At 74.7% G+C, this 57,097-nt stretch carries 52 protein-coding genes (1 of these 52 cut by a window edge); 24 read left to right on the top strand and 28 right to left on the bottom strand.

Going from position 1 to position 57,097, the window contains the following annotated elements; all coding sequences use genetic code 11:
* Together ABWU78_RS10525 and ABWU78_RS10520 are read right to left on the bottom strand one after the other, a co-directional pair.
* On the bottom strand, positions 1–545 hold the start of the coding sequence (locus ABWU78_RS10525) for an MFS transporter (protein ID WP_439158309.1). Its footprint begins 907 nt before the window's first position; the window shows 545 of its 1,452 coding nt (coding positions 1–545); it begins with the start codon at positions 543–545; its stop codon lies off the left edge, out of view.
* 166 nt (positions 546–711) lie between these two features.
* Positions 712–1,509, bottom strand: coding sequence for a TSUP family transporter (locus tag ABWU78_RS10520; protein ID WP_439158308.1), 798 nt, complete (start codon positions 1,507–1,509; stop codon positions 712–714).
* Positions 1,510–1,592: 83 nt separating this feature from the next.
* Here ABWU78_RS10520 and ABWU78_RS10515 point away from each other — a divergent pair, with 83 nt between their 5' ends.
* Complete coding sequence (locus tag ABWU78_RS10515; RefSeq protein ID WP_439158307.1) at positions 1,593–2,348, top strand: AraC family transcriptional regulator; 756 nt, start codon at positions 1,593–1,595, stop codon at positions 2,346–2,348.
* Between the two features lie 117 nt (positions 2,349–2,465).
* Here ABWU78_RS10515 and ABWU78_RS10510 read toward each other — a convergent pair whose 3' ends face one another.
* The 7 genes from ABWU78_RS10510 to hisC all read right to left on the bottom strand — a co-directional run bounded on the left by ABWU78_RS10510 (position 2,466) and on the right by hisC (position 9,201).
* Positions 2,466–3,167, bottom strand: coding sequence for a DUF6766 family protein (locus ABWU78_RS10510; protein ID WP_353707211.1), 702 nt, complete (start codon positions 3,165–3,167; stop codon positions 2,466–2,468).
* Between the two features lie 85 nt (positions 3,168–3,252).
* Complete coding sequence (locus ABWU78_RS10505; RefSeq protein ID WP_439158306.1) at positions 3,253–3,615, bottom strand: hypothetical protein; 363 nt, start codon at positions 3,613–3,615, stop codon at positions 3,253–3,255.
* Between the two features lie 222 nt (positions 3,616–3,837).
* Positions 3,838–5,310: a dihydrolipoamide acetyltransferase family protein gene (locus ABWU78_RS10500; RefSeq protein ID WP_439158305.1), complete on the bottom strand. Its 1,473-nt coding sequence runs from the start codon at positions 5,308–5,310 to the stop codon at positions 3,838–3,840.
* Positions 5,311–5,366: 56 nt separating this feature from the next.
* Positions 5,367–6,359 carry an alpha-ketoacid dehydrogenase subunit beta gene (locus tag ABWU78_RS10495; RefSeq protein WP_353707208.1) on the bottom strand — a complete coding sequence of 331 codons (993 nt, stop codon included), beginning with the start codon at positions 6,357–6,359 and terminating at the stop codon, positions 5,367–5,369.
* Positions 6,356–7,468 carry a pyruvate dehydrogenase (acetyl-transferring) E1 component subunit alpha gene (gene pdhA, locus ABWU78_RS10490; protein WP_353709555.1) on the bottom strand — a complete coding sequence of 371 codons (1,113 nt, stop codon included), beginning with the start codon at positions 7,466–7,468 and terminating at the stop codon, positions 6,356–6,358. Before pdhA ends, ABWU78_RS10495 begins: the two co-directional genes overlap by 4 nt.
* Before the next feature lie 314 nt (positions 7,469–7,782).
* Positions 7,783–8,049, bottom strand: coding sequence for a DUF805 domain-containing protein (locus ABWU78_RS10485; protein WP_353707207.1), 267 nt, complete (start codon positions 8,047–8,049; stop codon positions 7,783–7,785).
* A 72-nt stretch (positions 8,050–8,121) separates the two neighbouring features.
* A complete protein-coding gene (hisC, locus tag ABWU78_RS10480) occupies positions 8,122–9,201 on the bottom strand; it encodes a histidinol-phosphate transaminase (RefSeq protein ID WP_439158304.1) in 1,080 nt (359 codons plus the stop codon).
* Between the two features lie 92 nt (positions 9,202–9,293).
* Between hisC and ABWU78_RS10475 the strand changes: the two genes are divergently transcribed.
* Positions 9,294–9,683, top strand: a complete 390-nt coding sequence (locus ABWU78_RS10475) for a phage holin family protein (RefSeq protein WP_253052101.1) — start codon at positions 9,294–9,296, stop codon at positions 9,681–9,683.
* A 33-nt stretch (positions 9,684–9,716) separates the two neighbouring features.
* Here the strand turns inward: ABWU78_RS10475 and ABWU78_RS10470 are convergent, their stop codons facing one another.
* Positions 9,717–11,387 carry a PGAP1-like alpha/beta domain-containing protein gene (locus ABWU78_RS10470; protein ID WP_439158303.1) on the bottom strand — a complete coding sequence of 557 codons (1,671 nt, stop codon included), beginning with the start codon at positions 11,385–11,387 and terminating at the stop codon, positions 9,717–9,719.
* A complete protein-coding gene (locus ABWU78_RS10465; RefSeq protein ID WP_439158302.1) occupies positions 11,384–11,698 on the bottom strand; it encodes a hypothetical protein in 315 nt (104 codons plus the stop codon). Before ABWU78_RS10465 ends, ABWU78_RS10470 begins: the two co-directional genes overlap by 4 nt.
* 186 nt (positions 11,699–11,884) lie before the next feature.
* Between ABWU78_RS10465 and purB the strand changes: the two genes are divergently transcribed.
* Positions 11,885–13,381, top strand: a complete 1,497-nt coding sequence (gene purB, locus ABWU78_RS10460) for an adenylosuccinate lyase (RefSeq protein ID WP_439158319.1) — start codon at positions 11,885–11,887, stop codon at positions 13,379–13,381.
* A 157-nt stretch (positions 13,382–13,538) separates the two neighbouring features.
* Here purB and ABWU78_RS10455 read toward each other — a convergent pair whose 3' ends face one another.
* On the bottom strand, positions 13,539–14,792 hold the full coding sequence (locus ABWU78_RS10455; protein ID WP_439158301.1) for a hypothetical protein: 1,254 nt from the start codon (positions 14,790–14,792) through the stop codon (positions 13,539–13,541).
* Between the two features lie 114 nt (positions 14,793–14,906).
* Positions 14,907–15,308 carry a PadR family transcriptional regulator gene (locus tag ABWU78_RS10450; RefSeq protein ID WP_439158300.1) on the bottom strand — a complete coding sequence of 134 codons (402 nt, stop codon included), beginning with the start codon at positions 15,306–15,308 and terminating at the stop codon, positions 14,907–14,909.
* A 135-nt stretch (positions 15,309–15,443) separates the two neighbouring features.
* Here ABWU78_RS10450 and ABWU78_RS10445 point away from each other — a divergent pair, with 135 nt between their 5' ends.
* The 6 genes from ABWU78_RS10445 to ABWU78_RS10420 all read left to right on the top strand — a co-directional run bounded on the left by ABWU78_RS10445 (position 15,444) and on the right by ABWU78_RS10420 (position 21,858).
* Entirely contained in the window at positions 15,444–16,787 is a 1,344-nt protein-coding gene (locus tag ABWU78_RS10445) for a glycoside hydrolase family 6 protein (RefSeq protein WP_439158299.1), read from the top strand.
* 350 nt (positions 16,788–17,137) lie between these two features.
* Positions 17,138–17,593, top strand: coding sequence for an NUDIX hydrolase (locus tag ABWU78_RS10440; protein WP_253052089.1), 456 nt, complete (start codon positions 17,138–17,140; stop codon positions 17,591–17,593).
* 128 nt (positions 17,594–17,721) lie between these two features.
* Positions 17,722–19,524, top strand: a complete 1,803-nt coding sequence (locus ABWU78_RS10435) for a hypothetical protein (protein ID WP_439158298.1) — start codon at positions 17,722–17,724, stop codon at positions 19,522–19,524.
* Between the two features lie 50 nt (positions 19,525–19,574).
* The gene (locus ABWU78_RS10430) at positions 19,575–20,897 is read left to right on the top strand and encodes a CoA transferase (protein ID WP_439158297.1); all 1,323 of its coding nucleotides are present in this window, start codon (positions 19,575–19,577) and stop codon (positions 20,895–20,897) included.
* Positions 20,894–21,352, top strand: coding sequence for a helix-turn-helix transcriptional regulator (locus tag ABWU78_RS10425; protein ID WP_439158296.1), 459 nt, complete (start codon positions 20,894–20,896; stop codon positions 21,350–21,352). The genes ABWU78_RS10430 and ABWU78_RS10425 overlap by 4 nt, the downstream gene beginning before the upstream one ends.
* Before the next feature lie 68 nt (positions 21,353–21,420).
* Positions 21,421–21,858, top strand: coding sequence for a VOC family protein (locus tag ABWU78_RS10420; protein WP_253052081.1), 438 nt, complete (start codon positions 21,421–21,423; stop codon positions 21,856–21,858).
* Positions 21,859–21,913: 55 nt separating this feature from the next.
* Here ABWU78_RS10420 and ABWU78_RS10415 read toward each other — a convergent pair whose 3' ends face one another.
* The 3 genes from ABWU78_RS10415 to ABWU78_RS10405 all read right to left on the bottom strand — a co-directional run bounded on the left by ABWU78_RS10415 (position 21,914) and on the right by ABWU78_RS10405 (position 27,305).
* On the bottom strand, positions 21,914–22,849 hold the full coding sequence (locus ABWU78_RS10415; RefSeq protein ID WP_253052079.1) for a Ppx/GppA phosphatase family protein: 936 nt from the start codon (positions 22,847–22,849) through the stop codon (positions 21,914–21,916).
* A 105-nt stretch (positions 22,850–22,954) separates the two neighbouring features.
* Positions 22,955–25,657: a GH92 family glycosyl hydrolase gene (locus tag ABWU78_RS10410; RefSeq protein ID WP_439158295.1), complete on the bottom strand. Its 2,703-nt coding sequence runs from the start codon at positions 25,655–25,657 to the stop codon at positions 22,955–22,957.
* 226 nt (positions 25,658–25,883) lie between these two features.
* On the bottom strand, positions 25,884–27,305 hold the full coding sequence (locus ABWU78_RS10405) for a glutamyl-tRNA reductase (protein WP_253052075.1): 1,422 nt from the start codon (positions 27,303–27,305) through the stop codon (positions 25,884–25,886).
* A 50-nt stretch (positions 27,306–27,355) separates the two neighbouring features.
* Here ABWU78_RS10405 and hemE point away from each other — a divergent pair, with 50 nt between their 5' ends.
* The 6 genes from hemE to hemL all read left to right on the top strand — a co-directional run bounded on the left by hemE (position 27,356) and on the right by hemL (position 34,831).
* The gene (gene hemE, locus ABWU78_RS10400; RefSeq protein WP_439158294.1) at positions 27,356–28,516 is read left to right on the top strand and encodes a uroporphyrinogen decarboxylase; all 1,161 of its coding nucleotides are present in this window, start codon (positions 27,356–27,358) and stop codon (positions 28,514–28,516) included.
* The gene (locus ABWU78_RS10395) at positions 28,513–29,994 is read left to right on the top strand and encodes a protoporphyrinogen/coproporphyrinogen oxidase (protein WP_439158293.1); all 1,482 of its coding nucleotides are present in this window, start codon (positions 28,513–28,515) and stop codon (positions 29,992–29,994) included. The genes hemE and ABWU78_RS10395 overlap by 4 nt, the downstream gene beginning before the upstream one ends.
* 148 nt (positions 29,995–30,142) lie before the next feature.
* Positions 30,143–31,312: a hydroxymethylbilane synthase gene (gene hemC, locus ABWU78_RS10390; protein WP_439158292.1), complete on the top strand. Its 1,170-nt coding sequence runs from the start codon at positions 30,143–30,145 to the stop codon at positions 31,310–31,312.
* Complete coding sequence (locus ABWU78_RS10385; protein ID WP_353707192.1) at positions 31,309–32,388, top strand: uroporphyrinogen-III synthase; 1,080 nt, start codon at positions 31,309–31,311, stop codon at positions 32,386–32,388. The genes hemC and ABWU78_RS10385 overlap by 4 nt, the downstream gene beginning before the upstream one ends.
* Positions 32,385–33,419, top strand: a complete 1,035-nt coding sequence (gene hemB, locus ABWU78_RS10380) for a porphobilinogen synthase (RefSeq protein WP_353707191.1) — start codon at positions 32,385–32,387, stop codon at positions 33,417–33,419. The genes ABWU78_RS10385 and hemB overlap by 4 nt, the downstream gene beginning before the upstream one ends.
* Positions 33,416–34,831: a glutamate-1-semialdehyde 2,1-aminomutase gene (gene hemL, locus ABWU78_RS10375; protein WP_353707190.1), complete on the top strand. Its 1,416-nt coding sequence runs from the start codon at positions 33,416–33,418 to the stop codon at positions 34,829–34,831. Before hemB ends, hemL begins: the two co-directional genes overlap by 4 nt.
* Positions 34,832–34,952: 121 nt before the next feature.
* Here hemL and ABWU78_RS10370 read toward each other — a convergent pair whose 3' ends face one another.
* The 3 genes from ABWU78_RS10370 to ABWU78_RS10360 form a co-directional block, all read right to left on the bottom strand.
* Positions 34,953–35,546, bottom strand: coding sequence for an HdeD family acid-resistance protein (locus ABWU78_RS10370; RefSeq protein WP_353707189.1), 594 nt, complete (start codon positions 35,544–35,546; stop codon positions 34,953–34,955).
* 138 nt (positions 35,547–35,684) lie between these two features.
* Positions 35,685–36,788 (bottom strand): DUF2330 domain-containing protein, encoded by a 1,104-nt coding sequence (locus ABWU78_RS10365; RefSeq protein WP_353707188.1) that lies wholly within the window; start codon positions 36,786–36,788, stop codon positions 35,685–35,687.
* Between the two features lie 192 nt (positions 36,789–36,980).
* Positions 36,981–37,463: a hypothetical protein gene (locus tag ABWU78_RS10360; RefSeq protein WP_253052058.1), complete on the bottom strand. Its 483-nt coding sequence runs from the start codon at positions 37,461–37,463 to the stop codon at positions 36,981–36,983.
* A gap of 240 nt (positions 37,464–37,703) precedes the next feature.
* Between ABWU78_RS10360 and ABWU78_RS10355 the strand changes: the two genes are divergently transcribed.
* From ABWU78_RS10355 to ABWU78_RS10345, 3 genes are all read left to right on the top strand, one after another.
* On the top strand, positions 37,704–38,042 hold the full coding sequence (locus ABWU78_RS10355) for a metal-sensitive transcriptional regulator (protein ID WP_141389926.1): 339 nt from the start codon (positions 37,704–37,706) through the stop codon (positions 38,040–38,042).
* A 24-nt stretch (positions 38,043–38,066) separates the two neighbouring features.
* Positions 38,067–38,447 carry a heavy-metal-associated domain-containing protein gene (locus ABWU78_RS10350; protein ID WP_439158291.1) on the top strand — a complete coding sequence of 127 codons (381 nt, stop codon included), beginning with the start codon at positions 38,067–38,069 and terminating at the stop codon, positions 38,445–38,447.
* A 258-nt stretch (positions 38,448–38,705) separates the two neighbouring features.
* Complete coding sequence (locus tag ABWU78_RS10345; protein ID WP_439158290.1) at positions 38,706–41,387, top strand: heavy metal translocating P-type ATPase; 2,682 nt, start codon at positions 38,706–38,708, stop codon at positions 41,385–41,387.
* Positions 41,388–41,495: 108 nt separating this feature from the next.
* Here ABWU78_RS10345 and ABWU78_RS10340 read toward each other — a convergent pair whose 3' ends face one another.
* Genes ABWU78_RS10340 through ABWU78_RS10325 form a run of 4 tightly spaced genes read right to left on the bottom strand, consistent with a single transcriptional unit; the run spans position 41,496 to position 44,329 of the window.
* Positions 41,496–42,293 (bottom strand): ABC transporter permease, encoded by a 798-nt coding sequence (locus ABWU78_RS10340; protein WP_439158289.1) that lies wholly within the window; start codon positions 42,291–42,293, stop codon positions 41,496–41,498.
* Positions 42,290–43,264 (bottom strand): ABC transporter ATP-binding protein, encoded by a 975-nt coding sequence (locus ABWU78_RS10335; protein WP_439158288.1) that lies wholly within the window; start codon positions 43,262–43,264, stop codon positions 42,290–42,292. The genes ABWU78_RS10340 and ABWU78_RS10335 overlap by 4 nt, the downstream gene beginning before the upstream one ends.
* Complete coding sequence (locus ABWU78_RS10330; protein ID WP_253052050.1) at positions 43,261–43,566, bottom strand: transcriptional regulator; 306 nt, start codon at positions 43,564–43,566, stop codon at positions 43,261–43,263. Before ABWU78_RS10330 ends, ABWU78_RS10335 begins: the two co-directional genes overlap by 4 nt.
* Positions 43,559–44,329: a hypothetical protein gene (locus tag ABWU78_RS10325; RefSeq protein ID WP_439158287.1), complete on the bottom strand. Its 771-nt coding sequence runs from the start codon at positions 44,327–44,329 to the stop codon at positions 43,559–43,561. Before ABWU78_RS10325 ends, ABWU78_RS10330 begins: the two co-directional genes overlap by 8 nt.
* A 273-nt stretch (positions 44,330–44,602) precedes the next feature.
* On the opposite strand from ABWU78_RS10325, the gene ABWU78_RS10320 reads away from it, so the two are divergent.
* The 3 genes from ABWU78_RS10320 to ABWU78_RS10310 all read left to right on the top strand — a co-directional run bounded on the left by ABWU78_RS10320 (position 44,603) and on the right by ABWU78_RS10310 (position 46,964).
* On the top strand, positions 44,603–45,553 hold the full coding sequence (locus tag ABWU78_RS10320; RefSeq protein ID WP_439158286.1) for an SPFH domain-containing protein: 951 nt from the start codon (positions 44,603–44,605) through the stop codon (positions 45,551–45,553).
* Complete coding sequence (locus tag ABWU78_RS10315) at positions 45,550–45,909, top strand: hypothetical protein (protein ID WP_439158285.1); 360 nt, start codon at positions 45,550–45,552, stop codon at positions 45,907–45,909. The genes ABWU78_RS10320 and ABWU78_RS10315 overlap by 4 nt, the downstream gene beginning before the upstream one ends.
* Before the next feature lie 167 nt (positions 45,910–46,076).
* The gene (locus ABWU78_RS10310) at positions 46,077–46,964 is read left to right on the top strand and encodes a CPBP family intramembrane glutamic endopeptidase (protein WP_439158284.1); all 888 of its coding nucleotides are present in this window, start codon (positions 46,077–46,079) and stop codon (positions 46,962–46,964) included.
* Positions 46,965–47,003: 39 nt separating this feature from the next.
* On the opposite strand, the gene ABWU78_RS10305 is transcribed toward ABWU78_RS10310, so the two are convergent.
* On the bottom strand, positions 47,004–47,852 hold the full coding sequence (locus ABWU78_RS10305; protein WP_439158283.1) for a hypothetical protein: 849 nt from the start codon (positions 47,850–47,852) through the stop codon (positions 47,004–47,006).
* Positions 47,853–47,888: 36 nt separating this feature from the next.
* The gene (locus tag ABWU78_RS10300; protein ID WP_439158282.1) at positions 47,889–48,776 is read right to left on the bottom strand and encodes an HdeD family acid-resistance protein; all 888 of its coding nucleotides are present in this window, start codon (positions 48,774–48,776) and stop codon (positions 47,889–47,891) included.
* 169 nt (positions 48,777–48,945) lie between these two features.
* On the opposite strand from ABWU78_RS10300, the gene ABWU78_RS10295 reads away from it, so the two are divergent.
* Positions 48,946–51,765 carry a flippase-like domain-containing protein gene (locus ABWU78_RS10295; RefSeq protein WP_439158281.1) on the top strand — a complete coding sequence of 940 codons (2,820 nt, stop codon included), beginning with the start codon at positions 48,946–48,948 and terminating at the stop codon, positions 51,763–51,765.
* A gap of 19 nt (positions 51,766–51,784) precedes the next feature.
* Here the strand turns inward: ABWU78_RS10295 and ABWU78_RS10290 are convergent, their stop codons facing one another.
* Positions 51,785–52,111 carry a hypothetical protein gene (locus ABWU78_RS10290; protein ID WP_439158280.1) on the bottom strand — a complete coding sequence of 109 codons (327 nt, stop codon included), beginning with the start codon at positions 52,109–52,111 and terminating at the stop codon, positions 51,785–51,787.
* 256 nt (positions 52,112–52,367) lie between these two features.
* On the opposite strand from ABWU78_RS10290, the gene ABWU78_RS10285 reads away from it, so the two are divergent.
* Both ABWU78_RS10285 and pntB read left to right on the top strand, forming a co-directional pair.
* Positions 52,368–53,969 carry a Re/Si-specific NAD(P)(+) transhydrogenase subunit alpha gene (locus ABWU78_RS10285; protein WP_439158279.1) on the top strand — a complete coding sequence of 534 codons (1,602 nt, stop codon included), beginning with the start codon at positions 52,368–52,370 and terminating at the stop codon, positions 53,967–53,969.
* Entirely contained in the window at positions 53,966–55,378 is a 1,413-nt protein-coding gene (gene pntB, locus ABWU78_RS10280; protein ID WP_439158278.1) for a Re/Si-specific NAD(P)(+) transhydrogenase subunit beta, read from the top strand. Before ABWU78_RS10285 ends, pntB begins: the two co-directional genes overlap by 4 nt.
* Before the next feature lie 80 nt (positions 55,379–55,458).
* Here the strand turns inward: pntB and ABWU78_RS10275 are convergent, their stop codons facing one another.
* Entirely contained in the window at positions 55,459–56,046 is a 588-nt protein-coding gene (locus ABWU78_RS10275) for a hypothetical protein (RefSeq protein ID WP_353707176.1), read from the bottom strand.
* 62 nt (positions 56,047–56,108) lie between these two features.
* The coding region (locus ABWU78_RS10270) for a tetratricopeptide repeat protein (protein ID WP_439158277.1) at positions 56,109–57,097 on the bottom strand (989 nt) is incomplete at its 5' end.

The raw sequence follows: 57,097 nt of genomic DNA, 5'->3' as shown, positions 1-57,097 counted from the left end.
ATGTTCGCCATCGACGACGCGAAGTTCCCGCCGCCGAAGCCCGCGAGCGCCGCGACCGCGAGCATGACCCCGAACGGCGTCCCCGGGTCCTGCACCGCGACGGCGAGCGCCGCCGTCGGGAGCAGGAGCAGGAGCGCCGAGACCACGGTCCAGTTGCGGCCGCCGAACAGCGGCACCGCGAACGTGTACGGGATGCGCAGCGTCGCGCCGACGAGGCTCGGCACGGCGATGAGCCAGAACTGCTGGTCGACGGTGAACGCGAACCCGGCGGCGGGGAGCTGCGGCACGACGATCGACCACAGGGCCCACACCGCGAACCCGAGGAACTCGGCGAACACCGAGATCCACAGGTTGCGCGTCGCGACCTTCCGGCCGCCGTCGCGCCAGAACGTCGGGTCCTCCGGGTCCCAGCGGTCGATCCACCGCCCTGAGCGGTGGTGCGGCCCCGTGGTGGCGGGCGCGGAGGTCGCGACGGTCGTGGTGCCGGAGGGGTGCGCTGCGGACTGCTCACCCTCGTGGGTGGTGGGGCTCGTGGGCGCGGACATGGCGGCTCCTTCAGCAGGTCCCGGTCAGTGATCAGGACGCTAGGAACGCCGTGTTTCCCCCGCGCGCGACCGCCGTTAAGCCCGTGTGAGGGTTTCCGCACAGGGACCGCCGGGCCGCTGTGAGCATGCCCGGGCACCTCCGACGGGCACGGTTCCCCGGCGCGGACTAGACGTCGGCAAGAGCGACGGTCGCCCCGGCGGCGACGAGCAGCAGGAGGTAGCCCGTGGAGTGGGCCCTGTCCGGGATCCGGGGTGGTCGGCGGCGTAGCAGGACCACGACGGGTGTCGCTCCCGCCAGCAGGGCCAGAGCGGCCGCGACGTCGACGCTTCCCACGAGCCCCGGGGCTGCTGGCGCGGCTCCCCGCGTGATGAGCGTGACGAGGAGTGCGGGGGCGGCGATCGCGAGCGTGAGCGGGTTGGCAAGAGTCGTCGCGGCACGCATCGTCGCGCCGGCCCTGCGCAGGAGCGGCACCGTCACGACGCTCCCGCCGACCCCGAGGAATGCCGCGATGCCACCGACCGGCAGCCCCCACCAGGATCGCCCGCCGAGCGGGTCTGCGCTCCGTGGGTCTCGAGACCGGGAACGACGGAAGAACCCGGGCCGGACGAGCAGGTCGACGACGGTGAGCGCGAGGTAGGCGACGAAGCCCCAGCGAAGGAGCTCGCCGGGTGCCAGGCGTCCGGCGAGGGCGCCCGCGGCTCCGCCCGCCGCGAGGAGCGCGAGCAGCGGGGCCCGATCGGCGAGCCGGGCGAGCTCGCGACGGTCCGACGCCGCGGTGGCCACGGCGGCGTTGACGACCATGACGAGTGCTGAGGTCGCGGTCGCCACGCCGAGCGCGGCCTGGCCGAGGCCGGCGTCGGCGAGCGCGACGACGGGCACGGTGACGAACCCGCCGCCGAAGCCGAAGAGGACGGTGGTCACACCGACGCCGACCCCGACGAGGATGAGGACGAGATGCTCCATACCCCCATCTCAGAGTGCGCGACGCTGGCAGACGATCGATTCCCTGCCTGATCTCTTCGCGAATCCGCCATTAGGGTGAGCGCGTGCGGAACGTCGCCCTCACCGATCTCGACCACCTTCGCGTCGACGTGCTGCCGATCGGCACCGACTACCCGCCCGACACGCTGCTGGAGCGCCACGAGCACCGTCGGGCGCAGGTGCTCTACGGCGCGCGGGGCGTCATGCTCGTCGAGACGGACGACGGGTCGTGGACCGTCCCGACGGACCGCGCGGTGCTCATCCCCCCGGCCACGCCGCACGCGGTGCGGATGCTCGAGGTGACCACGTGGAGCCTGTACATCGAGCCGGACGCCGTCCCCTGGTGGCCCACGACGTGCACGGTCGTCGACGTGGGGCCGCTCCTGCGCGAGCTGTTGCGCGCGGCGAACGACCTCGAGGCCGAGTACGACGCCGACGGGCGCGACGGCCTCGTCGTCCGTCTGGCGCTGCACGAGCTGCGTCGTGTGTCGCCGGTACCGCTCTCGGTGAGTCTCCCGCACGCCGGGCCCTTGCGCGAGCTGTGCACCGCCTACCTCGCGGACCCGGACGTCGGGGTGACCAACGCCGACTGGGCCCGCGCGGCCGCGCTCAGCGAGCGAACGCTCGACCGCGCGTTCCGTGCCACGACCGGGTCGAGCCCGGCAGCGTGGCGCGCCCGCGCGCGCCTCCTGGCGAGCCTGCCGCTCCTGCGGCACTCCACCGTGACGCGGGTCGCAGCGAGACTCGGCTACGCGACCCCCGCCGCGTACACCGCAGCGTTCACCCGCACGTTCGGAAGACCGCCGTCGCGCTTCCGCTGAACCGGCGGGCAGGTTCTCCTGCAGCGACCGAGGTGGTGCCCGGACCCCGCCGAGCACCCGGCACCGCTTCGGCGTTGCGGACCTGCGTACGCGGCCGGCCCGCGAGCGCCACCGCGGTCAGCCCTCGACGCCCGTCGCCTCGTGCGACGAGCCGACGGGCTTCGACTCGGGCGACCCGCGCTCCCGCAGGTAGATCGCGAGCACGACCATGCTCAGGACCGCCAGCATCTCGGACTGCCAGTTCTGGAACGTCCGGCTCCAGAAGTCGGGCATCGAGAGGTACTCGGTCCAGGGCACCGGGTCCTCCAGCTCGCGCAGCTGCTCCTCGCTGAACGCGACGGCGCCCGCCGCCGACTGCGCCGCCCACGAGCCGAGGAAGATCGCGCCCATGACGAGCGAGAGCGAGCGCGAGTAGACCGCGAGCCGCCAGCCCCCGGCCCGCGCCCAGGCCGGGGAGTCGGGCGTCGCGTGCTCGCCCACCTTCTGGTCCTCGTCGGACTCGCGCCCGGCCTCCTCGAGCTTCTTCGACTCGGGCGAGCCGCGCTGCACGAACCACACGGTCGCGGTGATGAAGAGCAGGAACTGGAGGTACTCGGACTGCCAGTTCTCGGTGACGTCGACCCAGAACGCCGACGACGCCACGTACTGACCGAACGTCACGGGGTCCAGCCCCGCCGCGCGCTGGTCCGTGTTGAAGACCGCGACCCCGCTCACCGCCTGGGCGACGAGCGACGCGAGGAACGCGGCGGCGAAGAAGAGGCTCAGAGAGCTGGCGCGCAGCCCGCCGAGGACGCCGCCCTTGCGGGGACCGGCGCTCATCGGTGCACCGCCGCGAGCACGAACGTGACGGCGAGGCTCGCGCCGACGAGCACGAGCGTGGCCCAGAACATCAGCCGCGGGACCCTCACGCCTCCACCTCGCAGTCGTAGGGGCGGTCCTCCCGCGGCGTGCAGCCGGCGGCGGTCACCATCCAGCCGTCGCCCGACACGGCGAGGAAGAGGGTGTCGGTCGCGGTGACGACCTGCGCCTGGCGGCCGGCCACGTGGACGTCCTCGACGACGAGGTCGTCCCCCGCGGCGGCGAGCGCCGCGAGCGGCCCGTCGGGCGCGGCGACCACGTCCGCGCACGGCTCGCCCTCGTCCGCCGCGAGCGCGTCGGCGGCGTCGGGCAGGAGGAGGTCGCACGCGGCGGCGCCGTCACCCCCGGCAACCGCGGCCGCGAGCTCCTCGACGCGGCCCGGGCGTCCGCGGCCCCCGGCCCGGCGCACGCGGTGAGGCCGAGCGCCGCGAGGCCGACGAGCGCACCCGTGGGGATCGCCGCCCGGGCCCGGCGCCCGCCTCCCGGCCCGGCTCCCGCCGTCGGCCGGACCGCCCTGCCCCGAGCGCTGCGCACGCGACCTCCCCCGAACGACACCGGTGAGGTTCACCGGCTCCTCCGAGGCCCATGCTCGCCGTTCCCCGGGTGCCCGCAAGCGGAGCACCGCGCGGGCTCAGCCCCAGACGAGGCCGCGGGCCGGGTCCTCCAGCACCTTCGCGACGTCGGCGAGCACGCGCGCGCCGAGCTCGCCGTCGACGAGGCGGTGGTCGAAGCTCAGCGCGAGCTGCGTGACCCAGCGCTTCTTGATCTTGCCCTTGTGGACCCACGGCTGCTCGCGGATCGCGCCGAACGCGAGGATCGCGGCCTCGCCCGGGTTGAGGATCGGCGTCCCGGTATCGATGCCGAACACGCCGACGTTCGTGATCGTGATGGTGCCGTCGGACATGTCGGCGGGCGACGTGCGGCCCGCCCGCGCGGTCGCGGTGAGGTCCGCGATCTCGCCCGCGAGGCCGTGCAGGTCGAGCCGGTGCGCGTCCTTGATGTTCGGCACGACGAGCCCGCGCGGCGTCGCGGCGGCGATCCCCAGGTTCACGTAGTGCTTGTAGACGATCTCCTGCGCGGCGTCGTCCCAGCTCGCGTTGATCTCCGGGTGGCGGCGCACGGCGAGGAGCAGCGCCTTGGCGGTGACGAGCAGCGGGGTGACGCGCACGTCGGCGAACTCCCGGTCCTCGCGCAGGGTGTGCACGAGGCGCATGGTCTTGGTGACGTCGACCGTGTGGAACACCGTGACGTGCGGGGCGGTGAACGCGCTCGTCACCATCGCCTCGGCCGTGCGCTTGCGCACCGACTTCACGGGCACGCGCGTCTGGCGACCGTCCGGGGTGACGGCGCCCGACGCGAGCCACGGCTGGTCGTCGTCGGCGTACGTCGCGAGCGGCTTGGCCTTCGCCTGCTCGTGGTACGCCTGCACGTCCTCGCGCGTGACGATCCCGCCCGGGCCGGTGCCGGCGACGCTGGCGAGGTCGACCCCGAGGTCCTTGGCGAGCTTGCGCACCGGCGGCTTCGCCAGCACCGGCAGGTGCACGTGCCCGACGGCGGCGGGCGTCGGCGCGCTCGCCGCAGGCACGGCCGCGGGCGCCGGGGCAGGAGCCGGGACGACGGCGGCCGGGGCCGCGACCGGAGCGGCGGCCGGGGCCGCGTCCGGAGCGCGGCGGCGGCGACGGGCCGTGCCCGGCTCGACCGTCCCGTATCCCACGAGCACCGAGCCGGAGCCGCCGGCCGCGGCGGTCGCCCCGCCCTCCGACCCGGCACCCGGGGCGGGCGAGGCAGGAGCGGGAGCCGCGTCCGCGCCGTCGGGCACGACGCCGGCCGGCGCGGCGGGCGCCGGCGCGATGCCGGACGGGTCGGTGTCCACGACGATGATCGGCACGCCGACCTCGACCGTCGTCCCCTCGGGCGCGAGGATCTCCGTGACGACCCCCGTGTACGGCGACGGGAGCTCGACGAGCGACTTGGCCGTCTCGATCTCGACGATCGTCTGGTTGACCGTCACGGCGTCACCGACGGCGACGTGCCACTGCACGATCTCGGCCTCGGTGAGGCCCTCGCCCGCGTCGGGGAGGTTGAACTTCTCGAAGGTGGGCACTGCGTGGTCCTCCTGGTGGTCCCGGTCGGCGCTGTCGAGGTCGCGGCGGACGCGCGTCAGAACGCGAATGCGCGGTCGACGGCGTCGAGCACGCGGTCGAGGCTCGGCAGGTAGTCGTGCTCGATCTTGGCGACGGGGTACGGGGTGTGGAAGCCGCCGACGCGCAGCACCGGCGCCTCGAGCGAGTAGAAGCACTCCTCCGTCACGCGGGCCGCGACCTCGGCGCCCGAGCCCAGGTAGGCCGGGGCCTCGTGCACGACGACGCAGCGCCCGGTCCGGCGCACGGACTCCACCACGGTCACGGTGTCGAGCGGGGAGATGCTGCGCAGGTCCACGACCTCGACGCTGCGTCCCTCCTGCTCGGCCGCCGCGGCGGCGCGGAGCGCGGTCGCGACGGTCGGGCCGTACGCGACGAGGGTCAGGTCGGTGCCGGGGCGGACGACGCGCGCACGGTCCAGCACGGTCGCGCCCTCGCCGCGGCCGGAGACCTCGACGGGGCCCTTCTCCCAGTAACGGCCCTTGGGCTCGAAGAACAGCACGGGGTCGGGCGAGGCGATGGCCTCCTGGATCATCGTGTACGCGTCCTGCGGCGTGGACGGCGACACGACGCGCAACCCGGCGGTGTGCGCGAACAGCGCCTCGGGGCTCTCGCTGTGGTGCTCGACGGCGCCGATCCCGCCGCCGTACGGCACGCGGATCACGACGGGCACCTGGAGCTTCCCGCCCGAGCGGTAGCCCATCTTCGCGAGCTGCGTGGTGATCTGGTCGTACGCGGGGAAGATGAACCCGTCGAACTGGATCTCGCACACCGGCCGGTAGCCGCGCAGCGCGAGGCCGATCGCCGTGCCGAGGATGCCGGACTCCGCGAGCGGCGTGTCGACGACGCGGTCCTCGCCGAAGTCCTTCTGGAGCCCGTCGGTCACGCGGAACACGCCGCCGAGCGCGCCGATGTCCTCGCCCATGAGCAGGACCTTCGGGTCGGTCTCGAGCGACCGGCGCAGGCCCTCGTTGATCGCGCGGGCGAGGGTCAGGGTCTTGTTCTCGCTCATCGGGCCACCTCCGCGGCCGGCTCCTCGAAGGACTGCTGGTAGTCGGCGAACCACGCCTTCTCGCGCTCGACCACGGCGTTCGGCGTCGCGTAGACGTGGTCGAACATGGTCGACGGGTCGGGCGCGGCGAGCGCGCGCACCTCGTCGCGCAGCCGCTCGCCGAGCGCGTCGGCCTCGGCCGCGACGTCGGCGGCGAACGCGTCGTCCCACGCGCCCTCGGCGCGGAGCAGGTTCTCGAGCCGGTCGATCGGGTCGCGACGGCGCCAGTACTCCTCCTGGGCCCGCGAGCGGTACTTGGTCGGGTCGTCCGACGTCGTGTGCGCGCCCATGCGGTAGGTGAACGCCTCGACGAACGTCGGACCGCCGCCCGTGCGCGCCCGTTCGAGCGCCTCGGCCGTCACGGCGTAGCACGCGAGCACGTCGTTGCCGTCGACCCGCACGCTGGGCACGCCGAACCCGCCACCGCGGCGGTACAGGGGCACGCGCGACTGCTTGGTCGTCGGCTCGGAGATCGCCCACTGGTTGTTCTGGCAGAAGAAGACGACGGGCGCGTTGTTCACCGCGGCGAACACCAGCGCCTCGTTGACGTCGCCCTGCGACGTCGCGCCGTCGCCGAAGTACGTGACGACGGCCGTGTCGCGCTCCGGGTCCCCCGACCCGACGAGGCCGTCGCGCTGGACGCCCATCGCGTACCCGGTCGCGTGGAGCGTGTGCGACCCGATGACGAGCGTGTACAGGTGCACGTTGTGCTCCGTGGGGTCCCACCCGCCGTGGTCGACCCCGCGGAACAGGCGCAGGCGCGCCGTCGGGTCGATGCCGCGCACGTGCGAGACGCCGTGCTCGCGGTAGGACGGGAACACGTAGTCCTGCGGGGCGAGCGCACGGCCGGAGCCGATCTGCGCCGCCTCCTGGCCCTTCGCCTGCGCGAACAGGCCGAGCTCACCCTGGCGCTGGAGCGACGTCGCCTCGTCGTCGAAGCGGCGCGTGAGCACCATGTCGCGGTAGAGGCCGCGCAGGGCCGCGGCGTCGAGGTGGGCGACGCGCTCGCGGTAGCCGTCCGTCTCGGGGGTCGTGACGCGAGATCCGGCCGGCGTCACGAGCTGGAGCAGGGGGGCGTCGTCGGGACCGCCCGCGACGTCGGGGAGGTCGGGGGGCGTGCTCGCGCCGTCCCGCGCGGCGGTTCTCGCGTCGTTCTCGGTCACGCGACTCTCCTTCGGTGCGGCCCGGCCGTGCGGCCGGCCCGCTCGGGGGCAGGAGGCGCCCGGTCGGGGCGCCGTCGGAACCTACGTCTCCGTAGCCTACGCAAGCGTAGGCTACGACACCGTAGGTTCGGCTGCCGACGTGTCGCCCAAGATCCGCCGCGACAGGCTGTAGGGATCCTCCAATCCCCACCGGGCGGCCCCCGCGCCGACGGGGGCCCGCCCTACCTCGGGTACGCGCCGCCCGCGCGCAGCGCGTCGCGCTCGCGCAGCACCGGCCAGCGCGAGAACGCGAAGACGAGGAACATGACGACGTTGAGGATCGGCACCAGGCCCACGAGGATCCACCAGCCCGAGTAGCCGGCCTTCTGGATGATCCGGACGTAGGCGACGAGGAAGATCACCGCCAGCGCGACGTAGAGGACCAGCGCGGCGGTGCCGAAGGCCCAGCCGTACTCGTCGACGAGCTGGTCGGTATCGATGGAGTCCATGCTCGCGAGTGTTCTCGCGCCGTCGGCGCCCGGCAACAGGGACCGCTCGGCACGGGTCCGGGACGGACGGCCTCAGAGCCAGGTGGCGCTCACGCGCAGGAACAGGTCCGTCGCCTCCGGCTCGCCGACGCTCACGCGCAGCCCCTCGCCCGCGAACGGGCGCACGATCGCCCCGGCGGCGCGCGCCTCCTCGGCGCGCTGCGCGGTGCGCTCGCCCAGGTCGAACCACACGAAGTTCGCCTGCGACTCCGGCAGCACCCAGCCCTGGTCGCGCAGGCCCTCGACGAGGCGCGCGCGGTCGGCGACGAGGTGCTCGACCCGCTGCAGCAGCTCGTCGCGCGCCGCGAGCGACGCGATGGCCGCGCGCTGCGCGACGTGGGAGACGCCGAACGGCGTCGACACGGCGCGGATCCCCGCCGCGAGCCGCGGGCGCGCGACGGCGTAGCCCACGCGCAGTCCCGCCAGGCCGTACGCCTTGGAGAACGTGCGCAACAGCACGACGTTCGGGTGCTGCGCGTACACCGCGAGGCCGTCCGAGGCCTCGGGGTCGCGCACGAACTCCAGGTACGCCTCGTCGAGCACGACCAGCACGTCCGACGGCACCGCCGCGAGGAACGCGTCGAGCTCCTCGCGGTGCACGACCGGACCGGTCGGGTTGTTGGGCGTGCACACCATCACGACGCGCGTCCGCTCCGTGATCGCCGCGGCCATCGCGGGCAGGTCGAGCCGGCCGACGTCCGCCCCGGTCCGCAGCGGCACCTGGACCGACGTGCCGCCCGCGACCGCGACCGCGATCGGGTAGGCCTCGAACGAGCGCCACGGGTACACGACCTCGTCGCCCGGCTCGACGACCGTCTGCAGCACGTGCGCGAGCACCGCGACCGAGCCGTTGCCCACCACGACCTCGTCCGCGCCGACGCCCAGGTCGGCCGCGAGCGCCTCGGTGAGCTCGGTCGCGTACATGTCCGGGTAGCGGTTCACGTCCGCGGCCGCGTCGGCGATCGCGGCGACGACCGACGGCAGCGGCGGGTACGGGTTCTCGTTGGAGGAGAGCTTGAACGCCGCCGCGCCCGGGGCGACACGGGCGCCGGGGACGTAGGCCGGCAGCGCGGCGACGGCGGGACGCAGGGGGACGCGGGGTTCGTGGGCCACGGTCCTCGATCATGCCACCTGCCCGGCGCGGTCCCGCCGGGGCGCGGCCCGGCGCCGTGCCCGGGCGCCGCCCGGATGGCAGGATGCCCGGTATGAGCTTCGTCGTCCGCGTCCTCGTCACCGGCCTCGCGATCTGGCTCACGAGCCTGTTCATCGACGAGCACTTCCAGATCGTCGGGTCCGACACCGCCGGCGGGCAGGTCGTCATCATCCTCGTGGTGGCCCTGCTCTACTCGCTCGTGAACGCGATCATCAAGCCGATCGTGCAGATCCTGTCCATCCCGCTCTACATCCTCACGCTGGGGCTGTTCTCGCTGGTCGTCAACGCGCTCATGCTCATGCTCACCGCGTGGATCACGGAGCAGACGGACTGGGGCATCCGCATCATCGGCGGGTTCTGGTGGGCCCTGCTCGCGGCCCTGATCATCGGGCTCATCAACTTCGCCGTCTCGGCCGTCGTGCCCCGGGCCCAGGACCGCTGACCCCGGCCGCCTCGGTCCGCGGGACGGGCGCCGCTACCGCGCGTCGTCGTCGCCTCCCCCGCCGTCCGGGCCCGGCGCGGTGAGCTCACCGGCCCCCGGACTCCCCGTGAGCGCGGTCCCCGGCACCGCGGGCGACGGCGCCCCCGGCGCCGGCACCCCCGGCGTACCCGGGAACGGCGTGCCCGGGGCCCACGGGGGCGTGAGCGACCGCGGGACCGCCAGGTCCCCGATGCAGAACGTGGTGTCCGGGTCGGGCACCAGGCGCGCCTCGTAGACGAGCGGCTCCTCCGCCTGGCCGTCGAGCAGCCGCTCGACGTCGTCCAGGTGCTCCTCGAGGCCACGGTCGCCCACCTCGACGGCGGCGTCCAGGACCTCCTGGTGGAAGTGCACGCTGTGCGGCCACTCGAGCGACGGCCCGCCGCCCGGAGCCGGCAGGGTCCCCGTCACCGTGACCCTGTCGGGCGTCGCCCGGTTCTCCGCGCCGTCGAGGTCGGAGATCCCCTCGCCCTGGGTCTCGAGGTGCGTGCCCTTGACCCCCGGTGGGAGGGCGTGGCCGGCGACGGGCGAGCCCGCCGTCACGACGTGCCGCACGGAGTACGTCCCGACGGTCGCCGCCGCGACGGTCGCGGCGATCATGCCGCCCTGGCTGTGCCCCACGAGCACGACGTCGTCGTCCGGCCCGATCCCGGCCTGACGCATCGCCTCCAGCACGGCGCGGGTGCTGTCGGCCCGCGCCCGCACCGCCGGGTCGTCGTCCATGAGGTCGTAGTTGGACGTCATGGTGAAGACCGACCGGAGATTGCCGGGCTGCGTGCCGGGGATCGCGACCACCCACGTGGGGGTGCCGTCGTCCTTGACGATCCGCTGGACGCTGAGCGTCGAGTCCGTCGCGAGCGCCTCCACGGCGCCGAGCGCGGACCGCACGTCGGTGGGCGTCGGCAGGTCGCGTGGCGCGTCGACGAGCCGGACGTCGGGGTCGGGCAGGAAGCGGTCCCGCAGCGGCTGCGCGAGGCCGCGCAGCACCGACGCACCGTTGCCGACGGTCGGCATCCGGTGCCACGGGCGGTCGGCGTCGAGCAGGCCGATCGCCCGGCTCAGCGCACGGATCGTGGCAGGGTGCAGCGACTCTCCCGAGGTGACGACCCTCAGCGCGGACGGACGACCCTCCAGGAACGAGTGCAGGACCCCGACGGTCCCCAGGGAGAGGATGCCGATCAGCCCGGCGGCGGCGGCACCGACCGGGCTGAGGCCCCCGACGGCGAGGAGCGCGAGGTCCTGCCACAGTGCCGTCGCCGCGGCGTCCGCGTCGTCGTAGACGCGCACCGCATGCTCCAGGCGCGACGCGAGGACGCGCAGGCCCCGCTCCTGCTCCTGCGCGAGGCCGATCGCGAGGTCGAACGCCTCGAGCGCGGCCGCGCGCGCCGCACGCACCTCCACCGACCAGCACGGCGTGGCGTGGACGTCCCAGCCCGACGTGGCCGGGAACGGCGCCGGTGCCGCGAGGCGACCCGCGAACGACGTGGGGCTCGCGGTCGTCACGTCCACGGAGTCCCGCGCGGCTCGGAGCGCGGCCACGGTCCCGGCGACGAGGTCCGCCCGCGCACCGAGCGCCACCGCCTGCGCGACGACCGCCGCCGTCTCGACCGCGGTCGGCTCCGTCCCGCCGCGCACCACGACCACGGGTGCCGGGCGAGGGCCGCTCACGGCACCCCCGCCGCGGCGAGCTCGGCCCGGATCCTCGCCACCTCGGCCTCGGCGAGGACGGTGAGCGCGTCGAGGCGCAGGAGGCAGCTGTCGAGCAGCATGCCGAGCCGGAGCAGACCGGCGCGCCGCTCGGCGGCGGCATCGTCGTACGACGCGCGCGCGTGGCCCGCCCACGGCAGGTCCGGCGCGACGAGCGCGGCACCGGCCCGCGCGACGTCGTCCTGGGCGGTGAGGACCCGGGCCCGGGCGAGCGAGACGCCGAACGGCGCAGCGTCGCACGACGGGGGCGGCGGGGGCGACGAGGAGGACATGGCGGGGACCGTACGCAGGGCCTCGGCCCGGATGCCGCGGCCCCGTCCGCCGCTGTGGACGGGCCGCTCGGAAGACGGTCCTGGGGACGGCCACGCACCGCGCGGCGCCCACGGATCGCGCGCCGGCCCAGGACCGCGTGCCCGGACTGCGGGAGGCGCGGGCCGCCGTCGGGCACGCGTGGGAGAATCAGGGGCGTGCCCGAGAACCCTGCCGCAGACGCCCCTGCCCGCGTGTCGCTCGCCGAGGTGACCCCGCCGATCGCGCTCGGCCCGCTCGACGGGCGCTACCGCGCGGCCGTCGCACCGCTCGTCGACCACCTCAGCGAGGCCGCGCTCAACCGCGAGCGCATCCACGTCGAGGTCGAGTGGCTCATCACGCTGTGCAACGGCGTCCAGGCGGTCGACGAGAACGCGGTCCGCCCGGTCGTGACCGGCGCGCCCCAGCTCTCCGACGCCGAGGTCGCCTACCTGCGCCGCATCCCCGCGACGTTCGGTGGCGACGAGATCGCCGAGCTCGCCGCGATCGAGCGCGAGACGGTGCACGACGTCAAGGCGGTCGAGTACTTCGTCAAGCGCCGCCTCGCCGCGGCGCCCGACGCCCTGGGCGCGGACACCGTGCTCCCCGGCGTCGGCGAGCTCGTGCACTTCGCGTGCACGAGCGAGGACGTCAACAACCTGTCCTACGCGCTCATGGTGCGCGGCGCCGTCGAGCACGTGTGGCTGCCCGCCGCGACGGCGCTCGCCGACCAGCTCGCGGACATGGCGCGCGAGCACGCCGACGTGCCGATGCTCTCGCGCACGCACGGCCAGCCCGCGACGCCGACGACGCTCGGCAAGGAGCTCGCCGTCCTCGCGCACCGGCTGCGCCGCCAGCTCCGCCGGATCGGCGCGGCCGAGTACCTGGGCAAGCTCAACGGCGCGACGGGCACGTACGGCGCGCACACCGTCGCCGTCCCGGGCGTGGACTGGCCGTCGGTGTCGAAGCACTTCGTCGAGGGCCTGGGGCTCACGTGGAACCCGCTGACGACGCAGATCGAGTCGCACGACTGGCAGGCCGAGCTGTACGCCGACGTCGCGCGCTTCAACCGCATCCTCCACAACCTCGCGACCGACGTGTGGACGTACATCTCGCTCGGGTTCTTCACGCAGATCCCCGTGCCGGGCGCGACCGGGTCGTCGACCATGCCGCACAAGGTCAACCCCATCCGGTTCGAGAACGCCGAGGCCAACCTCGAGATCTCGTCCGCGCTGCTCGACACGCTCGGCGCCACGCTCGTCACCTCGCGCCTCCAGCGCGACCTCACGGACTCGACGACGCAGCGCAACGTCGGCCCCGCGTTCGGCCACTCGCTCCTCGCGATCGACAACGTGCGCCGCGGCCTCAAGGCCCTCGCCGCGAACGCCGACCTCATGGCGGCGGACCTCGACGAGAACTGGGAGGTGCTCGGCGAGCCCATCCAGTCGGCGATGCGCGCGGCGTCCGTCGCGGGCGTCCCCGGCATGGAGAACCCGTACGAGCGCCTCAAGGACCTCACGCGCGGCCAGCGCGTCGACGCCGCGCGCCTGCGCGAGTTCGTCGCCGGCCTCGGCCTTCCGGACGACGTAGCCCAGCGCCTCGCGAACCTCACCCCGGCGACGTACACGGGCCTGGCGGCCCGCCTGGTGTCGGAGTACCTGGACTGACCTGGCCTCCCACCGAGCACATGGTCGGCGTTCGGATCCTACAGATCTCGGCCGCCGACCCCGTGTTCATTCGGATGAATGCCTCTCCGAAAAGGGCACACGATCCATCGGCCAGAAGAGAAACGATTCGCACATTCAGGCCAACTCAGATCTGAACCTATGAGTTGTGGGTCCCCCAGCGCAGCCAGTACGCGAAATACGGGTCCGAGATATATAGGGTCGCCAATTCGTTGTCATAGTCCACAACCGGCTCACCTTCAATCTGCTCTCGGGCAATCTTTGCCATTTCCTCCAGAACACGTGTAATTTCGTGACGCTGAGGCGGGTCGTCGGCAAGGACCTCGCGAAGCGATCCACGCAATTGCTCGTAGGTGAGCGCAGTCAGCGGTCCGGTCTTGGCAATCCCACGCAACACGGCGCCGTAAATGTCAGTTTCCCCTCCGCCAGCAAGGCGACGAGGCTTCCGGTCAGAGCGCTGCCGCGGCCCACGCGCAAGCAAATCGAACGCCGCCTTGGAAGTATCCGGAGCCAGTCGAGAGAAAAACTGCTGCCACTCGGGGCTCGCAAGTTCAACTATCGAACTCGCGGTAACGGAGACGCCAGCGAGCTTGCAGATCTCACGGCAAAATTCTTGCATAAGATGTGGGCTCTGGAATGCTTCCGCGGCGAGACGATCGGTGATCTTGTCCACGTCTTGAACGTTGAGGGCCGTAAACCCGCGTTCGGAGATCTGGCGAAGATCCGCCTGGTCCCAGAATCCGACTTCTAGTTGGGCAACTCGCCCAGTCATCTCCTTCTCAACCCGCACAACATCGTACGCTCGATGGGGCACCGCCACGACGATAAGCGCCATCCCGTCGAATACCAGGTCCTTGAGACTGCGAATAATCTCAAGTTGAACCGGCGCCGGAACATAGTGGAAGTCGTCAATTACAACGGTTACCGACCACGGGTCCGTTCGGATGTGTTCGCGCGCAACACTCCGCGGCGCCCGCTGCCGCGTCCATGACTGACTGTGCGACCGTGTGGTGTCGTCGGAGCCGGCGAGCTGCGCACTGGCAACCCCAGCGCTAAGGCCCCCGGAACCCGACACGGTCTCGGTATGAGAGAGCTCGCCGGTAGTGGTCGTATCGGTGTAGAGGCCCAACTCGTCAGCCAGCACCTCCCAGAATTCGCTCGCTGACGAGATGGTGCCACCCGAGAGCCAGATCGCGTCTTGAATGCGGCTCCTCAAGAGCACGGTCTTGCCAGTCTTGGTTGGACCAGAGATCGACAACACCTTTCCGCGTTCAGCAAGGAAGTCGTCGATTCGCCGCTCAAGATTAAGTTCCTCGCGAGGAACGTAGGTAACCGTCGGCTTCCCGCCTGGAACAAACACCTTGCCAACAGGAAGTACAGGAATGGTGGCCACGAGCGCGACCTTATCATTACGCGCTTGACCTCGGGAGTCAGTGCGCCTGCGAATACTCCGGCAGGCGTCGCCCCCTGACCTGCGCCCGCCTCGGCGGGAGGTCGTCGTTGCCGCTCATCCCAGCACCGCCCCGCCGTCGGCGCGACCGGCCTGCGGCGGCGGGGCGACATGGCTCGCCGGGCCTCCTCCCGCTCGCCGTCTGGCACCGAGGCGCTCGAGCGCGCGGCGCGCCTGCGCCTCGGCGCGCTCGGCCTCGGCGGCGAGGCGCGTCCCGCCCTCCGAGGTGAGCCGGTAGTAGCGGCGCAGGCGCGACTCGACGACCTCCTCGCGGTCGACCTCGACGAGCCCGGCGGCGACGAGCCGGTCGATCGCGCCGTAGAGCGTCCCGGCACGCAGCGTCACGCGGCCGTCGGAGCTGGACTCGACGTCCTGCGCGATGCCGTACCCGTGCAGCGGACCGGCCGCGAGCGCGGACAGGACGAGGAACGCGGGTTCCTGGAGCGGTCTGGATGCCATGGCGACGACCATACCCTCGCGGCGAACCTATGGAGCACGACGCGCCGCAGCGCGAAACGTTTCGCACCCTCCCTGCGCTCCCCGACAGTCCCTACCGTGGCGGAGTCCTGACCCCGAGGCGACGGAGCCCCGAGCATGAGACCGACCTCCCCCACCCGACGACCCCGTGCGGCGACGCTCGTCGCCGCCGTCGCGACCCTCGCGACGCTGGGCGCCACGGCGACCGCCGGTGCGGCGCTCGCGACGACCCGCGCGGCCGCGCCCTCCGCGGCCTGCACGGTCGACTACCGCATCACGAGCGCGTGGTCCGGCGGCTTCCAGGCCGACGTCACGGTCACGAACCTCGGCGCCCCGCGCTCAGGCTGGGAGCTGGCCTGGGACCTGCCGACGGGCGAGAGCATCAGCCAGCTCTGGAACGGCACGCTCGGGCGCGACGGCGGCCGGGTCACCGTGGGCGACGTGGGCTGGAACGCGTCGCTCGCCACGGGCGGCAGCGCCTCGTTCGGCCTCGTGGGCACGGCCGCGTCCGCCCCGGCCGTGCCTGCGAGCTTCACGCTCGACGGCGTCGCGTGCGGCGGCGACGCCCCGCCCGACCCCACCGACCCGCCGGACCCCACCGACCCGCCCGAGACGCCGGACGACGTGACGTTCCACGTGGACGAGACGAACCAGGCGTGGGAGGCCTGGCGGGCGGCGTCGGGCACGGACCGGGACCTGCTCGCGAAGATCGCGCTCACGCCCCAGTCGACGTGGGTCACCGACGCGGACGCGCAGGTGTCGCGCGCGAAGGTCGCCGCGTTCACGAGCGCGGCCGCGGCCGAGGGAGCGACGCCGCTCCTGACGATCTACGCGATCCCCGGTCGCGACTGCGGCTCGCACTCGGGCGGCGGCACCGCCGAGGCGGCGTACCGGAGCTGGGTCCAGACGGTCGCGTCCGGCATCGTCGGCGAGCCGTGGGTCGTCCTGGAGCCCGACGCGCTCGCCCAGCTCGGCGACTGCTCCGGCCAGGGCGACCGCGTCGGCATGCTGCGCGACGCGGCGCGCATCCTGACCGACGCCGGAGCGCGCGTCTACATCGACGCGGGCCACTCCGCGTGGCTGAGCCCGGCGACCGCCGCGGCCCGCCTCCAGCAGGTGGGCCTCGACGACGCCGTCGGGTTCGCGCTCAACACGTCGAACTACCGCACGACGGCCGAGTCGCGCGCGTACGGCGAGCAGGTCGCGGCGCTGCTCGGCGGGGACGTGTCGTTCGTCGTCGACACGTCCCGCAACGGCAACGGGAGCAATGGTGAGTGGTGCAACCCCCGCGGTCGCGCGCTGGGCGACCCGCCACGCGCGGTCGACGACGGCACGCACCTGGACGCCCTGCTGTGGGTCAAGCTGCCCGGCGAGAGCGACGGGTCGTGCAACGGCGGGCCGCCCGCCGGTCAGTGGTGGCAGGACGTCGCGCTCGAGCTGGCCCGCAACGCGTCCTGGTGACCCGACGCCATCGAGCACGACCCTGCTCGCCCTCGAACACGACATTGCTGCCGTTATCGCCCGGATAACGGCAGCGATGTCGTGTTCGGCGTCTTCTGGGGGGGGCTAGCGCGGGTGCGCAGCGCGCACGGTTCGCCGGTTGGTGTGACGATCGTCTGTGCCGGGCCCGGCCCGGCACCATCGCCTCTCGCCGGAACTGGGGCCGCGCGAGAGGCAGGCCCGACGGCGCGTGGCTGCTGGGTGCGCCACGCGCCGTCGGGGGTGCCGGTCGTCGTCGAGCCGTCAGCGTCGAGCCGTCCGGGTCGGACGGCGCCGCGGAGGCGGCGCGCCGGAGATGGCACAGTGGGGGCGTGACGTCGCACGACCTCCCCCGCACCGACCCGCCCTCCCCCGAGCCCGCCGCGCTGCCGCCGCTGCGCACCGTCGGCTGGGTGAACGTCCGCGACGGGCGCCTGCTCGCCGTCCGCACGACGGGCAAGGACCGCTTCTTCATGCCGGGCGGCAAGGTCGAGCCCGGCGAGTCGGACGCCGAGGCGCTGGTGCGCGAGATCCACGAGGAGCTGGGGGTGCGCCTCGACCCGACGTCGGTCCGCCCCGGCTTCGTCGCCGAGGCGCCCGGGCACGGCCTCGGCGGGCGGGTCGTGCGCATGCACTGCATGTACGCCGAGCCGGCTCCCGGGTCGCCCGAGCCGGCACCGAACGCCGAGATCGCCGAGCTCGCGTGGCTGACCCCGGCCGACGCGCACCGCGTCCCGCCGGCGGGTCGGATCGTCCTCGACCGGCTCGCGGGGGTCCTCTCCGCCTGACCGCGCGCCGTGCTCGCGTGCCGCCACGCGCGCCCGATGGGTACCTCGCCCCATGAGCGGGACGAGACGCGGCGGCGCCCGCCCGCGTACGCTCCGGAGGCACGATCCGCAGCGACAGAGGGACGACCATGGGGTTCTACGGTGCCGACATCGGCGAGCTGCGCGCGCTCGCGCAGAGCCTCACGACGGCGTCCGAGGCGCTCACGACCACGCGGAGCACGCTGGACTCGACCGTGAGCGGGGCCCGCTGGGCCGGACCGGACGGCGACGAGCTGCGCGGCCGTTGGTCCGCCGAGCTGGGCCCGGCGCTGGCCGCCGCCACCGCGACGCTCCGGGACGCGGCGGACAAGGTCCGCAAGAACGCCGACCAGCAGGAGAGCGCCAGCTCCGACGGCACGGGCGGCAGCGGCGGCCCTGGTGGCGGGCCGGGCGGCGGGCCCGGTTCCGGGGGCGGGCCGGGCTCCGGCGGTGGGCCCGGTGGCGGCGGAGGCGACGCGTCGGGCGACGAGAGCCCCGGCGGCCCCAAGGTCACGGTGAAGGGCGACCACGAGTCCGGCACGGACAACGGGAGCCTGGGCAACCCGGCGACGGAGGGCACCGACGCGAAGGTCGGGTTCGGCGTGACCCACGACCCGGAGAGCGGCGAGACCACGTACTCGGGCAGCGGCTCGCTCTCCGACTGGATGAAGACGACGAACGGGTCGAAGATCTCGTTCGGCGTCAACGGCGGTGCGGAGTACACGGTCGGCGAGAAGTCGGAGGACGGCTTCACCACGTACACGTCCAAGTCCGACGTCTCGATCGGCGTCGAGGGCGGCGTCGACAAGGGCGGCACGGGCGTCAGCGGCGGGTACACGACCGGCGTCACGTCCGCGTACACGGTGAAGGTGCCCGACGGCGCGGGCGTCACCGACCCCGGGAGCATCAACCCGTTCGACCCGCGGAGCATGCCGGTCGGCTCGTCCGTCACGATGGACGGCGGCAGCTACGCGGAGACCGAGCTCAACGCGGCGTTCCGCCACATCGCCGTCGAGTCGTCCGTCAAGGACGCGAGCGGCGTGACGAGCCTCATCGAGCGCACGGGCGACGACACGGTGCGCGTCACCGCGGGCCCCACCGAGGCCATCGCGAACCACGCGGGCCTCGGTCTCGACTTCGACGCCGTGAAGGTCATGCTCGGCAACACGACGTCGCTCGACGGCGCGTCGCTGCGCAGCGCCGAGTTCGACCTGTCCACCCCGGAGGGCCAGGCCGCGTACGACAGGTATCTCGTCACCGGCGAGATCCCCGCCGACGCGTCGACCGGGATCTCCGGCACCACGAAGATCGAGCGGGTCGAGTTCGACTCGACGTCGACCGTCGGCTTCGACACCCCCGTCGGCGGGGCCGAGTGGGAGATCGGCAAGAACACGGGCTCGCTCGTCGCGACGACCAACCCCGACGGCAGCACGGAGCAGCTCCTCACCGCGACGTACGGCGACCGCGGCGACTTCCGCATGTCGCAGGCCTTCGACGCGTCGGGGACCGAGGACGTGTCCGCACGGACGTACTCGTTCGACGTCACGGCCGACGACATGTCGTCGCAGTACTTCAACACGAAGGAGTTCTCGGGCTTCTCCCCGTCGAGCGAGGTGTCGTCCGGCCAGCAGGTGACGATGACGCTCACGGAGTCGCAGATGAACCGCCTCGCGGACAGCGTGCGCACGGCGGTCGAGAACGACAGCCTGGGCATGCAGACGCGCATGATCGTCACGGACTACGACATGAAGCCGATCACCGACCCGTACCAGCTCGCGACCAGCCTCGCCCGCGCCGCGGACTCCGACCTCGAGCTCGTCATGATGATCTCCGAGATCAACGCGGCGGGCGACGGTTCCGCGACCGACCGCTCGGCGGCCCGGTTCCCCGGCACGGTCACGGTCGGCCACTGATCGGTCGCGGGTCCGGGCACCCGGGCCTCCCGTCGGCGTAGTGTCGCGGGGTGGGTGCCGCGCCGTTCCTCGCCGCGACGCTGCCGGTCCTGGACCTCGCGGTCGCGTCGGTCGTCGCCGTGCGCGACGCCGCGGCGCGCGCGGGCGGGTTCGACGTCGGCCCGCCCCCTGACCCGGAGCGCGTCGCCGCGGCGTTCGCGAGCGACCGGCTGCTCCGCGTCGACGGCGCCCCGGTGGACGGCTTCGCGCCGCTCTCGGGCTTCTTCCGGACCGCGGACGGCTGGGTCCGCACGCACGCGAACTACGCACACCACCGCGCGCGTCTGCTCGCCCTCCTCGACCTGCCCGCGACGGCCGACGGGGCTGCGGCGCGCGACGCCGTCGTGAGCGCCCTCGCGGACCGCTCGGCCCAGGACGTCGAGGACCGCGCCGCGGAGACCGGCGCGATCGCCGTGCGCGTCCGCAGCGAGGACGCGTGGCGCGCCACCCCGCCGGGCCGGGCGACGGCGTCGGGGCCACCGGTGCGCACGGCCGCGCGCGAGGACGCCGCGCCCGCGCGCCCGCTCGGGTCCGGGCCGCGCCCGCTCGCCGGGGTCCGGGTGCTCGACCTCACGCGCGTCATCGCGGGCCCGGTCGCGACGCGCACGCTCGCCCTGCTCGGCGCGGACGTGCTGCGCCTGGACCCACCGGGTCTGCCCGAGATCGAGGTCCAGCACCTCGACACGGGGCAGGGCAAGCGGTCGGCGCTGCTCGACCTCGCGACACGCGACGGCCTCGCCCGCGCCCAGCGGCTGCTCGACGAAGCCGACGTGCTCGTGACCGGGTACCGTCCGGGCGCGGTCGAGTCGTTCGGCCTGCGGCTCCCGCCCGGCGCCGTGCACGCGCGCGTCACCGCGTGGGGCGACGACGGCCCGTGGGCCGGTCGGCGGGGCTTCGACTCGATCGTCCAGGCGGTGAGCGGGATCGCGCTCGTGGAGGGGTCGCGGGACGGCACCGCGTGCGCGCCCGAGGACGCCGCCCCGGGCGCCCTGCCCGCCCAGGCGCTCGACCACGCGACGGGCTACCTCGTCGCGGCCGCCGTCGTCGACGCGCTCGCCGACCGCGCGAGCGACGGCCGCGGGCGCGCGGTCGACGGCGCGCTCGCTCGGACGGCCCGCGCCCTGCTCGCCGCCCCGGGCCGCGACCCCGCGCACGACGCTCCGCGCACTCCCGGCCCGCGCTGCGTCGTCGCGCACCCCGCGCGCCTGGACGGCCGGGACGTCGTGGCGACGACGACGCGCCCCGCGCTCGACCACCTCGCGGGCGGCCCTGTCGACGACTACCCCGCCCCCGCCCGCCCGTGGGGTGCGGACGAGCCGCGGTGGACGGCGTGAGCGTCCAGCCCGACGTCGCGGTCCACCTGCGGCGGGCGCGCGACCACATGGACGCGCACTTCACGGAACCGCTCACCCTCGCCGGGGTCGCCGCGGTCGCGGGCTACTCGCCGTTCCACTTCGCGCGCGCGTTCGCGGCCGCGTTCGGCACGAGCCCGATGGCCTACCTCGCCACACGCCGCGTCGAGCGCGCGAAGACCCTGCTGCGCACCGCGAACCTCACCGTGACCGAGGTCTGCCACGCCGTGGGCTTCACGAGCCTCGGGACGTTCTCCGCGCGCTTCCGCGCGATCGTCGGCGTCACCCCGACGGCCTACCGGGACGAGCACGCCCGCGCCGGCGGTCCGCCCGTCCCCGGGTGCTTCGCGCTCGCGTGGGGCCGGCCGCAGCCGGTGCCCCGGCCGGCGTCGGGCTCCGCACGATCGGAGAAGCAGGACCAGGGCGGCGCGTCGTAGCGTCGAGGACGACGGCCGGCGAGGCCGTCGGCCCCGCGCCGGCAGTCGGCGCCCCGAGAGGAGAACCCGTGCTCACGCTGTCCCACACCACCGTGTTCGTGCTCGACCAGGACTCCGCCAAGGAGTTCTACACGACCGTGCTCGGCTTCGAGCTGCGCGACGACTTCTCGATGGGCGCGGAGTTCGAGGGCGGTGGCGCGGGCTTCCGCTGGCTCACGGTCGGGCCGCAGGGCGACCCGACGCGCACGATCATCCTGGCCGACTGCGCCATGGGCCGGGACCCCGAGTCCGCGGCACAGCTCCGGTCGCTGGTCGCCAAGGGGTCGATGGGGGCGGGTGTCCTCCAGACCGACGACTGCGAGGCCACCTACCGCGACCTCGTCGCGAAGGGCGTGACGTTCCGCCAGCCGCCCGCGCACCGCCCCTACGGCGTGGAGGCCGTCTTCGTCGACGACTCCGGCAACTGGTTCAGCCTCACCGAGCCGAGGTCTGCCGCCGCCGGCTGACGGGGCCCGGGCCGGACCCGGCCGAGGAGGACCCCGAGGCTCCGCGCGGGCGAGGTCAGCTGTGGTCGAGACGGCGCAGGATCGCGCCCTCGCGCAGCGCCCAGGGGCAGATCTCGACCTCGTCGACGCCGAGCGCGCGCATCGTCTCGACCGCGACCACCCCGCCCGCGACGATCTGGAACGTGCGCTCGGGCGTGATGCCGGGCAACGCGGTGCGGCCCTCGGCCGTGATGCGCGCGAGCCGCGGCACCCAGTCGGCGAGCTGCGAGCGTCGCATGCGCCACCGGTCGTCGGGGCCGACGGCCTCGGTCTGCATGCCTGCGAGCCGCGCGAGCGAGCGGAACGTCTTGGACGTCGCGACGACGTGGTCGGGCCGCGGGAGCCGGGCGAACTGCGCGACGGCGGGGGCGAGCGTCGCGCGCACGTGCTCGCGCAGCGCCTCGACGTGCTCGGGCGCGGGCGGGTCGTCGGGCAGGAAGCCCATCGTCATGCGCCCGGCGCCGAGCGGGAGGGAGACGGCGAGGTCGGGCTCCTCGTCGACGCCCGACGCGATCTCGAGCGACCCGCCCCCGATGTCGAGGACGAGCAGGCGGCCCGCGGCCCAGCCGTGCCAGCGGCGCGCCGCGAGGAACGTCAGGCGCGACTCGTCCTCGCCCGAGAGCACGCGCACCGGCTGGCCGACGCGCTCGCCGATCGCGGCGAGCACCTCGGGACCGTTGGTCGCGTCGCGCAGCGCCGACGTCGCCATCGGCAGCATCTCGTCGACGGCGGACTCGCGCGCGAGCGCCATCGCGTCGTCGACCGCGGTGAGCATCGCGGCGACTCCCTCGGGCGACAGCGACCCGTCCGGCCGGAGGTAGCGCATGATGCGCACGACCGTGCGCGCACCCGCCGCCTGCACGGGGCGTGCCGCGTACGCGGCGTCCACGACGGCGAGGTGCACGGTGTTCGAGCCGATGTCGAGGACGCCCAGGCGCGTGGTGGTGCTCACCCGCCGAAGCCTAGCGGCGCGGCGAGGGCCGCCGCCGGGCGGGGTGCCCGACGACGGCCCTCGTGCGGGAGCGCGAGCGCTCCCCTGTCGCGACCGGACCGCGGGTCAGCCGCAGTCGAGCGCCTCGTACGCCACGTCGACCTGGGACGTGGTCCCGTCCGCGGCGACGACGGTCACGGTGGCCGTGCCCGCCGCGACAGACGTGGTGCGCGTCGTGAACGACTGGTAGGCGTTCTTGCCCGGCTGCACGTGCCGGACCGTCCGCTCGCCGAACGGCGTCGAGAGCGTCACGTCGACGGGCTCGTCGGCCGTGCTGGTCGCGCGGACCGCGACGAACGCCCGACCACCAAGGCAGCGCGCGCTCGCCTCGACCTCGACCGGCGCGGGCGGGGCGGCCGCGGAGACCGACGGGATGCGATCGGCGGCCGCGGTGCCCCACGTGAGGCCCGCGCTCGTGTCGGAGAGGTCGAAGTCGAGCGTGCCGCCGTCCTGCAGCGCCGCGACGTCGAGCCACGCGGCGGTGTGCGCGACGCCGTCGACGTCCAGACCGGCGACGTAGCTCGGGAGCTTCTCGTTCGCACCCGCCGCGTCGATCCGGAGCGTCGCCCCGGCGTCGGTCGTGAGCGTCGCGGCCTGCACCTTGGGCGCGTTGAGCGCGAGGATCCCGGAGCCGGGCATGACGGGCTCGAACCCCAGGGACGCCATGACGTACCAGGCCGCGAGCGTGCCGAGGTCGTCGTTCCCGACGCCGCCGCCCGGGGTGTCCGGGAAGCGGTTGAGGTTCGCGGCGAGCACGTCGTTCGTCTTCCACGGCTGGCCCACGTAGCCGTAGAGCCAGGCGTTCATGATCGTCGGCTCGTTGCCGGGGTTATAGCGGGTCGTCGTGTAGTAGGAGCTGCCCCCCTTGGCCCACGTGCTCGGCGAGACGCCGGGGTTCGCGGCGAGCGCCGGCTGGTCGAAGTAGTAGTCGAGGCGCTCGACGAACCCGTCCTCGCCGCCCATGACCTCCTGGAGGCCGGAGACGTCCTGCGGCACCATCCACTGGTACTGCCACGGCACGCCCTCGTGGAAGCCGGAGCGCGTGACGTCGGTCAGCTCGGGCAGCGTGACGAACTCGCCCGTCGGGCGCTTCGCGTTGACCATGCCCTGGAAGCCGCCGGAGAGCTCGACGTCCGGGTTCCAGAGGTTGCGCCAGTTGCGCCCCTTGTCGAGGAACGCCTGGCCACCCTCGCGGCCCGTGCGCTCCGCCGCGGCACCGAGGCTCGCGTCGGCGAGGGCGAGCTCGAGCGTGGCCGAGCCGCCGTGGCGGTACTCCTCGAACTGGCCACCGAGGCCGCCCTCGTTCTCGGGGTAGAACGGCACGTGGCCGTGCTCGGCGTAGAACTCGGTGCTGCGCCGCCCGACGGACGCGACGTCGTCCGGCGGAGTGGTCGTGGCGTTCTCCACGAGGTAGTCCCACAGCTCGTCGGCGATGTCGTCGGGGACCGTGCCGAGCGCGAAGTTCTCCGCGAGCCACGGCGTGACGGGGTCGCCCGCCATGATGTTGGTCTCCAGCGCGCCGAGCGACCAGCGCGGCAGCCAGCCGCCCTCGACGCGGTGCTGGTACATCGAGCGCACGATGTCCTGCGCGCGCTCGGGCAGCAGGAGTGCGTGCAGCGTCGCCTGCGTGCGGTACGTGTCCCAGAGCGAGAAGTTCTGGTAGTAGTCCCAGCCGTCGGCCTGGTGGACCTCGAGGTCCATGCCGCGGTACCGGCCGTCGACGTCGCTGCCGATCGTCGGCGAGAGCAGCGTCTTGTAGAGCTGGGTGTAGAAGATCCGGCGCTGGTCGGGCGACGCGTCGATCGCGGCACGGCCCAGCTCGGCGTTCCACGCGTCGCGCGCCTCCTCGCGCACGGTGTCGAACGCGACCTGGCCGCCCTCGACCGTGGCCTCGGCCTCGCGGTTGGCGCGCGCGCCGTCGACGCTCACGAACGACACGCCCACGCTCACCTCGACGTCGCGGTCGGTCGTGGTGTCGAACACCGCGACGGCGCCGTTGTTGCCGCCCGCGACCTCGCTCGTCGTGGACCCCGCGACGTACCGCGCGTCGGCGCCCCACGTGCCGCTCGACGCGACCGGGCGGTCGAACGTCGCGCTGAAGAAGTACCGCTGCTTGTCCGGCGTGCCGCCGCAGAAGCCGCCGTTGTCGACCCAGCCCTCGAGCGTGCGGTCGTCGACCCACGTCACCGAGCTCGCGCCGGCGTCGCGCAGCGTCTGGCCCACGTTGAACGACAGGTGCGACGTCGTCGAGGCGGGGAACGTGTAGCGGTGCGCGCCGACGCGCGTGGTCGCGCTGAGCTCGGCGTGCACGTCGTTCGCGAGCGTCACCTCGTAGAACCCGGCGGACGCGTGCTCGGTGTTCTTCTGATCCTTGATCGCGATGAAGGAGCGCGACGTGCGCGGGGTCGCGCTCGTGTCCGGCGTGACGAGCAGCTCGCCCGCCGCGGGGCAGCCCGCGCTGTTCACGTGCCGGTGGCTGAAGCCCCACACGCGCCCCGCGTTCGTGCTGTACGACGTCGAGGCGTAGGAGTTCGTGTTGTCCGGGCTGAGCTGGACCATGCCGAACGGCACGGTCGCGCCCGGGTAGGCGTTGCCCTCGCTCTCGGTGCCGACGAACGGGTTGACCTCGAGCGTGAGGTCGTCGCCCGCGGCGGCGGTGACGGCGCCGTCGCCGGCGGGGGCGGCGCCCGCGGCGGCGGGCAGCAGCGTGCCCGGCGCGACGGCGAGCGCGAGCCCGGCGGCGAGCAGGGCGAGTCGTGGTCGTCTCATGCCATGTCCTCTTCGACGTGCGACCGGGCTGCGTCGCCCGGGGCGCCCCGGGTCCGCCGGCCAGGTGCCGCCCGGGCCGCTCGTGGCGGGGCGACGGTGCTCCTGGTCGACGACGGGCGTCCGCCGGTCACTCTCTCCCGCGTATGACTGCGCTGTCAATTGCATGCCCGGGCGAACGACCAGGTCGAGCGTGGAGGGCGCAGCGCGCCGAACCCGGGGTGGCTCCTCAGCGGGCGGCGGGTGCGGGGAGAGATCCCGGGCTCGTCGGCCGCGCCGGCGCTGCCGCCTCGTCGGCGAGGGCCTGGGCGTCCGCGACGACGGCGCGCTCCTCCGCCTGCGCGGCCGCGACGGCCTCGGCGCGGGCCTCGACGATCGCGCGGTGCAGGTCGGCGTGGACACGACGGCGCACGTCGCGCGCGAGCTCGTCGGCCTCGTCCGGCTCGACCGGGTCGCCGTCCGCCTCGCGCAGCGCGACGACGTCGGCCACCTCGAGCGCGATGCGCCGCTCCGCGTCGGCGAGCAGCGCGACGACCGCGGTGTCCGCCGCGCGGCCGAGCCGCGTCTCCTCGAACGCGCGCGTCGCGTCGTCCACGATCGCACGCGCCTGGACGACGAGCTCCGACGCGATCGACGGCGAGTGCGCCGCGAGCGTCGCGAGGTCGTAGAGCAGCACGCCCTCGACGTCCGCGACGCGCGGGTCGACGTCGCGGTGCAGCGCGAGGTCGAGCACCACGGTCGGACGGGCCGCGGGCTCGTCCCCCGCGCGGACCGCCGCGCGCTCGCGCGCCCGGACCACGGCGGCGGCGTCGAGCACGTGCTCGATGGCCTGCTCGCGGCGGTCGCCGCCCCCTCCCGGACGCGCGACGCCGTCGGCCGGCGCCCGCCCGCGCGCGCCGCTGCACGACACGACGAGATCCGCGTCCTCGAGCGCGGCGACGAGGTCGGTGACCGCCTCCACGCCGCGCGCGGCGGCGAACTCCTCGGCACGGCCGGACTGCGAGTAGACGCGCACGTCGTCGCAGCCGAGCGCCCGCAGCGCCGCGAGGCTCGCGCCCGCGTACGACCCCGTCCCGATGAGGACGGCCCGCACCTGGTGCCACGGCGGCAGCTCGGCCCCCGCGAGGTCGAGGCCCAGCGCGACGACGGAGCGGCCCGCGCCGCCGAGCGTCGTCTGCGTGCTGACCCTCTTGGACGTGCGCGACGCCGTCTGGAACAGGAGCTCGAGGGTCGAGGAGGTCACGCCGTCGGCGTGCGCGGTCTCCAGGGCGCGCTTCACCTGGCCCGCGATCTCGCGCTCGCCCACGACCATCGAGTCCAGCCCCGACGCGACGGCGAACAGGTGCTCGGCGACCTCGGTCCCGGCGCGCGTGCGGAACGAGGCGAGCGCCTCGGCCGGCTCGACGCCCGACGCGTCGGCGACCATGCGCGCGACGTGCTCGGTCGCGTGCTGCACGCCCGTCCCGTCGAGGGGCGCGTCCACGTCGAGGTACAGCTCGAACCGGTTGCACGTCGCGAGGACGACGGCACCGGTGATCACGTCGCACGCCGCGACCGCGGAGCCGCCGATCGAGTGCGCCCCGGTGGAGAGTCGCTCCAGGGCGTCGAGGTCGAGCTCGTGGTGGCTGGCCGTGAGGGAGAGAAGAGCCACAGTGCCTCCGATTTAATCATTCCACCGGGAGGGAGGCAGAATCGGTAGCTGTGATTCCTGTCGCCCTTTCCCCGGGCCATCCCCTGACCGACGGCCGCACGGACCGTTCGCCGCTCGTGCAGGCCCTGCGCGCGGGCACGACGGGAAATCGCCCGGAAATCACACCCGTGTGGTTCATGCGGCAAGCCGGCCGCTCGCTGCCCGAGTACCGCGCCGCCCGCGAGGGCGTGAGCATGCTCGACTCGTGCCTGCGCCCCGACCTCGCGTCGGAGATCACGCTCCAGCCGGTGCGCCGCCACGGCGTCGACGCGGGGATCTTCTTCTCCGACATCGTCGTGCCGCTGCGTCTCGCGGGCGTCGAGGTCGACATCGTGCCGGGCGTCGGGCCGGTCATGGGCCAGGCGTACCGGACGCCCGACGACGTCGCGCGCCTCGTGGAGACCGAGCTCACCGAGGAGTCGCTCGCCCCGGTCCGCGAGGCCGTCGCGCTGACCGTCGACGCGCTCGGCACGACGCCGCTCATCGGGTTCGCGGGCGCGCCGTTCACGCTCGCCGCCTACCTCGTCGAGGGACGGCCGTCGCGCGACCACCTCGCCGCGCGCGCCCTGCTGCGCGGCGACCCGGAGACGTGGCAGCGCCTCGTCGACTGGGCCGCCGACCTCACCGGCACGTTCCTGCGCGCCCAGGTGCGGGCGGGCGCGAGCGCCGCCCAGCTCTTCGACTCGTGGGCAGGCTCGCTCTCGCGCGCCGACTACGCGGCGGGCGCCGCCCCGGCGAGCACGCGCGCGCTGACGCACGTCGCCGACCTCGGCGTGCCGGTCGTGCACTTCGGCACCGGCACGGAGCACCTGCTCCCCACGATGCGCGACGCCGTCACCGCGGCCGGGGTGCGCGACGTCGCCGTGGGCGTCGACTACCGCACGCCGCTCGACGACGCCGCCCGGCTCCTCGGCGAGGGCCACGACCCCGTCCCCGTCCAGGGCAACATCGACCCCGCGCTCCTCGCCGCGCCGTGGGACGTGCTCGAGGCGCACGTGCGCGACGTCGTGCGGCGCGGGCGCACCGCGCCCGGGCACGTGGTGAACCTCGGGCACGGCGTCCCGCCGGACACCGACCCGGACGTCCTCACGCGTGTCGTCGACCTGGTCCACGCGCTCGGCGCAGACTGGACGGGACAGGACGACGCGCACGAGGAGGCGACCCGACGGTGAGCACCGAGCCGACGACGTCCCGCACCTCCCCCGGGACCGTCCCCGAGGGGGTGGACGCGATCGTCGTCGGCGCGGGGGTCGCGGGGCTCGCCGCCGCCCTGTCCCTGCGCGAGCAGGGGTTGCGCGTCGTCGTGCTGGAGGCCGCGGACGTCCCCGGCGGGCCCGTCCGCGGCGGCGACCTGCCCGGGCTCGACGGCGTCCGCGTCGATCTGGGGGCCGAGTCCTTCGCGGCCCGCGGCACGGCCGTCGGCGACCTGGTCGCCGCGCTCGGCCTCGACGTCGTCGAGCCGTCGGGGGACGGCGCCTGGGGCTACGCCGCGGGCCGCGCCTACCCCCTGCCGCGCGCCGGCGTCCTCGGGATCCCCGCCCACCCGTGGTCCCGCGACGTGCGCCGCGCGGTCGGCGTCGGCGGGGCGCTGCGCGCGAGCCTCGACCGCGTCCTGCCTCGCCGCCTCACCGACCTGCGCACGCTCGAGACGTTCGCGCGCTCGCGCATGGGGACGCGCGTCACGGAGCGGCTCGTCGCGCCCGTCGCGGCCGGGGTGCACTCGGCCCCGCTCGACCGGCTGGACGTCGCCGCGGTCGCGCCGGGGCTCCGCGAGGCGTTCGAGCGCGAGGGGTCGCTCGCGCGGGCCGTCGCGTCGCTGCGCGCGCTCGCCCCGGCCGGCTCGGCCGTCCGCGGGATCGACGGCGGCATGCACCGGCTCGTCGAGGAGCTCGCGGCGGACGCCGACGTGCGGCTGCGCCACGAGGTCACGGAGATCGCCCGGAGGGACCCGGACCGCGGGCGTTCCGGCGGCGACGCGCCCTCCGGCTCCTGGGTCGTCCGCGCGCAGACGCCGGACGGGCCCGTCGAGCTCGCCGCGCCGCGCCTGGTCGTGACGACCCCGGCGCTCGTGGACGCGCTCGGCCCTCTCGTCGGCACCGCGGCGGACCTGCTGCCCGACCCGGAGCCCGGCGCGGACGTCCGCCTCGTCACGCTCCTGCTCCGCGCCCCCGAGCTCGACGACGCGCCGCGCGGGACCGGGCTGCTCGTCGCCCCGCCGCACCGCGACGCCGGGCGGGCCGCGCCGCCGTCGGACGTCGAGGCGAAGGCCCTGACGCACTCGACGGCGAAGTGGCCGTGGCTGCGCGAGCGCGTGCGCGCCGCCGTCGGACCGGGCCACCACGTGGTGCGCCTCAGCTACGGACGCATCGGCGCGACGACGGAGCCCGACCTCGACCGCGTCGTCGCCGACGCGTCACGGCTGTTCGGCGTGGACCTGCACGGCCGCGTGCTCGGGCACGTCGTGACGCGCTGGAACGGCGCGCTGCCCCCGCCCACCCCCGCGTACCGCCGCGAGGTCGCGGCGTTCGTCGAGCGGGTCGACGCCGTCCCCGGGCTCGGCGTGACGGGTGGCTGGATCGCCGGCACGGGGCTTGCGGCGATCGTCGCGCACGCCCAGGAATGCGCCCGGGGCCTCGCCGTCCTCGACTGAGGCAATCCTTACCGGAATCCCGAGAAATGCGGCGTCAAATGCGCTCGCGAATTGTCCTGACATCGTGTCCGGAAGTTCCTGACCGCGCGTCAGGACCACGTCACTCCCGCACGTATTCCCGGCAGCGTGACGTGCGCATTTCCGTGGAATGCCGAAGTGGGGAGAGACTGGGACCGTGAGCCCTGCAGGTACCCCTCCCCTCCGCGTGGGCACGCGCGGCAGCGCCCTCGCGACGACCCAGTCCGGCCACGTCGCCCGCCGCCTCGAGGAACTGACCGGCCGGGACGTCGAGCTCGTCCGCGTCCGCACCGACGGCGACGTCCTCACCGGGTCGCTCGCCCAGATGGGCGGCACCGGCGTGTTCGTCAACGCGCTGCGCGAGGCGCTGCTCGACGGACGGTGCGACGTCGCCGTCCACTCCCTCAAGGACCTCCCGACCGAGCCCGCCCCCGGGCTGACCGTCGTGACGCCGGAGCGCGAGAACCCGCGCGACGTCCTGTGCGCCCGCGGCGGTCTCACCATCACGACGCTCCCGCGCGGCGCGCGCGTCGGTACGGGGTCGCCGCGCCGCGCCGCGCAGCTCCGCTCCGTCCGGCCGGACCTCGACGTCGTCGACATCCGTGGGAACGTCGACACGCGCCTCGCCCGGGCTCTCGGCCCCGACGCCGACCTCGACGCCGTCGTGCTCGCCTACGCGGGGCTCGCGCGGCTCGGCCGGCTCGACGCGGTGTCCGAGGTCGTCGACACCGCGATCATGGCGCCCGCCGCCGGGCAGGGCGCCCTCGCGGTGGAGGTGCGCACGGCGTCGCTCGACGACCCCGTGCTCGCGCGCGCCCTGCACGACCTCGACCACGAGCCGACGCGCCTCGCCGTGCTCGCCGAGCGGTCGCTGCTCGCGCGCCTGGAGGCCGGCTGCGCCGCGCCCGTCGGCGCGCACGCCCTGGTCGAGGACGGCGAGGTCGTCCTGACGGCCGTCGTCGCCCGGGTCGACGGCGTCGAGCAGCTCACGCACTCCGGTCGCACGACGGTCCCGGTCGGTGCCTCGTCGCAGGACGCGCGGGACGACGCCGCGCGCGCCCTCGGCGCCCGCGTCGCCGACGCGCTCCTCGCCGACGGCGCCGCCCGCCTCGCCCCGCTCCGCGAGACCGGCTCCGGGCCCGGAGCCGGGGCTGGGTCCGAGTCCGGGACCGTGACCGGGACGGCCCCGGCGACGACGCGACAGGCCACGGACGCCGACGCCGTCCCGTCGCCCGACCGCGCCGTCGAGACCGCGCGCGAGCAGCTCCGCGACGGCGGCTACCGCGGCGAGGCGGAATGAGCCCGGGCCCCCTGCGCGACCCGTCGCGCGGCCCCGCACCCGTCGTGCCGCCCCCGCCCGGGCGACCGAGCCCGCACGGCGACGCCGAGGCCGCCACCCTGGCGTCGGTCCCGCGTGCCGCGGGCTCGACGCTCGCCGGCCGCACGGTCCTCGTCCCCCGCGCGCCCGAACGCGCCGCGGGGCTCGCCGCGACGCTCCGCGACGCCGGCGCGCGCGTCCTCGTCAGCCCCGCGATCGAGCGCGCCCGGGTCGAGGACACCGCCCCGGTGGACGGCGCCGTCGCCCGCCTCGCGCACGGCGACTTCGCCTGGGTCGTCGTGACGAGCGTCAACGCGATCGACGAGCTCGTCGCGAGCGCCGCCCGCCAGGGCGTCCACCTGGGTGACGCCGCCCGCCGAGCCCGCTGGGCCGCCGTCGGGCCTGCGACCCGCCGCGCCCTGGAGGCCGTCGGCGTCCAGGTCGACCTCGAGCCGACCGAGAACTCCGCCCGCGGCCTGGTCGCCGCCTTCACGACCCTCGCCGCGACCGACCACGCCTCTACCTCACCGAACCAGGGCTCTCCTTCGCCGAACCAGGGCTCTACCTCGGCCGACCAGGGCTCTCCCTCGCGAGGTAGAGGTGTGGTCCTGCTGCCGCAGGGGGACCTCGCCGCACCGACGATGCACGACGGCCTGCACGACCTCGGGTACGTCCCGCACGTCGTCACCGTCTACCGCACCGTCACGCATGCGCTCGCGCCGGACGTCGTCGCGGCGTGGCGCGCCGGCGAGGTGGACGCCGTCGTGCTCACCTCGGGGAGCGTCGCGCGCGAGGTGGCACGTCAGCTCGGCCCGCGCGACGACGTCGTGGGCGTCGCGATCGGCGATCCGACCGCCCGGGCGGCGCGCGCCGTCGGGCTGCGGCTCGACGCCGTCGCGGAGCGCCCGACCGACGCCGCGCTGGCCGACGCGCTCGGGGACGCGCTCGCCGCCACCGGCTCCGCCACCCGCACGGCCGCCCTGCCCGACGACCCGGCCGCTCCCCCGGCCGCCGGCACGACCGGCGTCGACCCGACCTCCGAAGGAGACCCCTCGTGACCCACCAGCTCCCCGTCGGGCACCACCGGCCGCGCCGCCTGCGCACGAGCCCGCGCGTACGGCGTCTCGTGACCGAGACGCGCGTGCACGCGTCGGACCTCGTGCTGCCGCTGTTCGTCAAGGAGGGCCTCGACGCGCCGCGGCCGATCTCGTCGATGCCGGGCGTCGTGCAGCACACCGAGGCGACGCTCGCGGACGCCGTGCGCGACGCCGCGCGCGCCGGGGTCGGTGGCGTCATGCTGTTCGGCATCCCCGCGGAGCGCGACGCGACCGGGACGCAGGCCGACGCCGAGGACGGGATCCTGCAGCGCGGCATCCGGGTCGCGGTCGAGGCGGCGCGCGAGCACGCCGGCGGCGGGCCGGTCGTCATGGCCGACACGTGCCTGGACGAGTTCACCGACCACGGGCACTGCGGCGTGCTGACGACCGGGCGCGACGGGTCCGTCGTCGTCGACAACGACGCGACGCTCGACCGCTACGCGTCGATGGCCGTCGCGCAGGCGCGCGCGGGCGCGGACGTCGTCGCGCCGTCGGGGATGATGGACGGCCAGGTCGGCGTGATCCGGGAGGCGCTGGACGCCGCAGGGTTCGACGACGTCGGGATCCTCGCGTACTCCGCGAAGTACGCGAGCGCGTTCTACGGGCCGTTCCGGGAGGCCGTGGACTCGGCGCTCCAGGGCGACCGCCGCACGTACCAGATGGACGCGGCCAACGCGCGCGAGGGGCTGCGGGAGGCGGACCTCGACCTCGCGGAGGGCGCGGACATGGTGATGGTGAAGCCGGCCGGGTCGTACCTCGACGTGCTCGCGGCGGTCGCGGAGATGTCGCCGGTGCCCGTCGCGGCGTACCAGGTGTCGGGCGAGTACGCGATGATCGAGGCCGCCGCCGCGAACGGGTGGATCGACCGGCGCGGCGCGATCACGGAGTCGGTGCTCGGCATCAAGCGCGCCGGCGCGGACGTGATCCTCACGTACTGGGCGACGGAGCTCGCGGGCTGGCTGGACGAGAACGAGGGAAGGACGCGGGCATGACGGACACCGGAGGCTTCGGGACGGCCGAGGCGGTCCAGGCGGAGAACGCGGCGCTGTTCGGCGCGCCGGGCGCGGGCGGGGCGGACAACCACGCCGCGTTCGTCCGCGCGCAGGGCGTGCTCCCGGGCGGCGTGAGCTCGCCGGTCCGCGCCTACGGGTCCGTGGGCGGCGACCCGCGGTTCCTCGCGTCGGCGCGCGGCCCGTACGTCACCGACGTCGCGGGGCGCGAGTACGTCGACCTCGTGTGCTCGTGGGGTCCCGCGCTGCTGGGGCACGCGCAGCCCGACGTCGTCGCCGCGGTCCAGGAGGCGGCGGGGCGCGGGCTGTCGTTCGGCGCGCCGACGCTCGGCGAGGTCGAGCTCGCGGAGGAGATCCGCCGTCGGGTGCCCGCCGCGGAGCGCGTGCGCCTCGTGTCGACCGGCACGGAGGCGACCATGACCGCGATCCGCCTCGCGCGCGGCGTGACCGGGCGCGACGTCGTCGTGAAGTTCGCCGGCTGCTACCACGGGCACGTGGACGCGCTGCTCGCCGAGGCGGGATCCGGCGTCGCGACGCTCGCCCTGCCCGGCTCGGCCGGGGTCACCGAGGCGACGGCGGCCGAGACGCTCGTGCTCCCGTACAACGACCTCGCGGCCGTCGAGGCGGCGTTCGCGGAGCGCGGCTCCGAGATCGCGGCCGTCATCACCGAGGCGTCGCCCGCGAACATGGGCGTCGTCCCGCCCGCGGAGGGCTTCAACGAGGGCCTGCGCCGCATCACGGCGGCGCACGGCGCGCTGCTGATCCTCGACGAGGTGCTCACGGGCTTCCGCGTCGGGCCGAGCGGCTGGTGGGGCCTCGAGAACGCGGTGCTGCGCGGCCAGGGCGCGGACGGCTACACGCCCGACCTGTTCACCTTCGGCAAGGTCGTGGGCGGCGGGATGCCCGTCGCCGCGGTCGGGGGTCCGGCGACCGTCATGGACCAGCTCGCGCCGCTCGGGCCCGTCTACCAGGCGGGCACCCTGTCCGGGAACCCGGTCGCCGTCGCGGCCGGCCTCGCGACGCTGCGCCTCGCCGACGACGCCGTGTACGCGCGCGTGGACGAGGTCGCGGGCGTGCTGTCGTCGGCCGTGGGCTCGGCGCTCGACGCGGCGGGCGTGCCGCACCGCGTGCAGCGCGCGGGGTCCCTGTTCTCCGTGTTCTTCGGCGACCTCGCCGCGACCGCGGGCGTGCGCGACTACGCGCAGGCCCAGGCGCAGGAGACCTTCCGGTACCGCGCGTTCTTCCACGCGATGCTCGACGCCGGGGTCAGCCTGCCGCCGTCGGTGTTCGAGGCGTGGTTCGTCTCCGCCGCCCACGACGACGCCGCGGTGACCCGCATCCTCGACGCCTTCCCCGCCGCAGCCCGCGCCGCCGCGGAGGCCCGCCCCGCCTGACCCCCGCTAGGCGCCGAACACGACGTCGGTGTCGTTATCCGGCGGATAACGACACCGACGTCGTGTTCGACGCCGCGGGATCGCGTGCTCGGCCGCGGGGCCGCGGGGCCGCGGCCTCAGGTCAGTACGTCGCGGCCTGCCCTGCTCGCCTGCCGAGCGAGCGGATCTGGAAGCCGAACGCGATGAGCATGACGCCCCAGAGGATCGCGAAGATCGCGAGGATCCAGACGATGGAGACCAGCCCGGCGTTGACGTTGAACAGGACCAGCAGACCGAAGACGAGACCCAGCAGGCCGGCGAAGACTCCCCAGCCCCAGCCGCTGCCGGGGACCTTGCGCAGGTCGAGGCTCGCGACGGTCTGGAACAGGCCGTAGACGACGGCCCAGAAGCCGATGATCCACGTGAGGACGATCGCGGTCTTGCCCGGCCAGACGAGCAGCACGATGCCGACGGCCAGGCTGAGGACGCCCATGGTCACGAGGAACGCGGTGCCGCTGCCGGTCCCGCGGCGCCGGATGCCCTCGATGATCTCGACGATCCCGTCGACGACCGCGAAGATGCCGATGACCCAGATGATCACGGCCGCGGTCTTGTCCGGCCACGCCAGGGCGACGATACCGAGGATGATGGCGAGCACGCCGCGGAGCACTGGCCAGTACCAGACCTGCTTCGCGGTGCTGGAGAATGCGGTGAGGATCGGGTCCTGCGTCGTCATGGTCACTCCCCGTGCTAGGTGACGGGCCGGCTCACCGGCGGCCTGGGGCCTGTGTCGCCTCCCGCTTCGCCTCCATGGAACACCCAGAAATCCCGCGTGTCGCGGCGAAGCGCGCGTTTCGCCCGCTCGCGCCCCCGGTCAGGCCCGCGCGGGGCGCGGCGCGAGGACCGGCGCGGGTGCGCGTCGACGTCGGCCCGACCAGACCACGAGGGCGGCCAGCGCCAGCACCGCCGAGAACGCGAGGACGGGTCCTGCGAAGAACGGGCCGATCCGCTTGTCGGCCACGACGGCGTACGTCGTGGCGTACGCGACGTCGGCCGCGGCCGGCTCGAAGGTGAAGTCCGAGACGATCTCCGCCCCCGGGTCGTCGAAGACCTGCTCGTGCGACGTGACGAAGCCGCCGGCGGCGAGGAGCGCGGCGAGCTCGTCGGAGCCCACCGACGCCGGGTCGACACGGCCCGCGAACCGCAGCGTGGGCTCGTGCGCGACGGCGGTCGCATCGGTGCGGTCGACCCGGTGGTCGGCCAGCACGTAGGTGCGCGTGCTCTGGGTGTCGTCGGCGACGACGGACATGCGCATCGGGTAGACGAGCGAGGCGCTCGGGAACGTGACGCGCAGGGGCTGCAGCGTCCCGTCGAACGCGGCCGCCTCCTCGGGCGCGAGCCGGGCGGCGACGAACGACCAGCCCTCGCTCACGTACGGCGTGAGCGCGGTCTGGATCGACTCGGGGAGCTGGAACCCGCGCTCCGTGAGCCACGACCCGAGCGCGCCCGGGTCGGTCGCCGCGAGCGTCGTGACGTCGAGCGGGCCGAGCCGCACCTCGTCGAGCACCGCGACACCCGCCGGAGCGCCGGCCCCGTCGGCCCCGGCCGCGCCGAACCCCAGCTCGGGCCACCAGCGGTAGTCGGAGACGACGGCGCGCGGCTGCGTGAGGTCGTCGAGCTCGCGGAAGACCTGCGGGTCGGCGAGCGCGACCTCGGCCGGCGCGGGGGTCGGCAGCAGCAGCCCGACCTCCGGGGCGTTCGACAGCGTGTCGAGCTCCAGCAGCATCGTCTCGGTCGTCCCGTCCCACTGGAGCACGGCCGTCTCCTGCGAGACCGACGTGTCGTACGCGGGCCCGTCGACGAGGCCGCCGCACGCGCACGCGCTCGCCGGCGGTGCCGCGACGACGCTCGCGCCCGCGAGCGCGAGCGCGATCGACACCGCGCGGGCCGCCCGTCCTGCTCCTGCTCCCCTGCCCATGCTTGGGAGGGTAGGGGCGCGCCCAGGGCCTCGCCCGACGAGCGCCGCAATCGTGATGAGGCCGTGACAGCAGCGTGACCCGCTGCTCCCGACCGTCCGCCGGGCGCGCCGTCGGGCCGGGGCCGGGCCGGGAGCACAGGGCCGGGGGCACAGGGCCGGGGGCACGGGCCGAGAGCACGGCCGGGGTCCGTGTCAGGCGACCGCCGCGCTGACGCCGAGGTGCACGAGCGCACCCAGCACGACGGCCCACGCCGTCACCGCGACGACGCCCCACGTGAAGACGCGGGCGCGCGGTGCGCCGAACCCGACCATGGCGGCCGCGGTGACGTGGCTCGGCAGGAGCAGGGGTCCGAGGAGGCTGACGCCCGGCACGCCGTACCGGTCGAACACCTGCCGCATCCGCTGCCGCTTGGGCGACTGCTCCGCGGCACGTCCGCGCGTGACGCCGGAGCGTGCGGCACCGATCAGCCAGACGACGAGCGCGAGGGCGATCGCGTTGCCCACCACGGCAGCGAGGATCGCGACGACGGGGTTCACCCCGGAGACGACGCCGAGGATCGCGGCGCCCTCCGCCTCGACGTAGGGGATCGCGCCGGCGAGGAGGACCCCGACCCAGCGCAGCAGGGGCGGAAGACCCTGGGTGAGCTCCTGGAGCCCGGTGATGATGTCGGTCATGGTGCGCCTCTCGTCGTGGGTGCCTCCAGCCTCTCGGTGGCGTCGGCGGGTCGACAGTGCGCCCGTTCACCGCAGGACGTGGGCCCGTCACCCCGCGGGCATGACACGTGTCAGGCCGTGCTCGTCGGGACGACCGAGCGCCCGTACCCTTGGGGGGTATGCATCAGTTACCCTGGTGGGGTATAGGACGACGATCGACCGCCGCAGTCGCGGCACCGCGCCCTGGACGAGGAGGAGAGCATGACCGACACCACCGAGGCCCCCGCCGTCGAGCACGAGCACGCGGCCCACACCGGTCCGCACGGCTACGCGTCCGACAAGGAGGCGTACCTCAAGCGCATGCGCCGCATCGAGGGCCAGGTGCGCGGCATCGCGCGCATGATCGACGAGGACGTCTACTGCATCGACATCCTCACGCAGGTCTCCGCCGTCACGAAGGCGCTGCAGGCCGTGAGCATCGGCCTCGTCGAGGACCACCTCGGCCACTGCGTCGTCGACGCGGCCCGCCAGTCCGAGCAGGAGGGCGCGGCCAAGGTCAAGGAGGCCGCCGACGCCATCGCCCGCCTCGTCCGCAGCTGACCCACCCCACCACCGAGGAGCACCATGAGCACCGTCACCACCCTGGGCGTCACCGGCATGACCTGCGGCAACTGCGTCGCGCACGTCACCAAGGACCTCGAGGCCGTCGCCGGCGTCGAGAACGTGAGCGTCGAGCTGCGCGTCGGCGGCGCGTCCGAGGTCACGGTCTTCTCCGACGACCCGCTCGACGAGGCAGCGCTCCGCGAGGCCGTGGACGAGGCGGGCTACGAGGTCGCCTCGCTCGAGGTGCAGGAGGACGCGCTGGCGGCCCAGTACGCCGAGCAGGCGGCGGAGAAGCAGGAGGCGCACGCGTGCGCGTGCGGCTGCGGCACCGCCCCGAGCACCACGGACGCCGCGGCCCCGGCGACGAAGACCTACGACCTCCAGGTCCCGCCCCGCGCCTGACCCGCTCGCGACCGGTCGGCACCCTGCGCGGCACCTGCCGCCTCCCGCTGACACGTCGCACCGCCCCGGTGCCCGACGACGGGGCTCGCCTCGCCCGCGCGAGGTCGCCTCCGCCGTCGGGCACCACCCCACGGGCCGACCGTCGCCACCGCGACGCGCCCCCGGCGCCGCACCCGTACGGCGCGCACGCCGCGACGTCCGCCACCCCGGACCGCCGTCGGTGACCTCCACCCGAGCACCCGTCGAGGAGTCACCCGCATGACCGCCCAGCCCACGCCCAGCCCGACGACCGCCACCCCGCCGGGCGACGCCGTCGACGGTCGACCCTTCGCCGAGGTCGACCTGGCGGTCGGGGGCATGACGTGCGCGTCCTGCGTCGCGCGCGTCGAGAAGCGGCTCAACCGCGTCGACGGCGTCACCGCCACGGTCAACCTCCCGCTCGAGAGCGCGCACGTCGTCCTCGCCGCCGACGTCACCGACGCCGACCTCGTCGCCGCCGTCGAGAAGGCCGGCTACACCGCCCGCGTCACCACCCGCCGTGATCTCACCCCCGTGGACGAGGGTTCCGCCGCGCGGCACCACGGTTCTCCTCCGGCACACGAGGGCACTCCCTCGGCCGACCAGGGCTCGACCTCGGCCGACCGCGGGGAGTCCGCCGTGGAGGCGACCGAGCGGCGGGACGAGGCGAACGGCGAGGCGGGCCTGGCCGAGCGAGACTCCGGAGCGAGCGAGCGAACGCAGGCGGATCGCGACCGGGGCGCCGTGCTGCTGCAGCGTCTGCGCGTCGCTGCGGTGCTGACGGTCCCGGTGGTCGCGGTCTCGATGGTCCCCGCGCTGCAGTTCACGGGATGGCAGTGGGTCGTCGCGGCGCTCGCGCTGCCGGTCGTCACGTGGGGCGCGTGGCCGTTCCACACGGCGGCGTTCCGCGCGGCGCGGCACGGCGCGTCGACGATGGACACGCTCGTGTCGCTCGGGGTGGTCGCGGCGACGCTGTGGTCGCTGTGGGCGCTGCTGCTGGGCGGCGCGGGCGAGCTGGGGATGCGGATGCAGCCGACGCTGATCCCGTCCCGCGACGCGATGGGTACGCCGGAGCTGTACTTCGAGGTCGCGGCGGTCGTCACGACGTTCCTGCTGGCCGGCCGGTACGCGGAGCACCGCTCGAAGCGCCGCGCGGGTGACGCCCTGCGGTCGCTGCTGGAGCTGGGCGCGAAGGACGCCGAGCGGGTGGTCCTCGGGCCGGGCGGTTCCCCTCGCACGGGTGCCGACGGCGCACGGGTCACCGAGCGCGTCCCGGTCGCGGACCTCGCGGTGGGTGACGTGTTCGTCGTGCGGCCGGGCGAGAAGGTCGCGACCGACGGCGTGGTCCTGGAGGGGTCGAGCGCGGTCGACACGTCGCTGCTCACGGGCGAGCCGGTGCCCGTGGACGTCGGCCCGGGCGACGACGTGACGGGCGCGACGGTCAACGCGGCGGGTGCGCTGCTGGTCCGGGCGACGCGCGTGGGCGAGGAGACGACGCTCGCCCAGATCGGGCGGCTCGTCACGCAGGCGCAGACGGGCAAGGCGCCGGTGCAGCGGCTCGCCGACCGCATCTCGGCGGTGTTCGTGCCGGTCGTGCTGGTGCTCGCCGTGGCGACGCTCGCCGGCTGGCTGCTCGCCGGGGCCGGGACGCAGTTCGCGTTCACGGCCGCCGTCGCGGTGCTCATCATCGCGTGCCCGTGCGCGCTGGGTCTGGCGACGCCGACGGCCCTGCTCGTCGGCACCGGCCGGGGGGCGCAGCTCGGCGTGCTCATCAAGGGCCCGGAGATCCTCGAGTCGACGCGGCGCGTGGACACCGTCGTGCTCGACAAGACGGGGACCGTCACCCAGGGCGCGATGGCGCTGGAGGCGGTCGTGACGCCGTCGGGCCGCGTGGCGCTCGACGACCTGCCCGCGGAGGGTCGCGCTCCTGCGGGAGGCGACGCCGACCGGTCGAGCCAGGCCGTCGTCGACGCGCGCGGCGCCCTCCGGCACGCGGGCGCGGTCGAGGCGCTGAGCGAGCACCCGATCGCCCGGGCGATCGCCGAGGCCGCGCGCCGGACGGCCGCGTCGCCCTCGACCGGCGGGGACGTCCCGGTGGGGGCCGACGGCGTCGTGATCGGCTCGCTGCAGGCATTCGACTTCCGCAGCGCCCCGGGCGGCGGGGTCGAGGCCGTCGTCCGCACCGCCCACTCCGGGCTCTCCCGGGGCGACGGCGGCGGGCTCACCGCGCGGCGCGTGCTGGTCGGGCAGCCGTCGTGGCTCGCGCGCGAGGGCGTGTCGCCCGACCCGGCGCTCGACGACGCGTTCGCGGTCGCCGAGGCGTCGGGGGCGAGCGCCGTCGTCGTCGCGTGGGACGGCCGGGCGCGCGCGGTGCTCGTGCTGCGCGACCCCGTGAAGCCGACGTCGGCCGTGGCGGTGCGTGAGCTGAAGGACCTCGGCCTGCGGCCGTACCTGCTCACGGGCGACGGCGAGGGCGCGGCCCGCGAGGCGGCGCGCGCCGTCGGGATCGCGGAGTCGGACGTCGTCGCGCGCGTGCTCCCGGACCAAAAGGTCGACGTCGTCGCGCGGCTCCAGCGCGAGGGGCGCGTCGTCGCGATGGTCGGGGACGGTGTGAACGACGCCGCCGCGCTCGCGACGGCGGACCTCGGGCTCGCGATGGGCACGGGGACGGACGTCGCGATCGAGGCGAGCGACCTCACGCTGGTGCGCGGCGACCTGCGCAGCGCCGCGACGGCGATCCGGCTCTCGCGCCGGACGCTGCGCGTGATCCAGCAGAACCTGTTCTGGGCGTTCGCCTACAACGTCGCGGCGATCCCCCTCGCGGCGGCGGGCCTGCTCAACCCCATGATCGCCGGCGCGGCGATGGCCGCGAGCTCGGTCCTCGTCGTCGGGAACTCGCTGCGCCTGCGCCGCACGGTCTGACCCGGCCTGCGCCGTCGCCGACCACGACGTTCGTCGCTGTCGAGCACGACGTTGCTGTCGCTATCCCGCGGATAACGACAGCAACGTCGTGTTCGGCACCGGGGGCGGTCAGCGGAAGCGGCGGCCCTCGTCGCGGCGGTAGGCGCCGACCGCGAGGGCGGCGAAGAGGACCGTCCAGCCGAGGAGCACGAGCCACGCGCCCGCGTACGCCGGCTCGCCCGTGAGCGCCTGGACGAGCAGGTCACGGCCCGCGCGCGTCGGCGTCGCCATCGAGATCGCGTCCAGCCACGAGGGGAAGAGGAACGGCGGGAGGAACAGGCCGCCCGCGAACGCGAGCGGGAAGAGGATGACCTGCACGACCGGCAGTGCCGCCTTCGCGGACAGCGAGTAGCCGATCGCCATGCCGAGCAGCACGAACGGCACGGACACGAGCAGCACCGTCCCCACCCCCGCGAGGAGCTGGCTCCACGTGACGCTCGCGTCGGTGAACAGCCAGCCGATGAGGATCAGCGGCACGAGCCCGAACAGCGAGAAGATCCCGCCGTTGAGCACGCGCGCCGCCATGCGCGGCGTCGGGCCCGCGGGCAGCGAGCGCACGAACGGGTCGAACGGGAGCTGCCGGTCCTCCGCGACGCCGAGCCCGTAGGTGAACAGGCTCGCCGAGCAGATCGCGAACAGGCCGAGCGACGCGACGGCCGTCGTCGCGGCCACCGGGTTCTGCGCGACCTCCTTCTGCGGCACGACGAAGAAGAACATCGCGAGCGCCGGGAACAGCAGGTTGCCCAGCACGGCGACCGGCACGCGCACCGTCTCCAGGAACTGGTACTTGAGGTGCAGCCAGGTGAGGCGCAGCGGCCCGGGGAGGGCCGCGGCGGTGGCGCCGCCGGGGATCGTCGTGGTGGTCATCGTGCCCGTGCCTCCGTGGTCGGGGCCGCGTCGCGCGCGACCATCTGCTCGAACGCCTCCTCGAGGCTCGCGCCCCGGATCTCGAGGTCGTGGAAGTCGACGCCCGAGGTGACGAGCTCGCGGACGAGGGCGTCGGCGTCGGGCGTGTAGAGCTCCTGGCGTCCGTCGCCGAGGCGGTCGGACCGCACGACGCCGGGCCGGTCGGCGAGGTTGGCGGTCGACCCGACGACGACCCGCCGCAGCGACACGCGCCGCAGGATCGCGTCGAGCGAGTCGTCGGCCTTGACCACGCCCTGGTCGATGACGACGACGCGCTGCGCGAGCGCCTGCACCTCCTCCAGGTAGTGGCTGGTCAGCAGCACGGTTCCCCCGGCGGCGTGGTACGCGCGGATCGCGTCCCACAGCGCCTGCCGGGCGCTCACGTCGAGGCCCGTCGTCGGCTCGTCGAGGAGGACGACGCGGGGGCGACCCACGAGCGAGAGCGCGACGGCGAGGCGGCGCTTCTGCCCTCCGGACATCGCGCCCGTCTGGCGGCCCCCGAGCTCGGTGAGCCCGAACTGCTCCAGCAGCTCCGCCGTCGGGACGGGGTCCGGGTAGTGGCCCGCGACGAAGTCGACGACCTCGCGCACCTTGAGCGTCGCGGGCAGGCCGGTCTCCTGCGGGGTGAGGCCCAGGCCGACGCGGCTGCGCGCGTCGCGCGGGTCGCCGCCGAGCAGGCGGACCGTCCCGGCGTCGGGCTTGCGCTGACCGCTGACCAGGGACAGCAGCGTCGACTTGCCGGCGCCGTTGGGGCCGAGCAGGCCGACGAGCTCGCCCGCCCCGACGGTCAGGGACACGTCGTCGAGCGCGACGACCGTGCCGAAGCGTCGCGTCACGTGGTCGACGGCGACCACGGGTCGGGCGGGGTCGGTGGTCGACGGCGCGGGGTCGGGCCGGGCGGCCCGAGTGCGCGGGGCGTCGTCGGTGCTCATCCTGCGGCTCCCTTCAGGAGGGTGTTCAGGGCGGTCGTGTAGTCCTCGAAGGCGCTACGGCCGCGGGCGGTGAGAGCGAGGTAGGTGGCCGGGGTGCGGCCCTCGTGGGTCTTGGTGACGGACACGTAGCCGGCGTCCTCGAGCTTGCGCAGGTGGGTGGAGAGGTTCCCGGCGGTCATGTCGAGGAGCTTCTGGAGCTTGGGGAAGGACAGCTCGTCGCCGGTCGGGAGGGCCGCGAGCGTCGCGACGACGCGCAGCCGTGCCGGGGCGTGGATGACGGGGTCGAGCCCGGCGTCAGACATCGGCCGCGCCCTCCGCCGACGCCCGGGCAGGTGCGGTACGAGTCGCGAGGCGCCGCCGTCGGGCACGCAGGACGTGCTCGATCACGGCCATGACGAGGAACCCGCCCCCGCCCGCGAGCGCCATGACGAGGTAGGTGAGCGGCAGCCCGGCGAACGTCGCGACGGCGGCCGTGAGCAGGATCCACACGCCGAGCACGAACAGCCCGCGGTCGCCGAACGCCGCCGCCCCACCGAGGTACAGCAGGCCCACGACGACGCACGCGAACGCGTTGCTCGCGAGCGACATGACCTCCTCCGACGCACCCGCACGGGCGAGCCCGCCGAGCACGAACCCGAAGCAGACGAAGCCGAGCATCCACGACCAGCCGTACATGGCCCCGGTGCGGGCGCTGACGCCACGCGTCCCCGCGGTGCGCGTGACGCTGTGGACGATCGTGAACGCGACGGCGGCCGCGATGAGGCTGAAGAAGACCCAGAACGCCCACGGCTCGGGCTGCGCGCCCACGACCTGACCCGCGCGGGTCGTGAGGCGCACGGTCGCGGTCCCGTCGACGACGCGGACCGCGCTCGCCCACAGGCACAGGTACCCGACGAGCCAGGCGACGCCCCACGCGAGGAACAGCAGCCGCGAGTCCGGCTCGGTCGCGCGGCGCGCGCGGTCCTGCTGCTCGCGGATGAGACGGAGCGTCTCGGCGACGTCGAGCGCCGGCTCGTCCGGCTCGGCAGCCCCGCCGCGGGGGACATCGCCGTGGTCCGTCGTCATGGTGGCCTCTCGAGAGATCGGAAAACTACTTTGCACTACAAACCTGTTTGCACTCTGCCACCCCGACCACCGCTCACGCAACCCCCCACCCGCCGAACACGACATGAGGGTCGTTATCCGGCCGATAACAGCCTTCATGTCGTGTTGGACAGCGGGCGGGGTCGTGCTCGGCGCGCTAGGGCCGGTGCGAACGTGCTCGGGGGCGGCATAATGTGATATCACTTTGCTATCCACGACACGCGCGGCCGTCGGCCGCAGGAGAGGACGGGCCCCGTGACCGAGAGCGCAGCACCCCCGCAGGAGTCCGTCGGCGGCGAGCCGACCGGCCGTCCCGTCGGCCACGACGGCACGCGCGTCGACGTCACCGAGCAGCCCGCGTGGTCGCTCGGCGCGGGCGGGGGCGGTCTCGTGATCCTGCTCGTCCTCGTGCTGCTCGGCGGGTCGATCCCGCTGTTCGCGACGGCCACCCCCGTCGGTGCCGTGCTCGGCGTGGTCGCGATCCTGCTCGGCGTCTTCCTGCTCACGATGGTCAAGGTCATCAACCCCGGGCAGACGCTCGTCGTCCAGTTCTTCGGCCGGTACCTCGGGACCATCCGCCGCACCGGGCTCGTCGCCACCGTGCCGTTCTCGACGCGCAAGCGCGTGTCGGTCCGCGTGCGCAACTTCGAGACGAGCGAGCTCAAGGTCAACGACGCCGACGGCAACCCGATCAACATCGCCGCGATCGTCGTCTGGCAGGTCGCGGACACCGCCAAGGCGAGCTTCGCCGTCGAGGACTACACCGACTTCGTGCGCGTCCAGGCCGAGTCGGCGCTGCGCCACGTCGCGATGTCGCACCCCTACGACGACGCCGAGGCCGGCGAGCAGTCGCTGCGCGGGGCCACCGAGGTCGTGTCGGCGGAGATCGCCGCCGAGGTCGCGGCACGCGTCGTCGTGGCGGGCGTCGAGGTCATCGAGGCCCGCATCTCCAACCTCGCCTACGCCCCGGAGATCGCCCAGGCGATGCTCCAGCGCCAGCAGGCGGGCGCGATCATCGCGGCACGGTCGCGCATCGTGGAGGGCGCGGTGTCCATGGTCGAGGACGCGCTCTCGCGCCTCGAGGCCGAGGACATCGTGACGCTCGACGACGAGCGCCGCGCGACGATGGTCTCCAACCTCCTCGTGGTGCTCTGCGGGGACAGCCGCGTGACGCCCGTCGTCAACACGGGGTCCCTGTACCAGTGACGCCCGCCGGGCCCACGCCGCCCGAGAAGCGCGACGCGCCCGACGACGGCGACCAGCCGTCGTCGGGCCGCGTTGTGCCCTCCGGCGGGGAGCCGGCCCCGCGGGAGGGCGACGCACCCCCGCAGGCCGAGCAGCCGGCGTCGGGCACGGGCCGAGCGCAGCGGCCCCAGCGCAAGTCGGTCCTCCTGCGCCTCGACCCCGCCGTCCACGACGCGCTCGCGCGCTGGGCCGGCGACGACCTGCGCAGCGTCAACGCGCAGATCGAGATGCTCCTGCGTCGCGCGCTCGACGACGCCGGCCGCCTCCCCCGCGACGTCCGCCCGCCCCGCCGCCCGGGCCGCCCGCGCAACCCCTGACCCACCGAGCGATCAACCCTGACCCGCCGAGCACGAGGTCGCTGTCGTTCTGGGGCCGAGAACGACAGGGACCTCGTGGTCGACGCGGAGCAGACCCGTGCTCGGCGGACAGCGCGCGTCCAGGCGGCGTCGAGCCCGCTCCCGGGGACCGGTGCTATAACCGGACGGTGCCCGACCTGACCGCGTCCACCCCCGCGACCGCGCCCGAGCCGCTGCCCGCGCCCGGCCCGACGGCGGCGCCGACCACGGGCGGCGCCGTCACCGCCGACGCGCACGACCGCCCGGACCGGGCGACACGACGACGGATCGGCGCGGAGATCTGGATCGTCCTCGGGCTGAGCCTCGGCAAGTCGGCGGTCTACGCGATCATCAACATCGTCGCGCGGCTCACCGCCGGGACCCCGCTCGGCGAGCAGTCCGCGAGCCTCAACGTGAGCCGGTCGGCCCGGCCGTACCTCGACCTCACGTACCAGCTCGTCGGGATCTTCTTCGCGGTGCTGCCCGTCGCGCTCGCGCTGTACCTGCTCAGCGCGCGCGGCCGTTCGGCCGTCCGGGCGATCGGGCTCGACGGCGCGCGGCCCCTGCGCGACGTCGGGTGGGGGTTCGCGCTCGCCGCGGCCATCGGCATCCCCGGGCTGGGCTTCTACGCGCTCGGCCGCCTCCTCGGCATCACGGTCGAGGTGCAGGCGTCGGCGCTCAACGCGGCGTGGTGGACCGTGCCCGTGCTGATCCTCTCCGCGCTGCAGAACGGCCTGCTCGAGGAGGTCATCGCCGTCGGCTACCTGTTCGAGCGCACGCGCGACCTCGGCTGGGGCCGCGTGAAGTTCGTCGTGTGGAGCTCGCTCCTGCGCGGGTCGTACCACCTGTACCAGGGGTTCGGCCCGTTCGTCGGGAACGTCGTCATGGGCGTCGTCTTCTCGTGGTTCTACACGTCCCGCTGGGGACGGCACCGCGTCATGCCGCTCGTGATCGCGCACACCCTGCTCGACGTCGTCGCGTTCGTCGGGTACGCGCTCCTCCCCCTGGAGTGGAAGCAGTCCCTGGGCCTCGCGTGACGGCCGCGGTGCCGCTTCGCGACTCCTGGGACGCCGCGGTCAGGCGATCCCGAACGCGCCGGTCTCCAGGTCGACCAGATGGGTCTCGCGGTTGCCGTAGTCGACGCCCCAGGTGGGCGTGGACAGCTCGAGGTAGTACGGCGTGAAGTCGCCCTCCAGCGAGTCGACCATCGCCTCGGACGTCCCGCCGAGGTGGTCGTCCGCCCAGGGGCGCTCCTCCTCCGGCGGCCCGGTCCAGTCCTCGTCCCACGGCGAGACCCAGCCGTCCTCCTCCCGGCCCGGGGCGAGACCCGCGTTCGGGTCGTCGACCCTCGGGACGAGGTAGGCCCACCGGGTGACCGTCATGTCCTCGCCGCGACGCGTGCCGAGCGGCGGGTCCCACGCGTTCTGCCCCTCGTCCGTCGCGACGTGCTCACCGGGACGACGGGTGTCGGGCGGGGCGGCCGTCGGGCCGGCCGCGAGCTCCTCCTCGGTCAGCCAGACCAGGGCGAAGCTCTGGCCGATGATGTCGCTGAGCACGAGCGCCTGCGGGTGCTGCCGGGCCGCGCGCAGGTCCACGACGAACGGGTCGTCCGGGTCGCTCGCGTCGTGCTCGGTGGCGAACTGCCCCTCGCCGAGGAAGTACGCCACGCCCGGGAGCCCGGGGCCCCGACGCTGGTACTCGGCCGGCAGCCGCAGCGTGACGGCGTGCCGCATCGGCAGCCCGGTGCTCGGGCTCCGCGGCCACGTCCGCGGCTCGATCCCCGGCCCCGCGTCGCCGATCCACCCCCAGGCGGCCTCGCCCCAGGGCGCGACGGGCGGCGGCAGCAGGTCCGTCGTCCCGACCGGTGACCCGTCCACCGCGTCCTGCGGGGTCAGGCCGAACAGGATGTCGTACGCAGTGACCACCGGTGCTCCTCGTTCTCGACGGACAGCGGTCACATGCTAGGGCAGCCGTCCCGCTCCCCCGCGCTCGTCCGGCTCCGACCCGCGCGCCGGCCCGGGCGACGACTCCGCCCCCGGCGAGGGCGACGGCGACGGCGAGGGCGACGGCGACGGGGCCGCGCTCGGGTCGCGCGGCGTCGGCCCGCCCGTGGCCGACGGCGGGGCGACGCCCGGGTGAGCGGCGGGCGCGCCGAGCACGGACCCGCCCGTCACGACGACGCCCGCCGCGACGGCCTGCGCGCGCAGGTCCGCGAGCTCGCGCGCGACGGCGCGCACGGCGAAGCCCGACACCACGTGGATCGCGCCGGTCACGAACGCGTACAGCGCGAACACGACGGTGACGAGCCGCAGCACGTCGAAGGCGTCGAGCGGCCGCGTGACGAGCAGGACCCCGAACAGCACCGAGACGATCCCGACCGCGAGCATCCAGGCCCAGCCCAGGTCGCGGTTGCGGACGAGCGCGGCGGCCCCGGCGATCGTGGTGATGCCCAGCACGAGCACCCAGACCGCGAGCACGTAGTAGAGCGCGGTGGCGGTGAGGTCGGGCCAGAGCGCCACGACGACGCCGAACACGACGTTGACGCCCGCCTGCGCGAGCCACCACGCCGACCCGACCTGCCGGCGGTGCACGAACCCCTGCACGGCGACGAGCACGCCGTCCGCCACGAGGAACGCGCCGAGCACCACGCGCAGCGTCCCGAGCTGCTCCAGCGGCTCGATCATGAGGAGGAGGCCGAGGACGACGAGGAGGCTCCCCCGCACCACGGGCAGCCACCACACCTTGCGGAAGGGGTTGCGCTCCTGCCCGTTCGCGTCGGGCGTCGCAGGGCGGTCCGGACGGTCGGCCCCGTCCGCGGTGCCGTGCTCCGTCGTCGTGCCACGTGCCATGCCGACCTCCCGGGTCCGGTCCTCCGCCCATGCTAGGGAGGCCTTGCTCACACCCGCCCGCCGAGCGGGGGCCGCGAGCCGTCCAGCATGCGGGCGAACCGGGCGAATCACCCGGAGGAATCGGCCAAATACCGCGCCTCCTCAGGGGCCCCGACCTAGACTCGCTCGCATGGCCTCCCCCGCCCCCGAGCCGAGAGAGCGCGCCGCTCCCCACGTCGGCGCGGTCGTCGAGGTCGGCTCGCTGGCACGGGCCGAGCAGGCGGAGCCCCGCCCCCAGACCGGCGCGCTCGAGGCCCTGCTCGCGCGTCGGGGGCACGACGACGCGGGCACGGTCCGCGTCGTCGATACGGCCGAGCAGCGCGTCCGGCACCCGATCGACCTCGTCAACCTCGTGCTGTGCGCGGTGGGCGTCGTCGTCGTCCTGCTCATGTCGGTGTACGCGCACGGCACCACGGCCGGCGTCGCGGAGGACGTCCGCAGCTTCTCGGACCTCCTGTACAACATCCTGTTCATCCCGGTCGCGGTGCTCGAGGGTCTCATCACGCTGTTCGTGCCGATCGCCGTCCTCACCGAGCTCGGCATCCGCCGGCTGGGCCGCCAGGTCGTCGAGTCGATCGTCGCCGCCGCGCTCGGCCTGCTCCTCGGCGTGCTGGCCGTGCTGGCCCTGCGCGCGTGGGGCTCGGACGACCTCGTCCGGGGGCTCTCCGTGTACTCGCGCGGCGAGTGGCGGCTGACGATCCCGGGGTACGTCGCCGCGATCGCCGGGCTGCTCACGGCCGCGGGGACCCGCACCCGACGCCGCACCGTCAAGTGGTCGTGGAACCTGCTGTTCGTCGCGATCGGCGTCGTGCTCATCACGGGCCAGGTGTCGCTGCCGGGCATCATCATCACGCTGCTCCTCGGCCGCATCGCCGGGCTCGCCGTGCGGTACGTCTCGGGCGTGCGCAGCGAGCGTGCCTACGGACCCGACCTCGTGGCCGGGGTCCGGCGCGCCGGGTTCTCCCCCGCGGCCCTCGTGCGCGTGCGCGACGTCACCGACGACGAGGAGCTCGCCGAGGCGGCGGACGACCCCATCACCGAGGTGGACGCCGAGGGGCGCATCACCGCCGAGGTGCACGTCGGCGTCCTGCGCGCACCCGGCGCCTCCGACGACGCCGGGACGGTCCTCACGGCCGACGCCGCGCTCGCCGCGCAGCACCTCGGCTCGGCCCCGCACCCCGACGAGGCCGGGGCGTCGGACGGGGCGAACGGGACGAACGGGCAGACCCCCGCGACGGAGTCCCAGGACGCGCCGTCCGACTCGGCGGCCATCGCGCTGACGCGCGCGGGCGACAACCGCGTCTACGCGATGCTCGCGGAGGACGGCGTGCGGCGTGACGTCGTCGTGCTCGACGGCGACCGGCAGGTCGTCGGCTTCCTCGCCCGGTTCTGGCGGTCGCTGCGCCTGCGCGGCAGCGAGGGACGCACGGCGATCTCGCTGCGCGCGGCGGCCGAGCGCACCGCGCTGCTGTCCTACGCGGCGCGCGCCGCGGGCGTCCGCACCCCGCGGCTGCTCGGCATCGGCGAGTCCGCGGACTCCATGGTCCTGGTCCAGGAGCACGCGACCGGCGCGGTCTCGCTGCGCGACCTCCCTGTCGAGGACCTCACGGGCTCGGTGCTCAACGAGGCGTGGCGCCAGCTCCGGCTCGCGCACGCGGCGGGCATCGCGCACCGCGCGCTGACGTCCGACGTCATGCTCGTCTCGCGCGAGCCCGCGACGGGGGCCCCGCAGGTCTGGCTCACCGGGTGGGAGCAGGGCGACATCGCGTCGTCCGAGCTCGCGCGCCGCATGGACCTGGCGCAGATGGTCGCGCTCCTCGCGCTGCGTGTCGGGGCGCGCCGGGCCGTCGAGTCCGCGGTGAGCGTCCTGCCGGACGACGACATCGCCGCCATCGGCCCGCTGCTCCAGCCCGTCGCGCTGCCGCCGAGCACGCGCGAGGAGATCCGGCAGAACAAGGAGCTCCTCAAGGAGCTGCGCGCCGCGCTGGTCGAGCGGCTGCCCGAGGCGAGCATCGAGCCGCAGCGCATCACCCGGTTCGGCGCGCGGACGATCCTCACGCTGACCCTGACGATCGTCGCGGTGACGGTCGTCGTCACGACGATCAACTTCGACCAGATCACCGAGGCCGTCTCGTCGGCGAACCCCTGGTGGGCGGCCGTCTCGTTCCTGCTCGGGATCGTCACGTGGTTCGGCGCCGCGCTCACGCTCGTCGCGTTCGCGTCGAAGCGCCTGCCGCTCTGGCGCGTCACGCTCACCCAGGCGGCGGGCTCGTTCGTCGCGCTCGCCGCGCCCGCCGGCATCGGCCCGGCGGCGCTGAACCTCCGGCTCCTGACCCGGCGCGGGATCTCGACCCCGGTGGCGGTCGCGACGGTCGCGCTCGTCCAGGTGTCGCAGTTCGTCGTGACGATCCTGCTCCTCGTCGTGCTGTCCGTGGCCACCGGCGACGGCGGGCTCGTCCAGCTCCCGTCGACGACCGTGCTCCTCGCGATCGGCGGCGTCGCGCTCGCCGTCCTGGCGACGCTCCTCGTGCCGGCCGTGCGGGCCTGGGTGCTCGCCAAGATCCGCCCGACGATCCAGCAGGTGTGGCCCCGGCTGTCGGAGATGCTGGGCCAGCCCGGCCGGCTCGCGCTCGGCATCGCGGGGAACGTCGTCATGACGCTCGGCTACGTGCTCGCGTTCGACGCCGCCCTCGCCGCGTTCGGGCAGGAGCTCTCGCTCGTCGAGGTCGCGGTCATCTACCTCGTCGGGAACGCCGCGGGTGCGGCCGTCCCGACACCCGGCGGCCTCGGGGCGATCGAGGCCGCCCTCATCTTCGGCCTGACCACCGCGGGCGTCCCCGCCGCGCTCGCGACGTCCGCGACGGTGCTCTTCCGCGTCGCGACCTACTGGGCCCGCATCCCGATCGGCTGGGCCGCGATGCGGTACCTGCAGAGGAAGGGCGACCTGTAGCCCGGGGGACCGGCCCGGGTCAGCCCTGGGGGGCGTCGGCGACCTTCACGTCGACGTGGTACTTCGTCCCGTCGACGTCGGACAGCGTGACGGTCGTGTCGTAGACCTCCCCGGACGCCGGGTCGGTGAGCTCGCACTCGACGACCTCGCCGTCCACCAGGTCGACGTTCTCCTCGCCGCAGTCCACGTCCGCCTCGCCGATCTCGGCGAGCGCGCCCTCCGCGTCCTCCGCGATCTTCGAGGCCGGCACGGTGAGGTTCGCGCTGACGGAGCACGCGGCGAGCGCGACGGTGCACAGCGCGACGACGGGCGCGAGGACGGCGGTACGGGTGGTGGTGCGGCGCATGGTTCCCCCTGGGTCTGAGCGGATGGCGCCCCGATCCTCGCGGACCCGGCGCCGGGGGCGCCACCTCGCGCGATGGTGAGAACTCCCCGCCGCTCCCCGCCGCGGCGCGACGAGCGCCGACCAGGTCGAGGCTCGCCCGCCCGGGGACGTTCGACCCGGGACGACGCGGGCGACCCCCGATAGGCTCGCGACGCACCCGCCGTCGTCCCCGGTCGCGCGGGCGCCCACGATGCTCGACGAGGTGAGGAGCCCGCACGTGAGGATCGGTGTCCCCCGAGAGGTGAGGGACGGGGAGCGGCTGGTCGCCGCGACCCCGCGCACGGTCGAGCGTCTGCGAGCGCTCGGGTACGAGGTGGTCGTCGAGCACGACGCCGGCGCGGGGGCCACGTTCTCCGACGCCGCGTACGAGACGGCGGGCGCCACGGTCGTCGACGCCGCGGCCGCGTGGGGCGCCGACGTCGTCACGGCGGTGAACGCGCCGACGGACGCCCAGGTCGCGCTCCTGCGCCCGGGCGCGACGCTCGTCGCGATGCTCGGCCCCGCGAACGACCCCGACCTCGTGCAGCGCCTCGCCACCCGCGGCGTCACCGCGCTCGCGCTCGACGCCGTGCCTCGCATCTCGCGCGCGCAGGCCCTCGACGTGCTGAGCACGCTGTCCAACGTCGCGGGGTACCGCGCGGTCGTCGAGGCGGCCGGCGAGTACGGCGGCATGTTCGCCGGGCAGGTCACGGCCGCGGGCAAGACGCCGCCCGCGAGGGTCTTCGTCATCGGCGGCGGGGTCGCGGGCCTCGCCGCGGTCGGCGCGGCGGCGAGCCTGGGCGCGCAGGTGCGCGCGTTCGACGTGCGGTCCGAGGCGGCCGAGCAGATCGAGTCCATGGGCGGCACCGCCGTGCGCGAGCCCGCGGCGCAGCAGGGCATGTCCGCCGACGGCTACGCGAAGCCGCTCACGCCCGAGCAGGAGGCCGCGGCCCTCGCGGTGTACGCGCGCGAGGCCGCCGAGGCCGACGTCGTCATCACGACGGCGCTCGTGCGCGGCCGCGCCCCGCGCACCCTCACGGCCGAGGCGGTCGCCGGGATGCGCCCCGGGAGCGTCGTCGTCGACCTCGCGGCCTCGGGCGGCGGGAACTGCGCGCTCACGGTGCCGGGCGAACGCGTCGTGACGGGGAACGGCGTCGTGGTCGTCGGCTGGACCGACCTCGCCGGGCGCCTGCCCCAGCACACGTCGCAGCTCCTCGGGACGAACGTCGTGCACCTGCTGGAGCTGGTCACGCCCGGCAAGGACGGCGAGCTCGCGCTCGACCTCGACGACCCGGTGCAGCGCGGCATGACCGTCGCGCGCGACGGCGAGGTGCTGTGGCCGCCGCCGCCCGTCGCGGTGAGCGCGGCCCCGGCCCCGGGGTCGACCGCGCCACCACCCGACCCCGCGCTGGAGGCCGCGGCACGCGAGCGGGCCGCCGCGGAGGCGGCGTCGGCCGCGAGCCTGCGCCGCCGTCGTCGGACCGTGGGCGCCGCGCTCGCCGCGGTGCTCGTGACGCTCGCGCTGTCGTTCGCGCCGCCGTCGCTCGTCGGGCACGTCACGGTGTTCACGCTCGCGGTGATCGTCGGGTACTACGTGATCTCGAACGTCACGCACTCGCTGCACACGCCGCTCATGGCCCAGACCAACGCGATCTCCGGCATCATCCTCGTCGGCGCGCTCCTCCAGATCGGCTCCGACGACTGGGTCGTCACGACGCTCGCGCTGCTCGCCGCGACCGTCGCGAGCATCAACATCTTCGGTGGCTTCCTCGTGGCGAACCGCATGATCCGCATGTTCCGCAAGGACGCCCCGGCGCGTGCGCAGGAGGTGGCCCGATGACCGCGACGTCCGTCGCCCAGGCGGTCTACGTCCTCGCCGCCGTCCTGTTCGTGCTGAGCCTCGCGGGGCTGTCGAAGCAGGAGTCCGCGCGCCGCGGCAACGTGCTCGGCATGGTCGGCATGGTCCTCGCGCTGGCCGCGACGATCGTGCTCGCGCTCGGCACGAGCGCCCGGCCCGTGCTCGTCACCGCGCTGCTCATCGCGCTCGTGCTCCTCGTGGGCGCGGCGGTCGGGACGTGGCGCGCGCGCCGCGTCGAGATGACGCAGATGCCGGAGCTCATCGCGATCCTGCACAGCTTCGTCGGGGCCGCGGCCGTGCTGGTCGGCTTCAACTCCTACCTCACCGCGCACGCCGCCGGGGCCGACGACGTCGCGCACCTCGTGGAGGTCTCCCTCGGCGTGCTCGTGGGCGCGGTGACGTTCACCGGCTCCGTCGTCGCGTTCCTCAAGCTGTCGGGGCGCACGCGATCGGCCCCGCTCCAGCTCCCCGGCCGGAACCTGCTCAACCTCGCGGCGCTCGTCGTGAGCCTGGGGCTCGTGGTGTGGTTCGTCGTCGCGCCGTCGATCTGGCCCCTGCTCCTGCTCACGCTCGTGTCGCTCGCGCTGGGCTGGCACCTCGTCGCGTCGATCGGCGGGGGCGACATGCCCGTCGTCGTGTCGATGCTCAACTCGTACTCCGGCTGGGCCGCCGCCGCGGCGGGCTTCATGCTCGGCAACGACCTGCTCATCGTCACCGGAGCGCTCGTCGGGTCCTCCGGTGCGATCCTCAGCTACATCATGTGCCGGGCCATGAACCGGTCGTTCGTGTCCGTCATCCTCGGCGGGTTCGGAGCCGAGGAGGGCGCCGCGCCCGCCGGGGGCGGCGAGGGCCCGCAGGGCGAGCACCGCGAGGTGAGCGCCGACGAGGTCGCGGCCCTCCTGCGCGACGCCCGCAGCGTCGTCATCACGCCGGGCTACGGCATGGCGGTCGCCAAGGCGCAGTACCCCGTCGCGGAGCTCGTCGAGCTCCTGCGCGACGGCGGTGCCGAGGTCCGCTTCGGGGTGCACCCGGTCGCGGGTCGCCTGCCCGGGCACATGAACGTCCTGCTCGCCGAGGCGCGCGTCCCGTACGACATCGTGCTGGAGATGGACGAGATCAACGACGACCTGGCGGACACGGACGTCGTGCTCGTCATCGGCGCGAACGACACGGTGAACCCGGCCGCGCTCGACGATCCCGGCTCCCCCATCGCGGGCATGCCGGTCCTGCACGTGTGGGAGGCCGGGCAGGTCGTCGTCTTCAAGCGCTCGATGGCGGCCGGCTACGCCGGGGTGCAGAACCCGCTGTTCTTCCGCGAGAACACGGGCATGCTCTTCGGGGACGCGAAGCAGCGGGTCGAGGACATCGTGGCGGCGCTGCGGGTCGGCTGACGCGCGTCTCGACCCGCGCGGCGTCGCACCGGACCCGCGGTACCGCCGTGCCGCCGTGCCGCCGTGCCGCCGTGCCGGGATCAGCCGAGCACGCGCTCGCGGACGTGGCCGAACGTGAGCGACGGCAGGGTCTCGAGCGCGCCGTGCGCCGCGACGTAGTCCTTGAGGTCGCCTCGGAAGACGACGCGGCCCGGCAGGTCGAGGAGCGTCTGCGGTCGCACCTGCCACCGCTCGACGCCGAGGTCGCACACTCCCGCGCCGTGCAGCACGTGGTAGACGAACTCGGAGCAGAAGAACCGGTCCTCCGCCTCGTGGCCGCGACCGAAGCGGGCGCCGACGAGGCCGCGCACGTTGTAGGAGAACGCGTGCGAGTCCAGCAGGAACTCGGTGATCCGCACCCGGATCGCCTCGTGCTGCTCCGGCGTCACGGGGACCGCGAGCACGACCCCGGGCACGACGTCCATGCCGCGGTACAGGCCGTCGTCGAACCGCTCGCGCCGGAAGCACCCGACGAACGGGTTCCCGGCCCGACGGCGCCCGAAGCTGAACATGAGCTCGAGCCCCGGGTCGAGTGCCAGGGAGGAGTGCGTGAACTCGTCGCGGGTCGCCAGCGCGATCGTCCGCGACAGGACCGTGCGGCTGCGGGACAGGACGACGTAGACGTTCACGCGAGTGACCATACGATGCCCGGGCCCGCAAGTGGAACGGGCTGTGAGCGTCTTTTGTCCGGTCAGTCCGCGGCGAGCGCCCCGACGACCTGCTCGGCGAGCTGCGGCGGGAACTGCGCGGCGGCGTCGCGCACGTCGAACCCGAGGTCCTCGGCGAGCGCGAACGCCCGGCCGGCGCGGGCCGGGTCGGGCAGGGACCCGTCCCCCGTGAGCATCATGACGCCCGCCGTGAACGCCGCGCGGCCGTTGCCGCGGTCGCCCGCCGCGAGGTAGAGCTCCAGGGCGCGCGCGGAGTCCCGCGGACGGCCCCGACCCGTCGCGTGCTCCGCCGCGAGGTTGTAGAGCGCCCGCGGGTGGCCCGCGTCCGCGGCCTGCTCGAGGAACGCGCGCGAGCGCGCCTCGTCCACGGGCGTGCCCTGGCCGGTCGCGGTGAGCACGGACAGCTCGAACAGCGCGTCGGCGTTGCCGCGGCGCGCCGCCTCCTCGTGGTCCGCGACGGCCGCCGCGGCGTCCTGCGCGAACCCGTAGCCGTTGTAGCGCATCCACCCGCGCAGCACGTGCGCCGCTCCGTCGGGGTCGTCCTCGGCGAGCCGGTCGACCCGCTCGGCGGCCTCCCCGGCGAGCGGCAGCCGGCGGAAGTACGCCTCGCGCACCCAGGACGTCGCCGCCTCGCGCGACACCGCGTCCGCCCCGCCCGCGTCGGCCCTCCGGTACGTGTCGACGAGCACCTGCTCCGCGTCGGCCGGCAGGAGGCCGATCATGTGCTCGTTGCGGACGAACGCGTCGCGCAGCCCGTGCGCGGCGGCGAGCACCCGCTCGCGGCTCACGGCGCGGTCGTCGAGCGCGTCGCGCGCCGCCTCGTAGGCGACGCTCCCTCGCGGGCGGGTCGTGCCCGACGTCGACGCCCCCTGGCCGGTCGCGCTCGCCGACGCGTCACCCGCCGACGAGGAGGCGGCCGCGGCGTCGGCTGCCCGGGCGTCGCCGGTCCCCGTGCCCGTCGCCGGAGCGGGTGCGCCCGTCGCCGTCCCCTGCTGCGCCGCTGCGGCCGCGT

The organism is Cellulosimicrobium sp. CpK407 (genome assembly GCF_051844275.1).
GTDB lineage: Bacteria > Actinomycetota > Actinomycetes > Actinomycetales > Cellulomonadaceae > Cellulosimicrobium > Cellulosimicrobium cellulans_G.
The sequence above is the reverse complement of the archived record's forward strand: the minus strand, read 5'-3'. Positions and strand labels throughout refer to the sequence as shown.

Coding starts and splice junctions, on each gene's coding strand:
- ABWU78_RS10520 (WP_439158308.1), bottom strand. CDS start 1,509: ATGGAGCATCTCGTCCTCATCCTCGTCGGGGTCGGCGTCGGTGTGACC.
- ABWU78_RS10510 (WP_353707211.1), bottom strand. CDS start 3,167: ATGAGCGCCGGTCCCCGCAAGGGCGGCGTCCTCGGCGGGCTGCGCGCC.
- ABWU78_RS10495 (WP_353707208.1), bottom strand. CDS start 6,359: ATGAGCGAGAACAAGACCCTGACCCTCGCCCGCGCGATCAACGAGGGC.
- ABWU78_RS10485 (WP_353707207.1), bottom strand. CDS start 8,049: ATGGACTCCATCGATACCGACCAGCTCGTCGACGAGTACGGCTGGGCC.
- ABWU78_RS10475 (WP_253052101.1), top strand. CDS start 9,294: ATGAGCTTCGTCGTCCGCGTCCTCGTCACCGGCCTCGCGATCTGGCTC.
- ABWU78_RS10465 (WP_439158302.1), bottom strand. CDS start 11,698: ATGTCCTCCTCGTCGCCCCCGCCGCCCCCGTCGTGCGACGCTGCGCCG.
- ABWU78_RS10450 (WP_439158300.1), bottom strand. CDS start 15,308: ATGGCATCCAGACCGCTCCAGGAACCCGCGTTCCTCGTCCTGTCCGCG.
- ABWU78_RS10445 (WP_439158299.1), top strand. CDS start 15,444: ATGAGACCGACCTCCCCCACCCGACGACCCCGTGCGGCGACGCTCGTC.
- ABWU78_RS10435 (WP_439158298.1), top strand. CDS start 17,722: ATGGGGTTCTACGGTGCCGACATCGGCGAGCTGCGCGCGCTCGCGCAG.
- ABWU78_RS10410 (WP_439158295.1), bottom strand. CDS start 25,657: ATGAGACGACCACGACTCGCCCTGCTCGCCGCCGGGCTCGCGCTCGCC.
- hemC (WP_439158292.1), top strand. CDS start 30,143: ATGCCGAAGTGGGGAGAGACTGGGACCGTGAGCCCTGCAGGTACCCCT.
- ABWU78_RS10385 (WP_353707192.1), top strand. CDS start 31,309: ATGAGCCCGGGCCCCCTGCGCGACCCGTCGCGCGGCCCCGCACCCGTC.
- hemL (WP_353707190.1), top strand. CDS start 33,416: ATGACGGACACCGGAGGCTTCGGGACGGCCGAGGCGGTCCAGGCGGAG.
- ABWU78_RS10370 (WP_353707189.1), bottom strand. CDS start 35,546: ATGACGACGCAGGACCCGATCCTCACCGCATTCTCCAGCACCGCGAAG.
- ABWU78_RS10365 (WP_353707188.1), bottom strand. CDS start 36,788: ATGGGCAGGGGAGCAGGAGCAGGACGGGCGGCCCGCGCGGTGTCGATC.
- ABWU78_RS10360 (WP_253052058.1), bottom strand. CDS start 37,463: ATGACCGACATCATCACCGGGCTCCAGGAGCTCACCCAGGGTCTTCCG.
- ABWU78_RS10355 (WP_141389926.1), top strand. CDS start 37,704: ATGACCGACACCACCGAGGCCCCCGCCGTCGAGCACGAGCACGCGGCC.
- ABWU78_RS10350 (WP_439158291.1), top strand. CDS start 38,067: ATGAGCACCGTCACCACCCTGGGCGTCACCGGCATGACCTGCGGCAAC.
- ABWU78_RS10345 (WP_439158290.1), top strand. CDS start 38,706: ATGACCGCCCAGCCCACGCCCAGCCCGACGACCGCCACCCCGCCGGGC.
- ABWU78_RS10340 (WP_439158289.1), bottom strand. CDS start 42,293: ATGACCACCACGACGATCCCCGGCGGCGCCACCGCCGCGGCCCTCCCC.
- ABWU78_RS10335 (WP_439158288.1), bottom strand. CDS start 43,264: ATGAGCACCGACGACGCCCCGCGCACTCGGGCCGCCCGGCCCGACCCC.
- ABWU78_RS10330 (WP_253052050.1), bottom strand. CDS start 43,566: ATGTCTGACGCCGGGCTCGACCCCGTCATCCACGCCCCGGCACGGCTG.
- ABWU78_RS10325 (WP_439158287.1), bottom strand. CDS start 44,329: ATGACGACGGACCACGGCGATGTCCCCCGCGGCGGGGCTGCCGAGCCG.
- ABWU78_RS10300 (WP_439158282.1), bottom strand. CDS start 48,776: ATGGCACGTGGCACGACGACGGAGCACGGCACCGCGGACGGGGCCGAC.
- ABWU78_RS10295 (WP_439158281.1), top strand. CDS start 48,946: ATGGCCTCCCCCGCCCCCGAGCCGAGAGAGCGCGCCGCTCCCCACGTC.
- ABWU78_RS10290 (WP_439158280.1), bottom strand. CDS start 52,111: ATGCGCCGCACCACCACCCGTACCGCCGTCCTCGCGCCCGTCGTCGCG.
- pntB (WP_439158278.1), top strand. CDS start 53,966: ATGACCGCGACGTCCGTCGCCCAGGCGGTCTACGTCCTCGCCGCCGTC.